The organism is Calyptranema fuscum S582 (assembly GCF_055793305.1).
The window spans coordinates 57672-115342 of the sequence record NZ_JBSLYH010000005.1; the positions used below are offsets into that span (position 1 = coordinate 57672).

Annotated in this window: 41 protein-coding genes and 1 tRNA gene; 22 read left to right on the top strand and 20 right to left on the bottom strand. The window is 48.2% G+C overall.

Annotated features, from left to right (window positions below; all coding sequences use genetic code 11):
- Positions 1-87 precede the first annotated feature (87 nt).
- A complete protein-coding gene (locus ACR6Z4_RS05275) occupies positions 88-2040 on the top strand; it encodes a tetratricopeptide repeat protein (RefSeq protein ID WP_479716186.1) in 1953 nt (650 codons plus the stop codon).
- Between the two features lie 71 nt (positions 2041-2111).
- Here ACR6Z4_RS05275 and ACR6Z4_RS05280 read toward each other — a convergent pair whose 3' ends face one another.
- Positions 2112-3695, bottom strand: coding sequence for a GUN4 domain-containing protein (locus ACR6Z4_RS05280; RefSeq protein ID WP_479716187.1), 1584 nt, complete (start codon positions 3693-3695; stop codon positions 2112-2114).
- 257 nt (positions 3696-3952) lie between these two features.
- Positions 3953-4930 carry an HD domain-containing phosphohydrolase gene (locus ACR6Z4_RS05285; protein WP_479716188.1) on the bottom strand — a complete coding sequence of 326 codons (978 nt, stop codon included), beginning with the start codon at positions 4928-4930 and terminating at the stop codon, positions 3953-3955.
- A 539-nt stretch (positions 4931-5469) separates the two neighbouring features.
- Between ACR6Z4_RS05285 and ACR6Z4_RS05290 the strand changes: the two genes are divergently transcribed.
- From ACR6Z4_RS05290 to ACR6Z4_RS05300, 3 genes are all read left to right on the top strand, one after another.
- Positions 5470-6294 (top strand): sulfurtransferase, encoded by an 825-nt coding sequence (locus ACR6Z4_RS05290; RefSeq protein ID WP_479716189.1) that lies wholly within the window; start codon positions 5470-5472, stop codon positions 6292-6294.
- Positions 6295-6441: 147 nt separating this feature from the next.
- Entirely contained in the window at positions 6442-6549 is a 108-nt protein-coding gene (gene psaI / locus ACR6Z4_RS05295) for a photosystem I reaction center subunit VIII (protein WP_479716190.1), read from the top strand.
- Between the two features lie 62 nt (positions 6550-6611).
- Entirely contained in the window at positions 6612-7097 is a 486-nt protein-coding gene (locus tag ACR6Z4_RS05300; RefSeq protein WP_479716191.1) for a photosystem I reaction center subunit XI, read from the top strand.
- A gap of 374 nt (positions 7098-7471) precedes the next feature.
- Here the strand turns inward: ACR6Z4_RS05300 and ACR6Z4_RS05305 are convergent, their stop codons facing one another.
- Positions 7472-8149: a class I SAM-dependent methyltransferase gene (locus tag ACR6Z4_RS05305; protein WP_479716192.1), complete on the bottom strand. Its 678-nt coding sequence runs from the start codon at positions 8147-8149 to the stop codon at positions 7472-7474.
- A 128-nt stretch (positions 8150-8277) separates the two neighbouring features.
- Here ACR6Z4_RS05305 and ACR6Z4_RS05310 point away from each other — a divergent pair, with 128 nt between their 5' ends.
- The 6 genes from ACR6Z4_RS05310 to ACR6Z4_RS05335 all read left to right on the top strand — a co-directional run bounded on the left by ACR6Z4_RS05310 (position 8278) and on the right by ACR6Z4_RS05335 (position 14855).
- The gene (locus tag ACR6Z4_RS05310) at positions 8278-8697 is read left to right on the top strand and encodes a hypothetical protein (RefSeq protein WP_479716193.1); all 420 of its coding nucleotides are present in this window, start codon (positions 8278-8280) and stop codon (positions 8695-8697) included.
- 283 nt (positions 8698-8980) lie between these two features.
- Positions 8981-10300 carry a hypothetical protein gene (locus ACR6Z4_RS05315; RefSeq protein WP_479716194.1) on the top strand — a complete coding sequence of 440 codons (1320 nt, stop codon included), beginning with the start codon at positions 8981-8983 and terminating at the stop codon, positions 10298-10300.
- Positions 10301-10489: 189 nt separating this feature from the next.
- Positions 10490-11815: an ABC transporter substrate-binding protein gene (locus tag ACR6Z4_RS05320; protein ID WP_479716195.1), complete on the top strand. Its 1326-nt coding sequence runs from the start codon at positions 10490-10492 to the stop codon at positions 11813-11815.
- 24 nt (positions 11816-11839) lie between these two features.
- On the top strand, positions 11840-12736 hold the full coding sequence (locus ACR6Z4_RS05325; RefSeq protein ID WP_479716196.1) for a carbohydrate ABC transporter permease: 897 nt from the start codon (positions 11840-11842) through the stop codon (positions 12734-12736).
- Between the two features lie 6 nt (positions 12737-12742).
- Complete coding sequence (locus ACR6Z4_RS05330; RefSeq protein WP_479716197.1) at positions 12743-13621, top strand: carbohydrate ABC transporter permease; 879 nt, start codon at positions 12743-12745, stop codon at positions 13619-13621.
- Positions 13622-13787: 166 nt separating this feature from the next.
- Positions 13788-14855, top strand: coding sequence for an ABC transporter ATP-binding protein (locus ACR6Z4_RS05335; protein WP_479716198.1), 1068 nt, complete (start codon positions 13788-13790; stop codon positions 14853-14855).
- Positions 14856-15244: 389 nt separating this feature from the next.
- Here the strand turns inward: ACR6Z4_RS05335 and ACR6Z4_RS05340 are convergent, their stop codons facing one another.
- Both ACR6Z4_RS05340 and pgsA read right to left on the bottom strand, forming a co-directional pair.
- Entirely contained in the window at positions 15245-17863 is a 2619-nt protein-coding gene (locus ACR6Z4_RS05340; RefSeq protein WP_479716199.1) for a bifunctional diguanylate cyclase/phosphodiesterase, read from the bottom strand.
- 1015 nt (positions 17864-18878) lie between these two features.
- Positions 18879-19391 (bottom strand): CDP-diacylglycerol--glycerol-3-phosphate 3-phosphatidyltransferase, encoded by a 513-nt coding sequence (gene pgsA, locus ACR6Z4_RS05345; RefSeq protein ID WP_479716200.1) that lies wholly within the window; start codon positions 19389-19391, stop codon positions 18879-18881.
- A 291-nt stretch (positions 19392-19682) separates the two neighbouring features.
- On the opposite strand from pgsA, the gene ACR6Z4_RS05350 reads away from it, so the two are divergent.
- Together ACR6Z4_RS05350 and ACR6Z4_RS05355 are read left to right on the top strand one after the other, a co-directional pair.
- Positions 19683-21068, top strand: coding sequence for an NAD-dependent succinate-semialdehyde dehydrogenase (locus ACR6Z4_RS05350; protein ID WP_479716201.1), 1386 nt, complete (start codon positions 19683-19685; stop codon positions 21066-21068).
- Positions 21069-21101: 33 nt separating this feature from the next.
- Entirely contained in the window at positions 21102-22748 is a 1647-nt protein-coding gene (locus ACR6Z4_RS05355; protein ID WP_479716202.1) for an acetolactate synthase large subunit, read from the top strand.
- Between the two features lie 126 nt (positions 22749-22874).
- On the opposite strand, the gene ACR6Z4_RS05360 is transcribed toward ACR6Z4_RS05355, so the two are convergent.
- Complete coding sequence (locus tag ACR6Z4_RS05360) at positions 22875-23555, bottom strand: alpha/beta fold hydrolase (RefSeq protein WP_479716284.1); 681 nt, start codon at positions 23553-23555, stop codon at positions 22875-22877.
- 490 nt (positions 23556-24045) lie between these two features.
- On the opposite strand from ACR6Z4_RS05360, the gene ACR6Z4_RS05365 reads away from it, so the two are divergent.
- Together ACR6Z4_RS05365 and ACR6Z4_RS05370 are read left to right on the top strand one after the other, a co-directional pair.
- A complete protein-coding gene (locus tag ACR6Z4_RS05365; protein ID WP_479716203.1) occupies positions 24046-25794 on the top strand; it encodes an ABC transporter ATP-binding protein in 1749 nt (582 codons plus the stop codon).
- 325 nt (positions 25795-26119) lie between these two features.
- Complete coding sequence (locus ACR6Z4_RS05370; protein ID WP_479716204.1) at positions 26120-27064, top strand: DUF5996 family protein; 945 nt, start codon at positions 26120-26122, stop codon at positions 27062-27064.
- A 69-nt stretch (positions 27065-27133) separates the two neighbouring features.
- On the opposite strand, the gene topA is transcribed toward ACR6Z4_RS05370, so the two are convergent.
- Positions 27134-29878 carry a type I DNA topoisomerase gene (gene topA / locus ACR6Z4_RS05375; protein ID WP_479716205.1) on the bottom strand — a complete coding sequence of 915 codons (2745 nt, stop codon included), beginning with the start codon at positions 29876-29878 and terminating at the stop codon, positions 27134-27136.
- A gap of 832 nt (positions 29879-30710) precedes the next feature.
- Here topA and ACR6Z4_RS05380 point away from each other — a divergent pair.
- The 3 genes from ACR6Z4_RS05380 to ACR6Z4_RS05390 all read left to right on the top strand — a co-directional run bounded on the left by ACR6Z4_RS05380 (position 30711) and on the right by ACR6Z4_RS05390 (position 34315).
- Positions 30711-32288 carry an NAD(P)H-quinone oxidoreductase subunit N gene (locus ACR6Z4_RS05380; RefSeq protein ID WP_479716206.1) on the top strand — a complete coding sequence of 526 codons (1578 nt, stop codon included), beginning with the start codon at positions 30711-30713 and terminating at the stop codon, positions 32286-32288.
- 199 nt (positions 32289-32487) lie between these two features.
- Positions 32488-32802, top strand: coding sequence for a YkvA family protein (locus ACR6Z4_RS05385; protein WP_479716207.1), 315 nt, complete (start codon positions 32488-32490; stop codon positions 32800-32802).
- Positions 32803-33208: 406 nt separating this feature from the next.
- Complete coding sequence (locus tag ACR6Z4_RS05390; protein WP_479716208.1) at positions 33209-34315, top strand: ABC transporter permease; 1107 nt, start codon at positions 33209-33211, stop codon at positions 34313-34315.
- A gap of 103 nt (positions 34316-34418) precedes the next feature.
- On the opposite strand, the gene ACR6Z4_RS05395 is transcribed toward ACR6Z4_RS05390, so the two are convergent.
- From ACR6Z4_RS05395 to ACR6Z4_RS05410, 4 genes are all read right to left on the bottom strand, one after another.
- Positions 34419-35399 (bottom strand): glycosyltransferase, encoded by a 981-nt coding sequence (locus tag ACR6Z4_RS05395; RefSeq protein WP_479716209.1) that lies wholly within the window; start codon positions 35397-35399, stop codon positions 34419-34421.
- A 4-nt stretch (positions 35400-35403) separates the two neighbouring features.
- Positions 35404-35856, bottom strand: coding sequence for an EVE domain-containing protein (locus ACR6Z4_RS05400; protein ID WP_479716210.1), 453 nt, complete (start codon positions 35854-35856; stop codon positions 35404-35406).
- An 88-nt stretch (positions 35857-35944) separates the two neighbouring features.
- A complete protein-coding gene (locus ACR6Z4_RS05405; RefSeq protein ID WP_479716211.1) occupies positions 35945-37450 on the bottom strand; it encodes a hemolysin family protein in 1506 nt (501 codons plus the stop codon).
- Between the two features lie 75 nt (positions 37451-37525).
- Positions 37526-38248, bottom strand: a complete 723-nt coding sequence (locus tag ACR6Z4_RS05410; protein WP_479716212.1) for a hypothetical protein — start codon at positions 38246-38248, stop codon at positions 37526-37528.
- A 121-nt stretch (positions 38249-38369) separates the two neighbouring features.
- On the opposite strand from ACR6Z4_RS05410, the gene ACR6Z4_RS05415 reads away from it, so the two are divergent.
- From ACR6Z4_RS05415 to rodA, 4 genes are all read left to right on the top strand, one after another.
- Positions 38370-38442 (top strand) — tRNA-Ile (locus tag ACR6Z4_RS05415).
- Positions 38443-38935: 493 nt separating this feature from the next.
- A complete protein-coding gene (pyrE, locus tag ACR6Z4_RS05420; protein ID WP_479716213.1) occupies positions 38936-39550 on the top strand; it encodes an orotate phosphoribosyltransferase in 615 nt (204 codons plus the stop codon).
- A 125-nt stretch (positions 39551-39675) separates the two neighbouring features.
- Positions 39676-40746 carry an Mrp/NBP35 family ATP-binding protein gene (locus ACR6Z4_RS05425; RefSeq protein ID WP_479716214.1) on the top strand — a complete coding sequence of 357 codons (1071 nt, stop codon included), beginning with the start codon at positions 39676-39678 and terminating at the stop codon, positions 40744-40746.
- A 168-nt stretch (positions 40747-40914) separates the two neighbouring features.
- Entirely contained in the window at positions 40915-42168 is a 1254-nt protein-coding gene (gene rodA, locus ACR6Z4_RS05430) for a rod shape-determining protein RodA (protein WP_479716285.1), read from the top strand.
- A 268-nt stretch (positions 42169-42436) separates the two neighbouring features.
- On the opposite strand, the gene kaiC is transcribed toward rodA, so the two are convergent.
- The 3 genes from kaiC to ACR6Z4_RS05445 all read right to left on the bottom strand — a co-directional run bounded on the left by kaiC (position 42437) and on the right by ACR6Z4_RS05445 (position 45599).
- On the bottom strand, positions 42437-43990 hold the full coding sequence (gene kaiC / locus ACR6Z4_RS05435; RefSeq protein WP_479716215.1) for a circadian clock protein KaiC: 1554 nt from the start codon (positions 43988-43990) through the stop codon (positions 42437-42439).
- Positions 43991-44319: 329 nt separating this feature from the next.
- Complete coding sequence (gene kaiB / locus ACR6Z4_RS05440) at positions 44320-44637, bottom strand: circadian clock protein KaiB (RefSeq protein WP_479716216.1); 318 nt, start codon at positions 44635-44637, stop codon at positions 44320-44322.
- Positions 44638-44699: 62 nt separating this feature from the next.
- Positions 44700-45599 (bottom strand): circadian clock protein KaiA, encoded by a 900-nt coding sequence (locus ACR6Z4_RS05445; protein ID WP_479716217.1) that lies wholly within the window; start codon positions 45597-45599, stop codon positions 44700-44702.
- A 580-nt stretch (positions 45600-46179) separates the two neighbouring features.
- Between ACR6Z4_RS05445 and ACR6Z4_RS05450 the strand changes: the two genes are divergently transcribed.
- The gene (locus ACR6Z4_RS05450; protein ID WP_479716218.1) at positions 46180-49491 is read left to right on the top strand and encodes an ATP-binding protein; all 3312 of its coding nucleotides are present in this window, start codon (positions 46180-46182) and stop codon (positions 49489-49491) included.
- On the opposite strand, the gene ACR6Z4_RS05455 is transcribed toward ACR6Z4_RS05450, so the two are convergent.
- The 6 genes from ACR6Z4_RS05455 to ruvB all read right to left on the bottom strand — a co-directional run bounded on the left by ACR6Z4_RS05455 (position 49478) and on the right by ruvB (position 57644).
- The gene (locus tag ACR6Z4_RS05455) at positions 49478-49969 is read right to left on the bottom strand and encodes a YajQ family cyclic di-GMP-binding protein (protein WP_479716219.1); all 492 of its coding nucleotides are present in this window, start codon (positions 49967-49969) and stop codon (positions 49478-49480) included. The genes ACR6Z4_RS05450 and ACR6Z4_RS05455 overlap by 14 nt on opposite strands.
- A 174-nt stretch (positions 49970-50143) precedes the next feature.
- Entirely contained in the window at positions 50144-50572 is a 429-nt protein-coding gene (locus ACR6Z4_RS05460; RefSeq protein ID WP_479716220.1) for an MAPEG family protein, read from the bottom strand.
- A 166-nt stretch (positions 50573-50738) separates the two neighbouring features.
- On the bottom strand, positions 50739-51242 hold the full coding sequence (locus ACR6Z4_RS05465) for a DNA recombination-mediator protein A (protein WP_479716221.1): 504 nt from the start codon (positions 51240-51242) through the stop codon (positions 50739-50741).
- Between the two features lie 230 nt (positions 51243-51472).
- Entirely contained in the window at positions 51473-52018 is a 546-nt protein-coding gene (locus ACR6Z4_RS05470; RefSeq protein WP_479716222.1) for a universal stress protein, read from the bottom strand.
- A 509-nt stretch (positions 52019-52527) separates the two neighbouring features.
- Positions 52528-55101: a phosphoenolpyruvate synthase gene (gene ppsA, locus ACR6Z4_RS05475; RefSeq protein ID WP_479716223.1), complete on the bottom strand. Its 2574-nt coding sequence runs from the start codon at positions 55099-55101 to the stop codon at positions 52528-52530.
- Between the two features lie 1442 nt (positions 55102-56543).
- Positions 56544-57644: a Holliday junction branch migration DNA helicase RuvB gene (ruvB, locus tag ACR6Z4_RS05480; RefSeq protein WP_479716224.1), complete on the bottom strand. Its 1101-nt coding sequence runs from the start codon at positions 57642-57644 to the stop codon at positions 56544-56546.
- Positions 57645-57671 lie beyond the last annotated feature (27 nt).

The following is a 57671-nucleotide window of genomic DNA, read 5'->3' on the forward strand; positions in this document are numbered from 1 at the left end:
GTCGCTCTTTCTAAACGCATCAGGTATCGATAAAGTCCGCGATCCTTAATATTTCGAACCGTCCCAAGCTACTGAGGAGTCGTTAGTATGGCAAGCAAAAAAAGAAAAGTACCTCCCAAACCCGCAGGCTTTGGTGCCAGGAATTGGGCGGTTGAGCTTGCCCAAGCCGGTGCCCTGATCGGGCGCAAAAAATGGGCTGAAGCCATGGAAATACTAGAAGATCTCAACCGTAGCCATCCCAAAAATCCAGATATTTTGACGCTACTGGGGCAGGTTTACTACGAACTCCAACACCTATCCAAGTATCAACAAATTTGCGAACAATTATTAGAACTCGATCCCAACGATGCCGAGATTACGCTGAATTTAGCGAGTGTCTATCTCAGTAACTTACATCCGTTTTTGGCGTTGCAGACCTTTCGACACTTTCTTGAGCAATGGCCCGACCATGCCTACGCCCGAGAAACGCGCAAGCTGGTGGCAAATTTAGAAGAAAAGCTGGTGCCTTTGCAGGCTGAAATGCAGTTCACCGGAGACGACGGGTTGGAACTTGCCATTTTGCATGAACGCGGACAAGCGTATTTAGAGAGTGGAGCGTATGAGCAGGCGCGTCTCATGGAACAAGAATTGCTCCGCCGTCGCCCCGACTTTATTGCTGGCTGGAATAATTTGAGCCTGGTGTTTTTCATGGAGGGCAACACGTCTGAAGCGATCGCCACGGCTCAAAAAGCGCTTGAAATCGATCCTGAGAATGTCCACGCGCTGTCCAACTTAACCCGATTTTTCTATCTCAATGGTCAGGTTGAAGCGGCAAAAGACTATGCGGAACGGTTAAAAAAGAGTCCTGTTACAGGATCTGAGCTGTGGGTTAAAAAAGTCGAAGCCTTGAGTTTTTTGGCAGATTATCAGGGCATTCTCGATTTATTTGACCAAGCAACGGCATCGGGTGAGGCGGCATCAGTTATTAATCCATTGTTTAATCATCTGGTTGCCGTTGCCATGATGCGTTTGGGCAAAACCAAAGACGCTCGAAAACAATGGCAAGAGGCATTAAAAAAATCGCCCCAATTTAGCCTTGCCAAAAATAATCTAGACGACCTGAAGCGCCCGGTCGGAGAACGCCACGCTCCCTGGAGTTTTGATATGGGAAGCTGGCTGACTCGAACAATGCTGGACGATCTGATCGTCATGACCAAAACTGCTTCTCGAGAATCTGGCAAGTTTCAGCAAGCCACCCAACGCTATCTGCAAGAGCATCCTGAGTTATTGCATCTCGTTCCCATGTTGCTAGATCGGGGTGATCCTCAAGGTCGAGAGTTTGCCGTTCGGGTAGCTGAGTTTACGGAAACTCCAGAAATGTTAGAAGCGCTCCGAGACTTTGCCTTGAGCGATCGCGGTCCCGATAGTTTGCGCAATCAAGCTGCCATGAAAGCGTCTGAAGCTGGGCTATTGTCTCGCGAAAAGTCGCGAATGTGGATTCAGGGTGAGTGGCGTGAAATCATGCTGATCAGCTATGAATTTCATAATGATTTACTCTATACTCATTCGGCTAAGGTGAAAAAGTTGCTGGCTCAAGCCATTCCCTTAATGAAAGAGGAAGACTTACAGGCGCTGGAGCAAGCTGAACAGTTGTTTAAGCAAGCGATCGCCTTAGAACCTGATGCCCCCGATCTGCTCAACAATCTGGCAGCAATTTACGAATTGCAAGATCGGATGGACGACGCCAATGCTTTACTGCAAGAGATCATCGATCGCTTTCCAGAGTATGTGTTTGCCCGAGTGGCGATCGCCAGCCAACTGATTGATCAAGGCAAACTTGAAGCCGCAGAAGCGATATTAAAGCCCTTAATTTCTCGAAAACGGTTCCATATTGGGGAATTTGCAGCGTTCGCTAATATGAATATCGAACTCCTCGTTGCCCAAAAAAATCAAGATGGTGCGCGGGGTTGGCTGAATATGTGGGAAAAAATTGATCCCGAAAATCCTGCCGTGAAAGACTGGAAACGCCGCCTACGCCCTGCTAAGTTTCTATCCAAATAGGCGCTACGTCCGCAGAATCAGGATGGTCATGAGTGAAACAGCGGCGCGGAGCGCCGCTGTTTCACTCATGACTATAGCTTTTGTGTAATTTCCAACTGAGGGACATAGGGTCTGCACACTTCAATCCGGGCAAAAAGGGCTGCCATGATGCTGCCAGCACTTTCTCCAGTGGTTCTTGACCCCATGTACCAGGAAGGCAAATGCCCTTTGGGCGCATCTAAAGCAAATGTCAGCGCGTTATAACTCAACCAGCGTTGCTTGGTACACCAGCCGACCCGACTGCCAAAGCGATGCCAGGGACTATTCACTCGCCACCGCGCCCGCGTTTTTAAAAACATTTCCCAGGCTTCATAGCTACCATCGGTTTTACCACCGACGCTTTGCCAAATCTCTTTTTGCACACTAAAACCAAACAAGCTATTGCTCTGATCCATCCACAGGGAATCGATCGTGTGTAAGTCTCGACAGGGAAAGGTGCGAATATCTTCGGTTCGCAGGCGTAGTTCGCGATCGCACGCTTTCAGCATCAGTCGGCGGGTTTCTTCATCGGCTTCTCGCCAAGATTGAGCTGCCAGCAATTCTTTCAGGCGAGCATAATCTAAACCTCGTTCGGAAACGGTTTCCGAGGAACCGCCGGAAATGTGGGTGAGAATCTGAACACGAGTATTGGGATTGGCGATCGTTGGCTCTGCCGTTGCCTGCCCCAGATCGATCAGCAAGGGCGAGGATGCCGGAGATTCCAGATGTTCTAAATCCTTTAACACCTCCATTGCCGATTGGTACCGTTGGCGAAAGTCGTAACGCACCATCTTATCTAAAATCACCGCAAGTTTAGGATTGACCCCCGTCTGGTCGTGCCAAATGACTTCATAGGTCAGCGGATCTTCGGGTAAATCTCGTGGATGCAGCCCGGTCAGTGCCTGGATAACGATCATGCCGACCGCATAGAGGTCGCTGCAAAAGCGTGGTTTGCCTGCCATTTGCTCACTCGGCATATACCCCGGAGACCCGATGGCAATGGTACGAGTGGTGTGCCCTTGCACCTGAAGCACTTGAGTGCTGATTTGTTTGACCGCACCAAAGTCAATGACAACGACTTTGCCATCTCGTTTTCGGCGAATTAGATTGGAGGGTTTGAGATCGCGGTGGATGACATTATGCTGATGGATGAAAACGAGGACTTGAAGAATGTCGCGCAACAAAGCGATCGCCTGAGGTTCATCTAACGGTCTACCTAAAATCAGCTCTCGACTGAGATTTTCCCCTTCAATAAATTCTTGAACCAGATAGAATTCTGGAGTTTCCTCAAAATGGGCAAGCAGCCGAGGAATCTGGCTATACTCGTTGAGTTTGTAAAGAACCTGCGCTTCGGTTTCAAATAAGCGTTGGGCAGTATCTAAACTAAGGGTATCGGTCAGACGCGGCTTGAGATGTTTGACCACGCACACAGGATTTCCGGGAAGATGAATGTCTTCCGCCAGATACGTTTGACCAAACCCGCCACCTCCCAAGTACGTAACGATTCGGTAACGCCCACCTATAATCACCCCGCTATTGGGTTGATGCATCATCGGCTTTTGTAACTGATCCTCAGCAATGCCATCTTTAACAACGCGTTTATGGGCACCGACACAACATAAAAGTGGCGATCGCAATCCCACTTTATTCTATAGCAGTCCTAAATAAGTTATAAGATCAGCGGCTTGTGAGAGGCGCACCCCGAAAGGGTACGCCTCTCACACTCTATTTGCGATTACTATATATAGCGCTGTGCAGGTTGATTCAGTACGGTGTTGTGGAGCGCTCCGCGCTCCACAACACCGTTTCTGTATTTAACGAACTTATATACTGCTATAAAGTTCACATCTGAGTTCGAACCGTGGATTTCAGCCCTGCGGAAAAGACTCAGACGTTATTTTTGAGATTCCCAAAGCAACACAAATTTTGTGAAGAGTTTGACTAAGTCTGGATTGCGCCAGCCGCGCATCGTTTCTTGATCCAGAATTTTTAAGGACTCTTCAGGGCTAAATGGCAATTTATAGGGTCGTTCGTGGGTTAAGGCGTCGTAAATATCGACAATTTGAAAGACCTGCGCCAGATAGGGAATATTATCACCGACTAAGCCATCGGGGTAGCCCGAACCATCCCAGCGTTCGTGGTGATGCCGAATAATGGGCACCACCCCTCTCATGGTGCGCAAGGGCTGGCAAATTTGTTCGCCAATCAGCACATGTTGGCGCATAATCAACCATTCGTCTTGGGTTAAGGGTTCTGTCTTAAGCAACACGCTATCGGGAATGCCCACTTTGCCAATATCGTGCAGGTATCCTCCCCAGACCAAATCTCGAATTTCGTTGCGCGACAGATTTAGAAATTCTCCAAACGCCCTGCACACCACGATTAGACGTTCACAATGGTCGCCAGTGTTGGGGTCTCGGCTTTCAATGGTGCGAGCCAGAGTAAAAAGGACTTGCCCAGCGTGATCTAAGTCTTCGTTTAACCGCTTTTGCCGGATGAGGGATTTGACTCGGGCAGACAACTCCAGTTGGTCAAAGGGTTTAGATAGAAAATCATCTCCACCTGCCTCAATGCCTCGTAAGCGGGCACGCCGATCGTTTAGGGCAGTAACGAACACAACTGGAGTAAGACGAGTTTGCTCATCTTGCTTGAGCCGCCGACAAACCTCATAGCCATCCATCTCTGGCATCATCACATCCAGCAAGATCAGATCGGGTTTTGCATCGGCAACACAATCCAGTGCCGCTAAACCACTGTCAGCTTCCAGAACGTCGTACCCTTCTACAGACAGTAATGCAACGGCTGTCATTCGACTGGAGGGATGATCATCAACCACCAAAATTTTGGCACGTTCTGAGTCAGGAGAACTCACTGGAAGAGTGTTCACTTCAACAGTTGTTGGGGCACCGAGTTCAGAATCAGTGGAGGTATAAAACATTATGAGTGATTCATCCCGTTGACTTTCTGAGATCTGGTGTGTATTAAGTATGGGCAATTAAACAAAGAGGGAGATCAGGTTTTTCACGGAGATTTATGACCCTTCTCTGGCTAGAGAGTCAGTCATATCCCGTGATTTTCGTCACTCTTCACTGGGAGTTAGGGTGTTTGTTAAAATCCTTTCAATCCCTATCCTAAATCTTTTAGCCTACTTGTCTGAAAAAGGCTGTGATTTGCCTCATAGGTAAGCCTTTTTTATGACATCTTTTGCTCGAACGGCAAGAGTCATTACTTTATTTATAGCAATTCTCAATAGTATGAAGTACGCGGCATTGGGTGGGAGCCTCGCCCTGCGGGGCTCTCACCCAATGCCTGCAATCTTTATCCCCGAGTCCGAATATCCTGTGTAGAGGCACTGCCTCCACACCCCAGAGTGCACAATTTGTAGGTATGACACCACTTTAAGAAAAAATAATGAATCCTTTAATTTCTGCAACTTGGTTGTATGAGCATTTGGACGATCCAAACGTGGCGATCGCTGACTGTCGGTTTGCTCTGGCAGATGCCAGTCTGGGACGGCAGCAGTATGAGGCAGGGCATATTCCGGGTGCCCATTTTTTTGATCTAAATCACGATCTGTCTAGCCCCGTACAGCAACATGGAGGGCGGCATCCTCTGCCTGATCTAGATGCATTGGCGAAAAAGATTTCGGCGTTGGGGATTGATTCGGAGCAGTCCTCTACAGAAAAGTTAATTGTTGCCTATGATGATTCTCGGTTTGGCTTTGCTGCCCGATTTTGGTGGCTGCTGCGATATCTGGGGTATAACCGGGTTGCGCTGCTGGATGGTGGTTTTAAGGGTTGGCAGCAAGCCAATTATCCCGTCGTGCAGGATAGACCTGTTGCCCAAACTGGAAATTTTGTGCCTCAACTTAACGCGGACTGGGTGGTGGATATTGACACCGTTAAAGCGCGTAAAGATTTGCCGGGAGTGGTGTTGGTTGATTCACGGGAAGGAGAGCGCTATCGAGGTGAACGAGAGCCGATTGATCCCGTTGCCGGTCATATTCCCAGTGCCGTGAACTATCCCTGGCAGGATGTGACGGATGCTGACGGCTATGGGCGATCGCCAGAGGCACAAAAACAGCGCTGGGGAGAGGTTGCGCAGGCCAATGAGGTAATTGTGTATTGTGGCTCTGGAGTCACCGCTTGCGTCAATCTGCTGGCATTGGAAATGGCAGGGATTCAGACCGGAAAATTGTATGCGGGCAGTTGGAGTGATTGGTGTTCGTATTTGTAAAGAGATATTGCTTAACTGATTTTCAAGGGCTGCGATCGCCTGTAAATCGGTCAGTTTTGTTAAATATTCTTAGTATTTAAGCAATTCTTCTCAATTCGCAGTAGATTCTGTTCTGACGGTTTGTAATTTTGCATAGGAAATTTGGTTATGGCAGCTTCCTATTTGCCCTCAATTTTTGTTCCCATGATAGGTTCGATCTTCCCTGCCGTGGCGATGACACTCTTTTTTATCTACGTTGAACGTGAAGAAGCTTAACGGCACTTCAACAGCTCTCAATCGTTAGACGTTTCAGCAGAATTTTTGGAGATAAACCGAACATGACTCTGGATGTAGTGACACCGGCTGGTGATCCACAGATTGGTAATTTGGCAACCCCCATCAATTCCTCAGGGTTTACCAAGGCACTAATTAATGGTTTGCCTGCTTACCGGGCTGGGCTATCCGCTCAGCGTCGAGGTTTGGAAGTGGGGATGGCTCATGGCTATTTCCTCTTTGGTCCTTTTGCTTTAACCAGCCAATTCCGCAATACTCCGTTTGCCGATTTGGTTGGATTAATTGAAGCCGTGCTTTTAGTTGCAGCTTTGACGCTCTGTCTCTCGCTTTATAGCAGTGTTGGGGTGAAGAAGCCGATTGCAACGGTTACCGCACCAAATCCTCCAGAAGCTCTTGGTACTCAAGAGGGTTGGAGTGAGTTTGCTGGTAGCTTCCTGGTCGGTGGGATTGGCGGCGCAGCCTTTGCCTATCTGATTTATGAAGTATTCAAGTCTGGTGTACTTGAAACTTTCGGTAATATCCTGGGCTAAACCGATTTGAGCTAAACTTGTTTTTGCTCAGAGGTTTGCCTCTATAAAAATTTCAACTTTCAAGCTTCAATGCCGGGACAGTCAAACTCCCGGCTTTTTGTTGGGCATTGGATTGCTGAGCGCGATTGATGTGGGTGTGATGAATGCGGGTGTGATGAATGCGATCGCACTATCCCTACAATCAGCACCGCCGATTTTTTGTGGCGCGGGCATCGCCCGCGCCACAAAAAATTATGATTAGCAGCGGCAGGGCTGGTCAGGATAGGGGCGCGGGGGCTGTGCCCCCGGACAGGGGTTCCACCCCTGCACCCCGTCCTAATGCACCATTCAATTGCTATATCACTATCGCTATCCACCTTTTCAGGGGTGTGCTATTACACCTGAGGTACGTCACGTTTAATGGCGAGGCTGAGACCGTCGGCAATGGGCACCATACTCAGCGTAATGCGTTCGTCTTGATGCAATTTCTGGTTGAGTGCGCGGATTGCATTGGTTCTGCTGTTTTGAATCTGGGGGTCAGCCACATCGCCAGACCAGAGAACATTGTCAATGGCGATTAAACCGCCAGGACGCAACAGTTGCAGCGATCGCTCGTAGTAGGCATCGTAGTTTGATTTATCGGCGTCAATGAAGGCAAAATCAAATGTGCCTGCCTGATCACTGGCTAATAACCGATCGAGCGTTTCCAGTGCTGGCGCAATCTGTAAATCAATTTTGTGGTCAACTCCTGCCATAGCCCAATAACGACGGGCGATCGCTGTATATTCTTCGCTCACATCACACGCAACCACCTTGCCATCATCAGGTAGGGCTAGAGCGACGCATAAAGCGCTGTATCCGGTAAAGACACCTACCTCCAGAGTTTTTTTTGCCCCCATCAGTTGGATCAACAGTGCCATCAATTGACCTTGCTCAGGTGCGATTTGCATTTGCTTCATCGGGTGTTTGGCAGTCTCTTGACGCAATTTCAATAAAATTTCTGGTTCTCGCAAAGAATGGGATAGCAAGTAGTTGTGGAGAGGGTCACTAAGACCTAGTGTTTTATTAGACATGGTGTTTTGCTGCAAGAAAGACAGATTGGATAGAGCGATGTTGCATACTTTCTTTAAGAGCCTATCCGAAAACTTGATTTTGTGTTCATCGGGTCGAGGGACTTCACGTTTTATCAAACAAGGTTGAGATGGTTGTAGCGTTACGAGTATTGCTCACTCTGATTTTGGCGATTGTGTTAACGGCTTGTGGTGCGGGTGGTGCTCCTAAGCAAACAATTGTGCAAAAGGCGATCGCCGTACAGTTTGGTCAAATTCAGCAAAATTTAGGGCAGCAGATCTATCGAACAGAGGCTGGATTGCCTACCTTTGTCATTGACCATGTTAAAGTCCAAGAGCAAAAACCACTATTGATTCAAGATTTAAAGGCTTACCAGGTGCGCGGCACCTATGACCTGACGCTGCAATTTCCTGACCATAAACTCACCCAACATCAAAATACTTTTGAAGTCTATCTGCAACAACAGCCTGACGACGAAACCTGGCGTTTGGCGCGTCCACAAGCAGAGCAGCAATGGGTCACGAGTTTGATTCCTGAAGACAATGGGTGATACCAATCTTTTATGAAGTTGCGCCAGACTAGAACCCCCTGTAGTCCCCCTTGGCAAGGGGGACGGCGACAGCCGGGGGTTGAATAAGATGCAGCTTCACATTAAATCGGTATGAGGGGGAATAACTTGTAGTGCTGGTTGAGAGAGCGACGGCAGAGCCGTCGCTCTCTCAACTTGTCTTGGTTTGTGGCGGGTATCGTTGTCACGGGAATGCTGAATTTGAACGAGTAGAGCCTCCTGACTCGCGTAGAATCTTATTATTCCCTGGGCAATTTGATTTTATATGTCCGGCAACGATCGCCTTCCCACCACCTTTCAGAGCCAAATCCCCCACACGTCCAGGGGTCGCTATGCCAATTTGGTTTTCCCCCTGGTTGTTTTCAAAAAAATGCTGGAACTGGGGTATGAACTGGTGACCGGGTTGATCTGGTCTGACTTTTTGCGTCGAGAAAGGGAAACCGATTTTCTTGCCAAGATTCTTTTAGTCAGTTTGTTTTGTGTGCTGTCTCTGGTGTCGTATTATGCGCGTGCTTACGATGCCCTGAATATCAGCATTTTTCTGACCCTGTGGTGTTTAGATTGTCAGTTTGCCTGGTATCAATACTTTCATGGGCAACAGCAAATCAGTCTCCGCCTCAAGATTTCGGACCAAGACGCCACCTGGCAAACGCGATCGCATTCATTGCAACTGCTTCAGCAGTTGATCTTTCCCATTGGGCAGATCGAAAAAATTACCTTAGAACGCACGCAAATTAAGGGAGGAGCCTTTCAAACGGCGATCGCTCTAGTTTGGCGGATTCACATTGTCTTGTGCGATCAAACGGCACTATTGCTGTATGAAGAACGAGCGATCGCCACTGCGTTTAAGAAAGCCAGAGTATTAGCCAATCGCTTTCAAGTTCCTTTACAACTGGTTGCCAGTGAAGGAAATAATACGTATTCTGCGGCACCTCTAAAAATAGAGGATCTGAAACGACCGGAACGATTTCCTAAAACAATTCGAGTGCAACAAATTGGACAAAAATGGCATATTTTTTCCAAATGGCACGCGTCTAGTTCCTGGTTATTGCTGGGTGAATTATTACGCAGATCAGGATTTCTCTTATTTGTTCTGATTACTCTCAATTTAATGATCCGAGTGGGAGATTTGCTCCATGTTGCCGGTTTATTATCGATCGGAATCTATCAACCACTAGAATCTTTCAGTGCCAACTTTACCTCTGTAAATTTCTCTAGTTTTTTTGCCTGGTTGCTGTCTGATTTCGATTGGTTTGGTGTGATTGAATGTCTGATTATCCTTGCAGCCATGGTGACGAGAGGTGCTTATTTAAGTAAAGAAGATCATCTTTACGTAGATCCAAATCAACTAACTTTTTTTCTGGATCATCAGAAAATATCACAGATTCCCACGGCAAGTATTGAAGCCACTTTTTTTATTAATCAACCCTATCCTCTAATTCTCATCGTAGGAAATAACGGTGCAATCGAAGTGGATGGATTGCAACACGAACGTGAGTTTAGAGCCATGTTATGGAAGTTAGATGAGGCGATCGCTTCATTTCAAACTGCAACTCAACCCGATCAAGAGACAGGGTACAATTGAGCAAGAAACTTACAAGACATTCCTCTAATTTCCTCGACAACCTTGACCAATGTTGGTTATGTGTCGAACTCGTAATTCCTCATACCCTGCTTTCTCATGAGCGGTTTTAAACCCGTTGTGAGATAGGTGATTTGTGAGAACCATTTGAGATTGCTACAGAAAGCAGCTTGTCGTTAATGGTTATCGAAGATGAACGATCAATTCTTATTCCTAAAATGGAAGCGTTTCTTCGAATATTTGAAGCTGCGTCGCTGGTTTTTAGTGGGATTGGCGATCGCATGTTTGTCAGGAATTCTGCTGATTAGTCCCGCTGTTTTTTCACAACAGCCGACTCGGTTGACCGTTCTTTTCCTAGCATTAGAAATCCCGCAATGGCAACCCATTGTGGATGATTTTGAAGCCCAAAATCCAGATATTAAACTGGAGATGATTGAGGGACCGAATGCCACTAATTTGATTGAAGATCTCTACACGTCTTCGTTTTTATTGGGCGATTCTCCCTACGATCTGGTTTATATGGATGTTGTCTGGTTGCCTAAATTTGCCGCAGCCGGATGGTTGATGGATTTGAGCGATCGCATCAGCGATGCTGAACTATCAGAATTTCTGGATGCAGATGTGGCGGGTAGTCGCTATCAAGACGGCTTGTATCGTCTTCCATTGCGTTCTGATGCCGGTATGCTCTATTACCGCACCGATATTCTAGAGCAACTCGATGCCCCCCCGCCCGAAACATTCCAAGAGTTAGTCGAACTTTCCAAAACGGCACAGGAAAAGAACCTTGCCAACTGGGGCTATCTCTGGCAGGGCAAGCAATACGAAGGACTGCCCGCCATGTTTGTAGAAGTGCTGGAGGGTTACGGTGGCTTTTGGGTCAATCCCGAAACTCTGGAGGTTGGGTTGGACAGTTCATCGGCGATCGAAGCGGTCAAATTTCTCAAAAGCACCGTTACCCAAGGCATTTCTCCCGCAGGTGTCACCACGTATCAAGAAGATGAAGCCCGTCGCCTGTTCCAAAGTGGTGGTGCCGTCTTTATGCGCAATTGGCCTTACGCGTATCGTCTTGGCAATGAACCCGATTCTGATGTGCGCGGCAAATTTGGCATTAAACCCATGGTTCATGCACCCGGACGTGCCAGTGGGGCTTGCCTGGGTGGGTGGGGCTTAGGCATCGCCACCGGGAGCAAACATCCTGATGCTGCATGGCGACTGATTCAATACATCTCCAGTGAAGCAGCTCAACGGAAATTTATCTTAGAAAGTGGCTATGTTCCCAGCCGCAAAACGCTTTTTACTGATCCAGCGATCGTCGAAAAATTTAACTTTTACCCCGACCTTTACAAAGTGCTGCAAACGGCTGTATTGCGTCCCCCGATCGCCCAATATGCCCAGGCATCCGATATCCTCCAGCGCTACCTGAGTGCAGCACTCACCGGGCGCAGTTCTCCTGAAGATGCCATGAACGCCGCTGCCGATGAAACCCGACGGTTGTTAGGACGAACGGCTGTGCGATGATGTATCCCCCTCCTGCCCCTGCCTATGAATACTTTGCGACAACGAGAACGACGAACCGGATGGGTGTTAATTGCACCCGCGTTATTGGTGTTGGCATTGGTCTATGCCTATCCGATTGGGCAAGCATTCTGGCTCAGCTTGTTTACGCGGAATTTAGGAACGCATCTGCAACCTGTCTTTTCTGGTGGTGCTAATTACGAACGGATGCTGTTTGATGGACGGTTTTGGCAAAGCCTCGGCAATACCGCTGTCTTTACGATCGCATCGCTAATTTTTGAAGTGCTGTTGGGTATGGGCATTGCCTTAGTGTTAGATCAAAACTTTCGGGGGCGGGGTGCCGTACGAACGATCGCCATTTTGCCCTGGGCATTGCCGACCGCCTTGATTGGGCTGACCTGGGCATGGGTCTTTAACGATCAATATGGCGTGTTGAATGACATTTTATTGCGCCTGCATATCGTTCAGTCAGGCGTTAATTGGTTAGGGGATCCGACGCTGGCAATGATGGCAACGATCGCCGCTGATGTCTGGAAAACAACGTCTTTTATCAGCATTTTATTACTGGCAGGGTTGCAGTCTATTTCCCAAGATCTGTACGAAGCTCATGCCATGGATGGTGCGTCGGCGTGGCAAAGTTTTCGTCAGATTACTGTGCCCTTACTGATGCCACAAATTGTTATTGCGACGCTGTTTCGCTTTGCCCAGGCATTTGGCATTTTTGATCTTGTGCAGGTGATGACTGCTGGTGGACCCGCTGGGGCAACAGAAATGGTGTCCATTTATATCTATGCCACGATTATGCGCTATCTCGATTTTGGCTATGGTGCGGCTTTAGTGGTGGTTACTTTTGTGTTGCTAATTCTGGCAGTGGCGATCGCCACCGTGCTACTTTCTAAAGTTCGTCGTGCAACGGGGGAATAACGATCAATGGCAATGCTCAATCGCTCTAGCCAAGCCCCGTTGGACAGACCTGAAGGAATTTCCTGGGGAAATGTGTTGTTGGCGATCGCGATCGCCGCGCTGATCATCTTTAGTCTGGCACCCTTACTCTGGCAACTCTTGACTTCCTTCAAAGTCAACGCCGATATCTCCGCCATCCCCAATGTCTACATTCCCCGACGGCTAACCCTGGATCACTATAGCGAACTGTTTCATCGACGCCCCTTTTGGCAATACATTTTTAACAGTGCGTTTGTTGCCGTAACGTCAACCGGGTTATGTTTGCTGATTGGCGCTCCTGCTGCCTATGCGCTGGCTCGGCTAAAACTTCCCGGTGAGAACCTCATTCTGGCAGGGGTGCTGATCGTTACCCTTTTTCCTTACATCCTGCTATTTCTGGGATTGCTAGAAATGATTCGGGCGGTGGGATTGGGCAATAATTATCTGGCATTAATCATCCCCTATACTGCCATCAATATCCCGCTGACCATTCTGGTAATGCGTAGCTTTTTTCAACAACTGCCGCGTGACCTGGAAGATTCTGCCCAGGTTGATGGCTATAACACCTGGCAAATGCTGACCCAAATCCTCTTGCCGCTGACTGTTCCGGCACTGGTGACAACGGGTATTCTTGCCTTTATTTTCTCATGGAACGAATTTATCTTTGCCCTGACCTTTATTAGCCGCGACTCAATGAAAACCATCCCCGTTGCGGCTGCTCAACTGAGTGGGGCTTCCGTTTTTGATATTCCCTACGGACCTCTTGCGGCAGCAACGGTGGTCGGTACGCTACCTTTAATCATCCTCGTCCTCTTCTTCCAGCGCAAAATTGTTCAGGGCTTGACCTCTGGTGCGGTCAAAGGCTGACCGGAAAAACCGTGCTCCAGTCCATTTCCAATCCTATTTTCAATCCATGATGTTCTCGATCGAGGAATCGTTTTTTACAACGCCAACGCCGTCAGCGTTGCAATAAATGACGCCCCGATTTGAAGCTCAACGTCTCCTCTCTATCCCCCACTCCTAACTCCTGATCATGGCGAACCTCAAACTCCAAAACCTGAACAAGACCTACAATTCCAAGATTATTCCGGTCAAAGATTTAAGCTTGAGTGTAGAGGATGGCGAATTTTTGACGTTATTGGGACCGTCGGGCTGCGGAAAATCCACAACGCTGCGGTTAATTGCGGGGTTAGAGCAGCCAACACGGGGCGAGATTTATATTGGCGATCGCACCGTTACCCAGGTCGCACCGGGCGATCGCAATATTGCCATGGTGTTTCAAAGCTATGCCCTCTATCCCCACATGACGGTGTTTGAAAATATCGCATCGGGGTTGAAAATGCGACGAGTTGCCCCAGACGAAATTCGGCGACGCGTAGCAGATGCGGCGCACGTGTTGGGATTGGAAAGTTTAATGGATCGAAAACCGGGCAAACTTTCGGGAGGACAACGGCAACGGGTTGCCCTGGGGCGGGCTTTGGTGCGCCAACCCCATGTCTTTTTATTAGATGAACCGTTGAGCAATCTAGATGCCTTGCTGAGAGAGCAAGTCCGGGCAGATCTAAAGCAACTCTTTGCCGCACAAAATGCCCCCGTCGTCTATGTCACCCACGATCAGACCGAGGCGATGACCCTTTCGAGTAAAGTGGCTGTGCTATATAACGGCGATTTGCAACAACTGGCTCCACCCCAAGAGATCTACACCCGTCCTGCCAATCAGTTTGTTGCCGGGTTCATTGGTAGCCCACAGATGAATTTGCTGCCGCTAAACTGCCAGGGGAATGCCGTTGTTTTAGGCAACACGACGATTCCTCTACCCGGTAACGGTACCCCACCCGCAGAACTCATTTTAGGTATTCGTCCTGAGCATGTGAGATTGGCAGAACCTGGCGATCGCCCTCTGCTCCACGGCAAAGTTTATCTGGTTGAAAATTTAGGAATGCACAATCTCGTCAGCGTCTATCTCCAGGGCGCTGAAAATATCACCCTCCGGATTCTCTTGCCTACCGATCGCACCTGGAACGAAGATGCCATCGCCCTGACGTTGCCTGCCAACCACCTCCACTGGTTTGACATTCAGACTGGCGATCGCTTGTTTTGATTACGTTGATTCCTATATATAGCAGTATGCAAGTTCGTTCAGTACAGAAACGGTGTTGTGGGGCGCTCCGCGCCCCACAACACCTTACTGAATCAACCTGCACAGCGCTATATAGCAGTCGAGCGGTTGATTATAGCTATGTTCAATTGCTTAAGCCACAGATTGTTTGTTGCGTGCCGCGCTCTGCGCGGCACGCAACAAACAATCTAACCATATCCAAGCGCGAAGCGCTGTAAGACAAGGGTTGTTTGAGAACCCGCGCGGAGCGCGGGTTCTCAAACCGTTTTGATATGAGGCTGCGTTTGATTGACCCCCGGCTGTCGCCGTCCCCCTTGCCAAGGAGGACTACGGGGGGGCATAGGTTTGGCGCGTCTTCATCATCCACTCGCCTATGGGTTTGGGCTCCAGGGCGAAAACGGAATCCGTTGAAATAGGTTGGGAACTTCGTCTGCTGGTACAGGACGACTAAACAAATAACCCTGGGCACTATGGCATTGAATCAACCGCAAAAATTCTAACTGGTCTTGAGTTTCTACCCCTTCTGCTAAGACATTTAACCCTAACCCCTGCCCTAGAGATACCACGGCCTGGGCGATCGCTGCATCACTGCGATTATGGACGGCTTCTCGCACAAACGATTGATCGAGTTTCAGCGTATGTAAGGGAAAATGTTTAATGGCATTGAGTGAAGAATAACCCGTGCCAAAGTCATCAATCGTAATCTGAACGCCAATTCTGCGTAATTCTTTCAACGTGCTGATCGTGTAGTCTAAATCTTGCATTGCCGCACTTTCAGTAATTTCTAACTCCAGATCATCGGGTTGAATGCCAGTTGACTGCAAGATTTGAATAATGCTGTTGGCTAAATTGGCTTGTTGAAATTGACGAGCCGACAGATTCACGGCAATCCGGATCGCTGGCAGTCCGGCTTCAAGCCAGAGTCGTTGCTGTTTGCACGCTGCCCACAGAACCCAATCGCCAATCGGACAAATCAACCCTGTTTCTTCTGCTAAAGGAATAAACTGACTGGGGGCAATCAACCCTGACTGATGATGCTGCCACCGTAGTAAAACTTCTAATCCAATAATTTCGCCAGTATAGATATCGACCTGGGGTTGGTAATACAACAGCAACTCTTCTTTTGCCAGTGCTTTACGCAAATCGCTTTCCAGAGCCAACCGCTCTAATGCCTGATTATTAATTTCTTCTATAAAAAGCTGATAGTTATTTTTGCCCCGACGCTTGGCTTGATACATTGCCGCATCCGCATGTTTCAATAACGTTTCAACATCCTCGCCATCATAGGGTGCCAGGGCAATTCCTAAACTGGCAGTGACATACAATTCCTGGTCATTTAAATAAAACGGATTACCCAATACATCTAAAATCCGTTGCGAAATTGCGGTGACATCTTCTGCACAGTTGAGGTGAGGCAACAATAACGTAAATTCATCGCCGCCCCAGCGGGCAATTACATCACAGGGGCGAAGACAGGTTTCTAACCGTTGCGCCACTTCTTGCAAGAGCTGATCGCCAATGGCATGCCCCAACGTATCATTGATTGTTTTAAACCGATCTAGATCCAAAAACGCAACACCCAACATTTCATCGGTTTGCTTGGCTTGAATCAGCGCTAACGAGAGTTGTTCATCAAATAGCAGGCGATTAGGCAGTTGGGTGAGGGTGTCATGGGATGCCTGATATCGAATCAATGCTTCTACCCGTTTTTGGGTGACCGACATGTAGATGTGTAGACCAATCGATTGTGCCAATTTGGCTTCATCGGCTCTCCAGGTTGGCGTCTGATCGGTTTTGATTTCACGCCACGCGGCAAACGAGGCACGAGGCATATCACTGCGGTGATCATCATCTTGTTGTCCTGCCCATAGAATCTCGGTGTCGTAGCCATTGCGGAAGATGCTCAAACACCCAATTAATTGGTGATGAAATTTTAACGGCACGATCGCAATCGAACGAATAGCTGTTGGCTTAAACGTTCTCACTAACGCGTCTAGTTGCGGTATTTGGCAGAGTTCAGACAGCGTATAAAGATGCGGCACATTATCCGCAGATAAGTCTGTGTGATAGGTGTTAAACAGCGATCGCCCATTCTTTTCCCAGGCTTTGGCGGTATCTGATAATTTTCTCTGGGCATCAATTTTGGTATTCCAACCCAACAAGTGTTGCCAACCCGGTGTTTCTTCTACAAACGGATGATGGGGTTGTTCGCCTGTGACATAAAATTGAGCCGGTTCTCCCGTCGGTTCAGACGTAATATAAAGCCGTCCACCCGAACCATAGAGCGCTTCGACGGCAGCTTCTACAATGGCTTGCCGAATTTCAGAAGTCTTTAATGGGCAATGCAATAAACTTGATATTTTGTTGATAATGGCTTCATGGTGGGCTTGCAGACGAGCCTGGCTGAGCAAATTGGATTGGGCGATCGCAATCGAAATTTGATCGACCAGCAACTGCACAATCTGCAATTCCCGTCTGGAAAAATGGCGACTACTGGCATGGTGAACGGCTAACAAACCCCACAACGAATTTTGGTGCAAAATTGGCAACACCAACGAGGCAGCAACCCCCATTTTGGCAAGATATTTCAAATGGCAAGGGTCGGCAGGCGTATAACGGACATCGCTGACAGAGGCACTATCATTTAGATCTAACCCATCTAACCAGTCAATGGTTTTACGTTGAGCCGGAACATCCACAATGACTCGTTGTCTGGCTTTGACAAACATTTCCCGCGAATGAGGTGGAATGTCTCCGGCTGGAAATCGCAAATGGAGCAAGGGTGGCAATCGCTGATCGTGAATCGACTCAGCCACCACCTCGCCACTTCCATCTGTCTCAAACTGATAGATTTTGACTCGATCCGCGTCTAGAAATGTCCGAATTTCTTCCACCGCCGTATTGAGGATTGCGGGTAATTCTAGAGATTGCCGAATGCGATTCGTAATTCGATGGAGTAACTGTTCTTGATGTGAGACTATTTGCGACATTGGCTCTATATGATTTACCTTTTGCATCATGAGTCAATCAACCATCGCAGTTGACGGATGCAATGTATGGATCAGGAATTGTCTTAAAAGCTATAGCCCTTTTATGGATAGAGTGCCCTATTTAAAGGTCTGAAAGTCAGCCCTGGTGGATGTAGCAAAAATCACTGAATGGGGGCAGAACACGGATCTATGCAACTCTAGGGTGGGCATAGCTGATACACCTGAGGCAGAATGAGGCAAAACAGGTAAACTATGGAAACGCAGCACGCCACGTTCCATCATGTCATCCCCACGGGTTTGAAGGCATAACACCCTGTCAGATCACAAATTCAATAAAAATCAACAGTCTGTAGCTGACCGGAACACCATGCAGAGCTGTCACCTTAAACGGATGGCGTGATGCAATCTCAGAGAGTTACTGAGTTTGGGGACGAGTTTGAACGCGAAACCGCAGGTTTCGCGTTCAAACTCGTCCCGCTATTAAGCCTTGCTCACTTTCAGATCCGATAACGATAGGGCTTATTCAAGCCTGCTCTATTCAAACCATGTTGGTTGATGGGGTGGCTAAGCTCGCCCTATGAACCAACATGCGTCAGCCTTACACTAAGAAATGGTTGGTAGACCCTGCATGCCATTGAAATGCTGACAAAACTAATTTGAGGGTCATTTTTTGCTGGAAGCGTGCCTCTAGCCAAAAATCTTCCCCGATTCAACAATATCTCGCGGCTTGTTTCACCCTGTTCTCTAACCTAGCGTATCGTGAAGAGAGCGTCATGTAATTTAATTGCTTTAGACGCTGGTACACCAACTTAAAAGTTTTAGAGGGGGTGGAGGGGGTAAAACCCCCTCTTGGGGGTGCAGCCCCCAAACCTCCATGTTGCAAAATTTGGTGTTTGCAACACTAGCAGACCAATTAAAAGTTTTACAACGGGGTGCAGGGGTGGAACCCCTGCGTGGGGGCGCAGCCCCCCACCCCATGTTGCAAAATTTGGTGTTCGCAACAACTAGCCATAGTTCAGGTTGATGTTGTACGGTCTGGCAATAGATAGAGAATGCCCGAAGCCCAGGTCAACCCGACAGATAACCAGAAAGTAATAATGGCATAGATCGTAGAGGCAGTGATGGGTGCAATGAGCAATGCGATCGCCACAATTTGACTGACGGTTTTGAGTTTGCCCCACAGATTTGCCCCAGAAATTTTAGGTTGATTGACCCGCCATCCGGCGATCGCCAATTCTCTTGCCAAAATTAAAAAGACTCCCCAGGCAGGCACCTGCCCCAATTCCACCAGCGATAGCAACGGAGCCAACACCAGCAACTTATCTACCAATGGATCGAGAAATTTGCCCAGATCGGTCACTTGATTCAACCGCCGCGCCAGATAGCCATCCAGCCAATCTGTTCCCGCCGCTACTAAAAAGATCACCAGGGCAATCCAGCGGTTTAACTCGGTTGGCTGAACCAGGAGGTAGAGCAGAAAAGGCACCCCTACAAGGCGCGAAACCGTAATCCAGGTAGGCAAATTCATGGTGGCTGTTATCCGGAGATGATTTTTGTAGGGCAGGAATGCATCGCATTCCTGCCCTACAAAAATCATCTCTTAAATTCGCAATGCTGGGAAACGGGTTCGGCGATGCTGATTTAGGCGATGAAATTGGGTATGAGTGCTGCGCTCCGCGCGGCACTCACACCCAATTTCATCGCTGGATTAGGCAATGCTACGTGTTCATTTCATTACGGTTTATCAAAAATTTCAAACTTCTTAAGGTTCAGACTTTTTTTCTGACCACACTGGAAATAGGGAATTAGGAGATTTGTCATGGGTATCGCTACGATCAACCCGGCGACAGGGGAAACCGTGAAGGTTTTTGTAGCTCTAACAGATGAGGCGATCGCGCAGAAACTCGATCGGGCACAACACGCCTATGAACAGCATCGGCAGACATCCTTTGAGCAACGAGCTGACTGGATGAATGCAGCAGCACAGGTCTTACTTGACCATAAAGAGACTTACGGTCAACTGATGACACTGGAAATGGGCAAACCCATTAAGGCGGCGATCGCAGAGGTAGAGAAATCTGCCTGGGTCTGCCGTTATTATGCAGAACACGCTGCCCAGTTTTTAGCCGATGCGGTGATTGAAACGGATGCAAGTTCTAGCTTTATTTGCTATCAACCGATCGGCCCTGTGTTGGCAGTGATGCCGTGGAACTTTCCGTTTTGGCAAGTGTTCCGGTTTGCGGCTCCGGCACTGATGGCAGGCAATGTGGGGCTACTAAAACACGCGTCTAACGTGCCGCAATGTGCCTTAGCCATTGAGGAGATTTTTCTAAAAGCCGGATTTCCAGAAGGGGTTTTTCAAACGCTTTTAGTCGGAGCGGATCAAGTTGCCTCGATCATTTCAGACAATCGCGTTAAAGCGGGCACACTAACAGGAAGTGAACCTGCCGGAGCCAGTCTCGCCAGCTATGCTGGCAAACACATCAAAAAAACAGTGCTGGAGTTGGGCGGGAGTGATCCGTTTATCGTCCTCGCCAGTGCCGATCTGGATGCGGCAGTGGCAACTGCGGTCACGGCTCGCATGATTAACAACGGACAATCATGCATTGCGGCAAAGCGGTTTATTGTGCACGAGGCGATCGCCGATGAATTTGCCCAAAAATTGGTTGAGAAATACCAGGCGTTAACCATAGGCGATCCAGCCCTGCCCGATACCGATATTGGACCTCTTGCTACACCAACGATTTTGCAAGATCTTGTGCAGCAGGTAGACATGTGCCGTCAAGTGGGTGCCAGGGTATTGGTGGGGGGCGACCCCAGTGCCCTGGCGCTGGATGATCGATTGAAACCGGGTAACTTCTATCCACCCACCATCGTGGCAGACATTCCCTTGGATACGGCGATCGCCAAAGAAGAATTCTTTGGTCCCGTTGCTCTCCTGTTTCGGGTTGCTGATATCGATGCTGCCATTGCGCTGGCAAATGATACTCCCTTTGGGTTGGGCGCTAGTGCCTGGACTCAAGTACCCACTGAACGCGATCGCCTGGTGAATGAAGTTGAAGCAGGATGCGTCTTCATTAACAGCATGGTCAAATCTGACCCACGCCTTCCCTTTGGAGGCATCAAGCGATCGGGATATGGTCGAGAGTTGGGGATTCAGGGCATTCACGAGTTTGTCAACATCAAGACGATTTGGATCAAGTAACGCACACGGCTGAACCTTTGTAAGGAAACTCATATGAGCGACATGAACACGGCTGAACTCTTAGTCCGATGCTTAGAAAATGAAGGCGTTGAATATGTTTTCGGTCTTCCCGGAGAGGAAAATCTGCATGTCTTGCAGGCTCTGACCCACTCCTCGATTCAGTTCATCACCACCCGTCATGAACAAGGGGCAGCGTTTATGGCAGATGTGTATGGACGTCTGACCGGAAAAGCGGGAGTTTGTCTATCTACATTGGGACCGGGTGCGACCAACCTGATGACAGGGGTTGCAGATGCCAATCTAGATCGTGCGCCACTGGTTGCCATTACGGGGCAAGTTGGCACCGACCGAATGCATATTGAATCCCATCAATATCTTGATTTGGTGGCAATGTTTGCACCCGTCACCAAGTGGAACACGCAAATTGTTCGCCCCAGCAATACCGCAGAAATTGTTCGCCGCGCGTTCAAAATTGCTCAGACCGAAAAACCTGGTGCGGTTCACATTGACCTACCCGAAAATATTGCCGCGATGCCTGTGGTTGGCAAACCGCTCAACCCTGACGCCCGAGAAAAAGTCTATGCCTCGTTTCAAAGCATTGAACGGGCTGCGGAAGCGATCAACAATGCCGTGAATCCGATCATTTTGGTGGGGAATGGAGCGATTCGTGCCCATGCTAGTGATGCCTTACTAGAATTTGCAACGCGGCTCAATATCCCTGTCGCTAATACGTTTATGGGAAAAGGCGTGATTCCTTATACCCATCCTCTAGCGCTGTGGTGTGTTGGTTTGCAACAGCGGGATTACATCAGTTGTGGGTTTGACCATACAGATTTAGTAATTGCTGTTGGCTACGACTTGATTGAATATTCGCCCAAACGCTGGAATCCTCAAGGGGAGATTCCTCTGATTCATATCAACGCTACTCCAGCAGAAGTCGATAGTAGCTACATTCCTCTGGCAGAAGTGGTAGGCGATATCACCGATTCTCTGCAAGAAATCTTGAAGCGGGCAGATCGGACGGGCAAACCAGACCCCTATGCCATTCATCTCAAAGCAGAAATTCAGGCTGATTATCAGGAACATGCCCATGATGATGGCTTCCCGATCAAGCCCCAAAAGCTGATTTATGATTTGCGGCAGGTGATGGGTCCCGAAGATATTGTTATTTCTGATGTAGGTGCCCACAAGATGTGGATGGCACGCCATTATCATTGCGATCGCCCCAATACGTGCATCATTTCCAATGGTTTTGCAGCCATGGGGATTGCTATTCCAGGAGCGATCGCCGCTAAGCTCGTTGCTCCCAACCGCAAGGTCGTTGCCGTTACCGGAGACGGGGGCTTCATGATGAACAATCAAGAACTAGAGACGGCACTGCGAATTAAAACTCCCTTTGTCACCATTATTTTTAATGACGGTGGGTACGGCTTGATTGAGTGGAAACAACTCAACTATTACGGTGAATCTCACTTTGTCCGTTTTACCAACCCTGACTTTGTTAAACTGGCTGAGAGTATGGGTTTGAAGGGCTATCGAGTGCAATCTAGTGCAGACTTTATTCCCATGCTCAAGAGTGCTTTAGCCGATGATGTACCTGCCATTATCGATTGCCCAGTCGATTATCGGGAAAATCTCCGCTTTAGCCGGAAAGCAGGCGATCTGAGCTGTGCCATTTGAGCTAAGGTGACATACTTGCACCCCCTGAATCAGAATCAGTTAGCGACAAGTATGTGTTGAAACACTTTGCGGAGCAAAGTGTTTCAACACACTACCATTCTGCTTGTGAATGCGTAGTGAGGTATATCATGCCCTATTAGCTGCCGCTTCCCGAATGACGGTCAATACTTCCGTCGGATGTGAAATCATAGGAAAGTGGCTGGAAGGTACATCAATGGTTTTGGCACCCATACGCTGAGACAAATCACGCTGTAAAGCAGGTGGAACCGCTTTATCGTGGGTCGCCACAATATACCAGCTTGGTTTATGTTTCCAGGCCGGCAGACCTGCCGTTACTTGCGTTAAAGATGCGGAGGGTGGTGTTTGGGTGGCATAAAGTAATGCTTGTCTTGCTTCTGAAAGGTCGCTCGCCAACACGTCTTCGACACCCTCTCGAGAAATCCAAATAAAACCATTTTGTTCTTGAAAATGTGGTGAAGGCGTTCCGTAGCGACTCATCAAATCAATCATCGATTCGCCAGCATCGGGAGCAAGAGCCGCAATATACACTAAGCCGGATACGTGTTCGTGATGACCAACTTCGCTAATGACAAAGCCGCCCCACGAATGACCCACTAAAATACACGGCTCTTTGATTCGATCTAACGCGCATTTTGTCGCGGCAATATCATCGGCTAGAGAGGTGAGTGGGTTTTGAACTGAAATGACCTCATACCCGTCTGCTAACAAGGTCGGAATAATGTCGCTGTAACAAGAGCCATCTGCCCAAAAACCATGGACTAATACGATGTTTTTAATGGTGCTCATAAATTTTCTTGCTAATTTTGTGGTGGTATTCAGGTAATGATTTTTCGTGGCGCGGGCGACGCCCGCGCCACAAAAAATCACTGCATTTTTAGGACTACCGCTAATTTGGGGGATAGTTTCGACTGTGAAATCGCAGGTTTCATGGTCAAATTTATTTTGATATGGTTCTACGCAATCTAGTTAGGACATCGGGGGAGTGGGGGCGTGCCCCCACGCAGGGGTTCCACCCCTGCACCCCGTCCTAACCTTAATGCGTACTGCTACATTTAAGGATCACAAATTAACTAAAATCCGGACGTTTATGTTTAGAAGCGCGGCGGAGCCGCGCTTCCAAACATAAATCTTTGGTCTATTAAATCCACGATTCTAAGAGATACCTTTAAGCAAAGAGAACCAAAGAGTTACCCCTTTTCTACAATTTTTTAGGGAGCTGCCACACAAAAGCAGGAACTAGGGTGTAGGGTGTAGAAAGTTTTGATTGCCGCTCCTTATGGCTCGTTCTCAATTTAACAAACTGACGACCTACCTGCGTCCGCATTGGCGACAGGCGACTTTGGGTGTTGCTTCGCTACTGGGAGTAAACGCGTTAGGGGTCTATATTCCGTTGCTGATTCGCGATGGAATTGACGAACTCCAAACAACGTTTAGCTTTCAGCAGGTGCTTTCCTATGCCCTGGTGATCGTAGCAATGGCTTCGGTCATGCTGTTGATGCGGATGGCATCGCGAATTTTTCTGTTTGGGGTTGGGCGGCAGGTGGAGTTTGACCTGAAACAAAGGATTTTTAATCATTTGTTGCGCATGGAGCCTGCCTACTTTGCTGCCAATACGGTTGGCGATTTGATCAGCCGAGCGACCAGCGACGTAGACAATATTCGTCGGCTACTGGGGTTTGCGGTGCTGAGTTTGGCGAATACCATATTTGCCTATGCGCTGACCCTGCCTGTGATGTTATCCATCAGCACCCGGTTGACGCTGGTGGCGATCGCCGTTTACCCCATCATGTTTTTCATGGTGCACCTGTTTAGCAATCGGCTGCGGTCTGAGCAGTTATCGGTGCAAGAAGAAACCTCCAGTCTGAGCGACCTGATCCAGGAAGACATGAGTGGGATGGCACTGATTAAAATTTATGCTCAAGAAGAAAATGAGCGGTCTGCTTTCCAACACCTCAATCAGCAGTTATTAACTGCCAACCTGAAACTGGCAAGAACTCGAACGATGCTGTTTCCCTTATTGGGTGGGTTAGCCAGCATTAGTTTACTGGTGGTGTTGAGTCTGGGTTCGGGGGCGATCGCCGATGGTGAATTGAGTATTGGCGACTTTATTGCGCTCTTGCTGTACGTAGAACGGTTGGTCTTCCCAACAGCATTGCTCGGATTTACGATTACTGCCTATCAACGGGGTGAAGTCAGTATCGATCGGATCGAGTATATTCTTTCCGTTGATCCAGAAATCAAAGACCCGCCCAACGCCATCCCTCTGCCGCTGGCAACCGTTAAAGGTGAGCTAAGAGTGGATCATCTCAACTTTGCCTACCCGGAGGCGAAGCAGCCCGCCCTTACCAATCTCAGTTTTACCGTCAATCCAGGAGAAACGGTTGCCATTGTAGGACCGATCGGCTCAGGTAAATCAACCCTGGCCAATGCCCTGCCACGACTGCTGGATATTGCTCCGGGACAGGTATTTGTTGATGGTTATGACATTACCCAATTACGCTTACACGATCTGAGAGCGGCGATCGCCTATGTGCCACAGGATAGTTTCTTGTTTAGCACCACGATTAAAAACAACATTCGCTACGGCGATCCCCTGAGCGAACAACCAGACATCGAAACTTCTGCTAAGCAAGCCCAGATTCATCCCGAAATTCTCAATTTTCCCCAACAATATAAAACTGTTGTGGGTGAACGAGGAATTACGCTGTCGGGTGGTCAACGTCAGCGAACGGCGCTGGCACGAGCATTGCTGGTCGATGCACCCATTCTGATTTTGGATGATTCTCTCTCCAGTGTGGATAATCAAACCGCTACCGAAATTTTGAAAAATCTTTCGGAAGGAACAAAACGTAAAACAGTAATTTTCATCTCGCACCAACTTTCAGCCGCTGCCATGGCAGATCGGATTTTGGTGATGGATCGGGGACAAATCGTGCAATCGGGTAAGCATGAAGAATTGCTGTCTCAACCTGGGCTCTACCAAAGCTTGTGGACGCAGCATGAGCTAGAAGAAGTCTTGAATTAATCCGCCATTGGGCGCATTGATGGATTCATACCCATCACCTTTATGCTTTTGAGCACACAGCGCTATCTCAGGATCGTGGATTGAATAAAACCGAAGATTTATTTTTGGAAGCGCGGCTCCGCCGCGCCTCCAAAGATAAGCTTTCGAGTTTGATTTAAGTTGTGATCCTAATCTGTTTCGATAGAATTCAGGTCTTCTGCCTATTCCTATAGCAATTTTCAAGGGCATGAAGTACAAGTTGTTGAGAGAGAGCCGCGCGCCGCGCGGCTCTCTCTCAACAACCGTAATCTATCCAGGCGCAAAGCGCTATGTAGAGGTTCGTAGTATGGCTATCTCCGCTCCTAGTTTATCGCCTGACGTTTGGCTGCCGCTGCCGATTGCCACCTGGCAAGACACCAATGAAACCTTGCAGTTGTGGACTCAGATTGTTGGCAAGATTCGATTAGCTCTGGCTCCCAAAATCAACCATTGGTGGCATTCAACGCTCTACGTCACGCCGCGTGGGCTGACAACATCAACCATTCCTTATGGCAGCCGCAGTTTTCAAATCACCTTCGATTTTCTCAATCATCACCTGCTAATAGAAACCAGCGATGGCACCACGAACACCGTTGAACTTATGCCCCGTTCTGTGGCTGATTTTTATCAAGCCGTAATCGGCGCATTAACCGATCTGGGAATCGAGGTGCAGATCTGGACAATGCCGCAGGAAGTGACAGATCCCATTCCGTTTGAGCAAGACGAACGTCATGCTGCCTATGATGTAGATTGCGTGCAACGGTTCTGGCAAATTCTAGTTCAATGCGATCGCCTGATGACCCTCTTCCGTGCCCGCTATGCCGGAAAATGCAGTCCTGTCCATTTCTTTTGGGGTAGCTTTGATCTGGCAGTGACTCGGTTTTCAGGACGTCGTGCGCCCGATCATCCCGGCGGTGTTCCCAACATGGCAGATTGGGTAACGCGAGAAGCCTACTCTCATGAAGTCAGCAGTTGCGGGTTTTGGTTTGGCAAGGGAGCCATAGACGCGCTGTTCTATGCCTATGCCTATCCCGCTCCAGAGGGTTTCAAAGATTATGAAATTCAACCTCAAGCAGGCTTTTTTAGCCCGGAGATGCAAGAGTTTGTGTTGCCCTATGAGGCGGTGTGTCGTGCCAGTGATCCCGATGCCATGGTGTTAACCTTTTTGCAGAGTACTTACGAAGCTGCCGCAAATTTAGGGCATTGGGATCGCGCGGCTTTGGAATACAACCCCGTCACCCAGTGCGGTTGAGTCAAGACGGGTGAGCAGGTGAACAGCGGCGCTCTGCGCCGCTGTTCACCTGCTCACGATAGGTTTACACTAAGACGATTTGGTAGAACGGCTGGTCGATTTACTCGACTTACTGGTTTTACTCGATTTCGTCGTCGATTTGGTTGACTTTGCTTTTGTGGTGCTTGTCTTCTTGGCGGTGGCTTTGGTGTCGTCTGACTGGCTAGCCTCAGATTTGCTGGCAGCCGCTTTTGATTTTGCTGCCGTTTTGCCTTTGCCTTTAGTTTTGGAACTTGCTTTAGCTGCGATCGCTTGCAATGCCATGTCCATCGTCAACGAATCAACGGTAGCTCCTTCGGGCAACGACGCATTCACCTTGCCATATTTGACATAGGGTCCATAGGGACCGTTGTAGATATTCACGGGCTCGCCATCTTCGGGATGGGCACCCAACTCTCTCAGGGGAGCAACGGCTGTTTTGCCGCGTCCACGTCCGGCTTTGGGTTCCGCCAACAGTTCCAGGGCACGTTCTAGAGTAATCGTGAGAACATCATCATCCCCTTTGATCGAGCGATAATCTTTACCTACTTTGCCCTGATCGTGAACCACATAGGGTCCAAACCGTCCTAAACTTGCCTGAATCTTGCTGCCCGTGTCAGGATGAACCCCTAACGTTCGTGGCAGCGATAACAGGGCAACCGCTTTCTCCAGAGTCACATCTTGAGGATTGACACCTTTCGGCAGAGAGGCGCGTTTGGGTTTGGGGTTGCCTTCCGATTCTTCGCCCAATTGCACATAAGGACCGTAGGGACCAATCAGCGAAAAGATCGGTTCTCCGGTATCGGGATGCAGCCCAATTTTTTCGGGACCATCGGTCTTCTGGCGCAAGAGAATTTCTACCTGCCCCGGATCGAGATCGGCGGGGGTCAAGTCTTGCGGCAAAGAAGCTTTAACGGGTCCATCGCTATTTTCGGATTCAATATAGGCTCCGTAGCGACCAATCCGCACTCTGACATTGATCCCTTCCAGATCAACGGCACGCGCTTCATTGGGATCGATCTGGTCTTCCCGTTGCTTCACCTGATTTTCTAGCCCGGTTTCGCCCAGATAAAATTCTTTCAGGTAGGGCAACCATTTTGCTTCCCCGGTCGAAATTTCATCCAGGGTGCGTTCCATACGGGCAGTGAAGCTCGTATCCACCAGGTCTGGAAAGTTCTTTTCCAACAGGGTCGTTACGGCAAAGGCAGTAAAGGTGGGTACCAGGCTATTGTTGACCATTTGAGCATAGCCCCGGTCGATAATAGTGCCGATGATGCTGGCATAGGTGCTGGGACGACCGATCCCCTCACTTTCTAAAGTTTTGACCAGTGATGCTTCGCTATAGCGGGCAGGGGGTTGAGTTTCGTGGGCGATCGCCTCCAATTCCTCACAGTTGGGGTGATCCCCAGACCGCAAGGTGGGCAAAATCACTTCCTGATCTTCAATCGCTGCATTGGGATCATCCGATCCCTCGACGTAGGCTCGAAAGAATCCGGGAAAATCGATGCGCTTACCAGTCGCCCGAAACCCTGCATCTTCAGCCTGAATTTGCACGGTGATATGGGTTTGGCGTGCTTCTGCCATCTGCGTCGCCACGGTGCGCTTCCAGATCAAGTCATAGAGTTTCAGATCCCGGCCGCTCAGTCCGGTTTCTTGCGGGGTACGGAAGGTGCTGCCAGCCGGACGAATGGCTTCATGTGCTTCCTGGGCACCTTTACTTTTGGTGGAATATTGTCGGGGTTGAGGGCTGAGATACTCACTGCCATAGCGAGTCTCGACACACGCACGAGCTGCGGCGATCGCCTGTTGCGACAGGTTCACCGAATCCGTTCGCATGTAAGTGATATAGCCCTGTTCATACAGACTTTGAGCTGTCCGCATGGTGTCCCGAGCGGTCAACTTCAGCTTGCGGTTTGCCTCTTGCTGCAAGGTCGATGTTGTAAATGGCGGAGAAGGCTTGCGGGTAGACGCTCGTTCTTCCAGATTGGTGACCGTCCAGGTGCTTTGCTGAAGCCGATCTTGCAGCGATCGCGCTTCGGCTTCACCCAAGAGTAAGACGTTACGCCCCTGGATAATTTGCCCCGTCGATTCATCAAAATCGCTGCCTGTGGCAACGCGGGTGCCATTGAGCGAAACCAGTTTGGCTTCAAATGGAGTGCTGTCCTGGGTCAGTGTTGCCTTCAGATCCCAATAGCTGCCCTGACGGAAGGCACGCCGTTGCCGTTCTCGCTGCACCAGCAACCGCACTGCTACCGACTGAACGCGTCCGGCAGACAATCCCCAGGCAATTTTTTTCCAGAGCAAGGGCGATAGCGTATAGCCTACCAACCGATCGAGAATGCGGCGGGTCTCTTGTGCCCGCACCAGTTGCTCATCGACATCTCGGCAGTTGTGTAAGGCATCCCGAATTGCCTCTTCGGTAATTTCGTGAAATACCATGCGTTTGGTTGGCACTTTGGGTTGTAAAACCTGCAACAAATGCCAACTAATACTTTCACCCTCTCGGTCTTCGTCAGTTGCCAAGACTAACTCATCTACATTTTTGAGCGCGTCTTTTAGCCCCTTTACAATCTTTTTTTTGTCTTGAGGGACGATGTAAAGCGGCTCAAAATCTGCACCGACATTGACCCCGATCTTTGCCCACTCTTCACCCTTGACCGCTGCGGGAATATCGCTGGCGGACTGAGGCAAATCGCGAACGTGCCCCATAGAGGCTTCGACCTGGTAGCCAGGTGGCAAATAGTTGCGAATCGTTTTGGCTTTCGTAGGAGATTCAACGATGACGAGAGTAGACATTCTTAATGATCAATCGCATCTGGAGGGAAACAAGAAATTGTTCAAATTTCAAATTGAACAGACTTTAGCAGAGTTGTACCCATTCTCTAACTGATTATGGATACCCTCATTGCCAAAGTACCGAATACTATAGCAATCCTAATTGAGATTCGACGGTTGAGTCGGAATATCGCTAGTCGAGCAAACACTAAATTTTGCCACATGAGGGGTGGGGCGCAGCTCCCAGGAAGGGTTTCACTCCTTCTATTTCCCACAAAACGGTTAACTGGGCGGACTGGTAGAGCACAATTGACTGGTTTGCCACCAGGTGCAGGGGTAGAACCCCTATATGGAGGTGCAGTTCCTACACCCCAGGCTGCAAAGTTTGGCGTCTGCACCATGAGTCATCCTGTGAGTTCATCTTAGGTCTTTCGTCTCAACATGCTAGTCGCGGTTTCCTTTTTACTAACAGCTACGATTCTATGAGGTCAACCCTGTAAGGATCGTGGATTTAATAAAACCAAAGATTTATTTTTATCAACGCGGCGTCGCTGCGCTGACAAAAATGAATTTCTGGGTTCATGTGATCCTGAGGCAGGCAAGATCCCTAGTTCTTTACTTATAGCTAGCACAATAAAAACTTAGGGGAGATTGCGTTGTCTGCGGCTAGATTAGACATATTTGCAAGGTATGATGCACTTAGTATTGAGATTTCCTGTGCTCAGGGCACGAAAAATCAATCGATTCAAAGCCATTGTGACGTTAACTCAGATTAGTTGAGTTCATGCTCACTCGCGTTTGAATGTTTTTCATAAGTTAAGACTTTTGTTACTTTTCTTAACCTGCCGATCCTATGGACTTTGCCAATCTTGCAGCCCAGTTAAACGCTGGAACCATACTCCCTGAAGGGATTGTGATAGTGACTCTGCTCTTAGTGCTAGTGGGTGATCTGATTGTCGGGCGATCGTCTTCACAATGGACTCCCTATTTGGCGATCGCTGGACTCCTGGCGGCGGTCGGTGATTTGTGCTTGCAGTGGGATGTTGCAGATCCCGTTTCCTTTTTTGGAGCGTTCAACAGCGACGATCTGAGCATCGTATTTCGCGGCATTATCGCTCTTTCGGCAGTTTTCACGATTCTCATGTCGATTCGCTATGTCGAACAATCGGGAACATCCCTGGCAGAATTCATCACCATCCTGCTAACGGCAACCCTGGGGGGGATGTTTTTGTCGGGTGCGAATGAATTAGTTATGATTTTTGTCTCGTTAGAGACATTGAGTATCTCGTCATACCTGCTGACCGGCTACATGAAGCGAGATCCCCGCTCAAACGAAGCGGCGCTAAAGTATCTGTTGATCGGCGCGGCAAGTTCGGCAATCTTCTTGTATGGCACGTCTCTGCTCTATGGGCTGTCGGGCGGTGAAACTCGTCTCAGCACCATTACCGCTCAGATTGCCAGTAGCCATACCGATGAGTCGATTGGCGTGATTATCGCTCTGGTTTTTGTCATTGCCGGGATCGCTTTCAAAATTGCCGCTGTGCCCTTTCACCAATGGACACCGGATGTCTATGAAGGCTCCCCGACGCCCGTTGTTGCCTTTCTATCCGTGGGTTCAAAAGCAGCAGGGTTTGCCCTGGCAGTCCGCCTATTGCTCAGTGCTTTCCCGACTGTGACCGAGCAATGGCACTTTGTCCTGACGGCTCTAGCGATCTTGAGTATGATTTTGGGCAACGTCGTGGCTCTGGCACAAACCAGTATGAAGCGACTGCTAGCCTACTCTTCGATCGGTCAAGCGGGTTTTGTCATGATCGGGCTGATTATTGGCTCCGATGCAGGATACGCCAGTATGATTTTCTATCTGCTGGTCTATCTGTTCATGAACCTGGGCGGGTTTGCCTGCGTTATCTTGTTTAGCTTGCGCACAGGCACGGATGAAATTAGCGAATACAGCGGCTTGTATCAAAAAGATCCTTTATTAACCCTTGCGTTAAGCGTTTGTTTGCTCTCTCTCGGGGGCATTCCACCGTTGGCAGGGTTCTTTGGAAAACTTTATCTATTTTGGGCAGGTTGGCAGGCAGGCGCATATTGGCTCGTGCTGATTGGCTTGCTCACCAGTGTGATTTCCATCTATTACTACATTCGTGTGGTCAAGATGATGGTGGTCAAAGAGGCTCACGAGGTTTCGGATGCGGTCAAAAATTATCCCGAAATTCGTTGGAATCTGTTGGGAATGCGTTCACTCCAGGTTGGCATCGTTCTGGCACTGGTTGTCACCTCCATCGGTGGAATTCTGTCGAACCCGTTGTTTACCCTTGCCAATGATTCTGTAATACGAACTCCGCTGTTGCATTCTGCGGCAGTGCAAGCGGATCAAACTGTTATGGTTCAGCCAACGGCAGTGGTTCCATCAGATGCTTTGAACCTCTAAATTCCACTATTGATTTAGATGATCAGGGGTCGTGCAGTAACGCTGTGCGACCCCTGATCACTTGCGGCATTACTGAATCCAGTAGGCAACAGGTGGGAGTTTCTACACCTCTACGATTGCGAATATCCACACCTAAGAGACATTCAAGCTAGCCCTTAGATTTGTCATGATTAGAAATGTAATTTGCTAGGACACGCCCATGAACTCTCCGGTGCAAGCGCTCTATAACTGGTACCGTAGCTTGATTGCCAATCCTAAATACCGCTGGTGGATTATTCTCGGTACCCTGGTTTACTTGATTAGCCCGATTGATATTGCACCCGATTTTATTCCCTTTATCGGTCAGATCGATGATGCAGTCTTGTTGTCACTGCTGGTCGCCGAGGTTGCCCAGGTGTTAGGCGATCGCATTAAAGCCGGTAAAGATCGTCAGACAACCCAAGCCACTGGGGCAAGCAATACTACGACAGCGAGTGCTGAGACCGTGGATGTTAATGCCGTTTCGGTTGAGTAAGCGGACAAAAGCTGCCGATTTTTGCGCTACACCCATCACAATGGCAGCTGACCAAATTTATAGATTAACGAGATTTGACGGGAAAGCCTTGCCTTCCCGTCAAATACCGCGTGAGTGCCGCGCGGAGCGCGGCACTCGTACCGATTAAACAGACTGCACGGCACATCAAGCTTCTGTAAGGGCGCATGGTGATGCGCCCCTGTGGTATCTGGTGCGATCGCTAATTAAATTGGTATCACACCAAATTTCACAGCTGGATTAAACAATGCCTTTCAATCCTCTGCTTAGGATTGTGGATTTAATAAAGCCAAAGATTTATTGTTGAAAGCGCGGCGGAGCCACGCTTCCAACAATAAACGTCCGGGTTTTAATTAATTTGTGATCCTTAAGGTGATAGAAGAGGATAATGAAGCGGATTTTGTCTCAAAGTGTTAAAGAACTCTCTCAATTTAGTCGCGATCGTCTGACGGTTGCGCTGGCATTCTTACTACCCTTCTTAACTCTGATTATTTTTGGATTTGCGATTCGATTAGAAGCCAAGAATATTCCAATCATCGTCCAAGATTTTGATAATAGTGCCCTGAGCCGTAGCTATATTGAGCGGTTATTTGCAACCAACCAGTTTGATCCAGTGAGCTGGTCAGGAGATGATCCCGTCAAAGATGCGATCGATCCAGCCTTAGCTAAAGCTGCGGTAATTATTCCACCCGATTTTTCTCGCTTGATCAAATCCGGAGAATCGAGTCCGGTTCAAGTTGTGATTGATGGGTCAGATGTCAACAATGCGCGTGTCATTCAAAATAGTATTCAGGCAACCACCCGATTTTTTTTAAGAAATTCTGAGCTACAGTCCACGCCCCAATTAGTCACCACTCGCACCCGCATTTGGTTTAATCCCGGACGCAAAGAATCGCTCTATATAGTTCCCGGTACCTGTGCGGTGATTTTGTGGATTTATCCTTCACTACTAGCCGCGATCGCCATGGTTCGGGAAAAGGAGCAGGGAACCCTGGTGCAAGTTTACGCCTCTAGCATGAGCGCAGTCGAGCTAATTTTAGGCAAAGCATTGGCATATCTGCTGATTGGGTTGAGCGAAGCGATCGCCATTTTTATAATTAGTGCGATCGTCTTCGGCTTACGTTTAGCAGGTGATCCGACTCCTCTGGTAATAGGTACACCGATCTATGTCGGAGCTGCCGTCATGTTTGGTTTAATGTTGGGTACCAAAGCCAGTAACCAGAGTGCAGCCGTTCAAGGGGTAGCAACTGTCGGCTTTTTAACAGCATTGCTGTTATCGGGATTTATCTATCCTCTGAGCAATATTCCGTTTCCGCTCTCCCTGGTGTCCAATATCGTACCCGCACGCTATTACATTGTCATCGTTCGGGATGCCTTCGTTCGAGGAACGGGTTGGACAGGGATTTGGATACATATGCTGATGCTGATCGTGTTAGGACTGCTGTTGTTTAACGCTACCCGCCGCAATCTTAACCAGATGCAACTGCCTGATTAATTCTTATAGCGCTTCGCACCTGGATAGATTACAGGTGTTGTGTGAGAGCCACGCTCCGCGTGGCTCTCACGCAACACCTCGTACTTCACGCCATTGAAAATTTCTATAACATTTGCATCAGGGCTTGCCATTGAGGCGATCGCCCCAAAGCCTCTGCATCTAGTTCATGTCCCCAATTTTTTGAAAACTCAGTGAAACTATCTGCCCAATGCACAACTGTTTCAATGGGGGAATAGGGTGTGTAAGTCAGCGATCGCGTAAGAGACTCTGCCATTTCATTGACATGCCCTGTGTGGTACAAATACCAGGCAATCCAAACCAGGGTATGATAGCGGGTCGATGGCTCTAACCAGCGAATAGGTTCGGGTAAGTGAGGTTGCGCAAAAAAGTGATCGAGGACGGCAGCCAGCGATCGCGCCTGAGGTAAGCCTTTATGCATAGCACTGTCGGGATGCTGGCGATAGCCCACCGTTACCTGACGTAGCCAGTCTGCCTCACATCCCATTAATGCCAATCGCAAGACCAACTCCGTATCTTCTGCTGGCGGAAAGCGCAGATCGAAGCCTCCCGATCGCTCTAGCCAAGCGCGCCGAAACATCATGGCACTGGGCAAGATCGGTTTCCAGCGTAACCAGTTTTCTAGATTCAGGATGGGGATCTGGTGCCAGGGTTCTACGTCCATCAACTCCTGTCCCTGTTCATCCACTCTACACCAACCGCTATGAACCAGTCCCAACTGGGGCTGAGCTTCAAAAACTGCTACCTGAGCGGCTAACTTATCAGGCAAGAAAAAATCATCCGCATCGAGAAACGCAATCCATTTCCCCCTGGCTGCACCCATGCCGCAATTACGCGCCGCTGATACCCCCTGATTAGATTGATAAATGTAGCGAATGCGATCGCCTCTGTTCTGCTCGACTTGATAGTGCTCTACCAGGTGCTGCGTCCGGTCAGTAGAGCCATCATCCACAATGATCAGTTCCCAGTAGGGATACGTTTGGCTCAATACACTGGCGATCGCCTGGGGTAAAAAGCGATCGCAGTTATAGGTAGGGATAATGACACTGACCTTGACAGAATTCACAGATTTAACGTGCCATATGCAAGATTTTGGTTGCTACGTTTTCAGGAACAGGCATGACCGAAAGTCGATTGCCCTGACGCACTACTAATAATTCTTCGGGTGCAAATGTTTGTCGCAAAGCATCAAGGGTAATGATAGCGGGAAATTGTTCAAAAAAATCCACCATCACAGTTTGCCAACGCGGATTATCGGTAGGCGATTTAGCATCGTAATACTTGCTTTTGGGATCAAATTGGCTAGGGTCATCCAGCCCCGATTTAACCACCCGCATCAGCCCAACAATTCCCGGAGGCACAGTATTGGAATGGTAGAAAAATACGAGATCTTCAGGTTGCATCGATCGCAAAAAATTTCGCGCTTGATAATTGCGCACCCCATCCCAAATTGTTTCTTTATCCCGCGCCAGGTCAGCAATCCCATAAACATCTGGCTCCGATTTCATTAACCAATAACTCATAGAACCGTAGAACGTTTTTAACTTTAAGGTTGAAATATATTAGCTATTAGCTGTTAGCTGTTAGCTGTTAGCTGTTAGCTATTAGCTATTAGCTGTTTTCATCTTTGCTCATGCCATCCTCTAGTTCTTCTGCTGCTTTCGCTTCTTCTGTTTCCAAGTCCAAGCGGCTAGATTCGATGGAATTAGAAATCAGTTCATCAAAATCATCATTGACGGACAGTGGGTCTAACCGATGAATTTTGATTTGGTGTAAGCGGGGTCCTTCGGCAGAAACGACGGTGAGTTCGTAATGGTTGTATTGAAGTTGCTCGCCAGGAGTAGGGATTTTCTGCATTTGGTAAATTAAAAAACCACCCAGGGTTTGGTAGTCTTCGGACAGGGGTAAATCTACGCTGAGTAGCTCGTTCACCTCTTCTAGATCGCTTTGTGCCTGCACCAGGAAAGTGCGTTCGTCTAAAATTTGAACGGTGGCTTCTTCTTCATCTTCGGGTTCGTGCGACTCGCCAATAATTTCGGCAACCAGGTCTTCTAGGGTGACTAATCCGGCAGTGCCCCCAAATTCATCGATCACCACTGCCATTGCCTGTCCTGTGCGTTGCATTTGTTGCAGGAGGCGATTGAGGGGTAGATTTTCAGGAATAAATTGAGCCGGTCGAACCCATGCTTGAATTGAACTGGCGGGCGTCAGAATGCCCTCAAACATCGGCTCTGCCAGCTCTTTGAAGTAGATGATGCCCTGAATGTCATCCAACGATTCTCCAATCACCGGGTAGCGGGAATGCCCAGATATGGATACTTCCTGAAGAAACTCTTGGAATGTGGCATCTTTGGAAATGGCGACGACACTGGTACGGGGCACCATCACTTCGCGGGTAGAGACATCGGCAAATTCTAAAACATTGCTGAGAATTTCTCGTTCTTCGGCTTGCAGACCTGGAGATTCGGTAGAGGTGCTGATAATCAGCTGAAGTTCTTCGGTGGTCAATCGGTTGTACCAACCCTGCCCGGTATATTGAATGCCCACCAGACGTAAGAGCAGTCGGGTAGATTGGTTTAGCGTCCAGATAAAGGGCTTGAAGAAACGGGCGATCGCCAAACTAGGGGCACCTAAAAATCGGGCTAGCTGTTCTGGGTACAACATCGCAACCGATTTAGGACACAACTCACCCAATACAATCTGAAGATACGCAATTAAGATGAACGCACCCGGAATGGCAATAGAATGCGATAAGGCATAGGTTGTCTGAGGGGGTAGGGGAAGGCCATCGACCCAGGTGGATAAAACCAGTGCCATAGTGCCTTCACCAATCCAACCCAGTGCCAGACTCGAAAGGGTAATGCCCAGCTGCGTGGTAGAAAGCAGGCGATCGATGCTCTGGTGTAAATCTTGAACGGTCTGAGCTTGAATATCTCCGGCAGATGCCAGTTGGTTAATGCGCGATCGCCTGACTGAAACGATGGAAAACTCGGTCGTTACAAAAAAAGCGTTAATCGCGATCAACAAAAATACTGATAGCAGTCGCAACACAATATCTGACCCAGTCAATAATTGAGTGGAGTCAACTGCCAATAAATTAAGGGCAAGGGGGTTCATCCGTGGAAAAAAGTAAGACAGACCACAGTAAAAAGTTGATGAATGCCAGCAAGAGCCAATGATACTGCTAGGCGACTACCTTCCTACGGGAATATCTGACATTTTTATTTCAATCTGCTGATCAGGATAATCTGTCAATGTCAAAGATAGGCTTTCGGAACCATCCAGCAACGCGATCGGAATACTGACCGTACCATAATACGTTTCACCATTGCTGGATAATTCCCCCGGCAATCCTTCAATGCTGCCGTTAAATGTGCGCCCTAAATTATCGGTAATATTCATAAAACTATAAAGAAATCGGTAGGAGTTTGATCCCTGATTTTGCAGACTGACATCCAGCACCAGCGTGTCTTCTTCGGGATGAACAGCCAGAATTTGAAAGACAACTCCATCATCTTGGTTGCTAATCGGCAGGTCTGCGACGGCAGAATCGGGAGAGTTGTAGGTAACAAAGGAACGATCATCGGCAGGGCTACTCGCCTGGGCATCGGGCTGTTCGTTGACCGCTAGGGCTTTGGTCTGTGTTGCGTCTGCCGCAGGTGCATCTGGTCGCTCTGTTCCGTTAATGCGACTTTTGACATCCTCCAGAATCCGATCTTCTTTGAGAAAGGTAACGGTTTCATGGCGCGGCTGGCTGGAGTCAGACCCAACCAACGCATTCCCAGGACGGGTGTCTGGTTGAGTAATTCCTTTCAGGGCTTCCCTTCCCAATGAATAGCCAACAGAACCACTCAAAAAGCCCGCACCAATCATCAGAGACAACAAAATCAGAGTCAGTATAAACGTTGGATTCATAAAAATTTTAGAGATCAGGCGTGAAGGGCGGAGGAAAGGGGTAAGCAGAAAAGCGGATGGCAACGGGAAACCCTCTTTCCCATTTTCTATCTGCTCAGGATACAATAAAAACTTAGTTTAGCCAGGGTTGGCCGAGCGGATGAGGCAGCGAACTCATAATTCGCGATAGGCAGGTTCGACCCCTGCACCCTGGATTGTTAATTACAACTATAAGAAAAATCGTCCGCTTACTGTGGTCTAAGGATCACAAATTAAGTAAAACCCGGACGCTTATTTTTGGAAGCGCGGCGGAGCGGCGCTTCCAAAAATAAATCTTCGGTTTTATGAAATCCACGATCCTTAGATCAACAAAGGGCGATCGCTTTATCTGTCAAATCCTTTTAATGCCGAATTTGTATAGCCTTGACTTTACTATATATACTTCGATACTGTCTAAAATCTGGCGTTTTTTAAAGAATGCCTGAGAAGTGCACGAGACATGTAGCCCTGTTCAGGGGCATAACGCCCCGGTTATGGAGTTAAGCCTTTGCACCGAACCATACATCACAACGTTCAATGGCGTAAAGTGCGTTGAAAGAGTATCGCGCGGCGTGCTCTCAACCCCTGTTATCCCAACGCACAGCGTTATATGGTTGTGGGATAGATTCACAGCAGCATCCCTGAGAGAAACTTAAGGAAATTCTTCGCATGGTTCAACCCCCATTACCCCAGACTCCCTTTCAGCTTGATACGGCTGACTTGCCTTCGGTTCGTCAATATTTACTAGATCTATTCTGTGAAGTGGCATACAAAGAGGGTGATTTTGTTTTGTCTTCGGGGCAACGCAGTCGTTATTACATCAACGGCAAACTTGTGACCCTGCATCCTCAAGGGGCGTTGGCAGTGGGTCGGCTCTTGCTGTCGATGGTTCCCCCAGATGCGGTTGCGGTTGCAGGGCTGACTCTGGGAGCCGATCCCTTAGTGACTGCAACCAGTGTTGTAGGGGCATATGAAGGGCGATCGCTGGTAGCATTGATTGTCCGTAAAGAAGCCAAAGGCCATGGCACCCAAGCCTATATCGAAGGCCCTACCTTACCCGCAGGTAGCTCGGTGGTTGTTTTAGAAGATGTGGTCACCACCGGACAATCTGCCCTCAAGGCGGTCGAACGGTTGCAAAATGCTGGATATCAAGTCAACCACATTATTGCGTTGGTCGATCGCCAGCAGGGTGGAGCCGAACTCTATCAGCAGCAAGGGCTAGACTTTCAATCGATATTTTCGATTCCAGATATCCAAACTCGTTGGGCAGAACGACAGTCTTGATCCCACGAACTCAGCGTTGCAAACAGTTAAGATTAGACAAGCAACGTAACATAATCCGTTACGAAGATAGACTGTAATTCATTTGTTTCGTGATCCCGACTGTTGGAGCTAGGGTGGAAAACACAATGTCCAAAGTTCTTGATGCCAGTTCGATCTTGGAAGTTCTGCGCCCTGTGCAAGACCCAGAACTGCGGAAGAGTCTGGTAGAACTGAACATGATTCGCAATGTCAAAATCGAAGGGGGTAACGTCAGTTTTACGCTGGTGCTGACAACCCCGGCTTGCCCACTACGCGAATTTATCGTTGAAGACTGTAAGCAAGCCATCAAAACCCTTCCCGGAGTGGAAGATATTGCGGTCGAAGTCACCGCCGAAACGCCTCAACAAAAAGCATTGCCCGATCGGCAGGGGATTGATGGCGTCAAAAATATTTTGGCGATTTCCAGTGGCAAAGGTGGCGTGGGTAAGAGTACGGTTGCTGTGAATGTCGCTGTTGCTCTGGCTCAAGCGGGTGCCAAAGTCGGGCTGATCGATGCCGATATTTACGGTCCCAATACGCCCACTATGCTGGGGTTAGCCGATGCCAAAGTTATGGTGCAGCAAGGCGCAACAGGCGAAGTGTTGGAACCGGCATTCAATTACGGGGTCAAGTTGGTGTCAATGGGGTTCTTAATTGATCCCGATCAGCCAGTGGTTTGGCGGGGACCCATGCTCAATGGCATCATTCGCCAATTTCTCTATCAGGTGCAGTGGGGCGATTTAGACTATCTCATCGTAGATATGCCACCTGGGACTGGAGACGCTCAATTAACCCTGGCGCAGGCGGTGCCGATGGCAGGTGCCGTCATTGTCACGACTCCTCAAACGGTGGCGTTGCTCGATTCTCGCCGGGGCTTAAAAATGTTCCAGCAAATGGGGGTGCCCGTGTTGGGGATCGTCGAAAATATGAGCTATTTCATTCCACCCGACATGCCCGATAAGTCCTACGACATTTTTGGTTCTAAAGGGGGCGAAAAAACATCTGAAGAGTTGGGCATTCCCTTACTGGGTTGTATCCCTCTAGAAATTCCTCTGCGTCAAGGTGGCGATCGCGGTATTCCGATTGTGATCGATGCTCCTGAGTCTGCCTCTGCCCAAGCCTTAACGGCGATCGCCCAAAAAATTGCAGCAAGAGTTTCCGTTATTGCCCTGTCATAGGGCAAATAGGGTAGAAGAAGGTTGCTAAGGATCATGAATTAAATAAAGCCTATTTTATGTTTGCGAGTGCGGCGTCGCCGCGCTCGCAAACATAAACCCATTCAGAACCTGAAACTTTTATCTCGTCAGCTCTACATTTCCTTTCAGCCAAAACGCCAAACGCCTATGATGCTCCAACGCTCTTTTACCCGGCTCAACTGGAAAACGTTTATAGAGCCTTGGCAAGAAATGGATTGGTTCCTCTTGCTTTTGGCAATTCTCATGACCGCCTTGGGTGGTTTAGCCATTCGCAGTACCGAATTAAATCAGGGACTAACCGAATGGTGGCAGCACTGGGTGATGGGTGGAGTCGGCGTCGTTATTGCGCTGGCGATCGCCCGTTCGCGGTATGAGACCTTGCTCCAGTGGCGCTGGATTGTCTATGCCGTCACCAATATTTCTCTTTTAGTCGTCATCTTTCTGGGCACTAGTGCGAACGGCGCTCAGAGTTGGGTCACGATTGGTGACTTTAACGTTCAACCGTCTGAATTTGCCAAAGTCGGGGTGATTATTACCCTGGCGGCTGCCATGCAAGAGCGCACCATCCATACAGTGTTCGACATGGTCAAGATTTTGGCACTCACGGCTTTGCCCTGGTGTCTAATCATGTTGCAACCTGACTTAGGAACATCTTTGGTGTTTGGCGCGATTACGCTAGGTATGCTCTATTGGGCAAACGCTAATCCTGGCTGGCTGATCTTACTGATTTCTCCAGTCGTATCTGCGATCGTCTTCAACGTGTTTCTGCCAGGTTGGTTTTTCTGGGCAGGGTTGATTGTATTTATCGCGTGGCGAACCTTACCCTGGTCATTTTATGGCGCGTTTGGGGCAGCAGTAGTCAATCTTGTCTCCGGAGGCTTAGGTGGCATCCTCTGGGGTTTACTTAAGGATTATCAAAAAGATCGATTGATCTTATTTTTAGATCCGGATCGCGATCCGTTGGGCGGCGGCTATCACTTAATTCAATCTAGAATTGCGATCGGCAATGGAGGGCTTTGGGGCAGAGGTATCAATCAGGGCACCCAAACTCAGCTCAACTTTATTCCAGAACAACACACTGACTTTATCTTTTCGGCAATTGGCGAAGAACTCGGGTTTGTCGGTTGCATCGTTATTTTGTTCGTGTTCTGGCTCATTTGCCTGCGTCTGGTGATCATTGCGCAAAATGCCAAAGATAATTTTGGTTCACTTCTGGCGATCGGGGTTCTGTCGATGATCGTCTTTCAGGTGTTGGTCAATATCAGTATGACGATTGGGTTAGCACCCATTACAGGTATTCCCTTGCCCTGGTTGAGTTATGGGCGATCGTCGTTGCTGACTAACTTTATTGCAATTGGGTTAGTCGAGTCGGTGAATAACTATCGGCATCGCTTGAGGTTTTAAGACACAGCGCTTGGCGCTTTGATAAAGCCAGACTGCTATGGGAGAGCCGCACAGAACGTGGTTCTCCCATAGCAGTCTATTTAACCGTCTCGACGGTTGCTATATAGCGCTGTTCGGGTTGGTGCAGTACGGTGTTGTGGGGCGCGGAGCGCCCCACAACACCGTTTCTGTACTTAACAAACTTGCACACCGCTATAAAACCTGATGTGGGTGCGGCGCGAATCGCCGCACCCACATCAGGTTTTATAGATTAGCCGTAATCCCTAATTTAGACCTCTTCATCTCCAATTTTTTGCACCCCTCGCATGATACGAGACAGCTCACTCTTTTCGTCAATCGAAATCCGACTGGGAGAGCCACTAATAATGCCCTCAAAGTTACGGAAAGAGTCTTTAATATCGGGCCCCTGACCACTGATGACATATTCTCGGATGCCTTTGTCGTGCCACGAACCGCGCATCTTAAAGACGTTAATTGCCCGTGCCATTTCGCCTCGAATTTCGACGTATTGAAGCAACAGAATCGTATCCGTGATAGTGGAAATATGGGACTCCGTAATGGAGTGAGATCCCATAAATTGATCGGTCGTGTTGCTAAAAAAGCCTGTTATTTCTTCTTGTTTGGCAAACCCTGTGACACCGATGACAAACTGTCGGAAAGCGTTATTGCTGACGCCTCTAGCCAGGGCAGAAAGAGAGTCAATGGCAATCCGTGACGGTTTGAAATCTGCAATTTCAGACTTAATAATTTGTAAATGGTCTTCCAATCCGGCAGATTCTGGATACGCACAGATAATTTTAAGTAATCCTTTGCGTTCCAGGTCTTCAAAATCAATTCCCCAGGAATGAGCATTTCGGGAAAGTTGGGCGCGAGATTCTTCATAGGCAAATAGCAGCGCTCGCTCGCCAATAATGCAGCCATCTTGCAAGAACTTGCTGACGAGTAAGGTCTTACCAGTTCCCGTTGCTCCAGTCACTAAAATGATGGAATCTTTGAAGAAGCCACCCCCACACATTTCATCTAAGGTCTTAACGCCAGACGAAACCCGAACATTAGACGATCGCTGCGTGAGTTGCATTGCACCCAACGGAAAGATATTGATCCCCTGATTGGTAATGGTGAAGGGGTACTCTCCTTTCATATGGGTGGTGCCGCGAAGTTTGAGAATTTCCACCGTACGGCGTCGCCGTTCTCCTTCCAACACGTTTCGGAAGATGACGACATTATCAGAGACAAATTCTTCAACCCCAAATCGGGCAACTTGCCCGTACTCTTCAATGCGCTCAGTTGTCATGATGGTCGTTGCACCCACTTGTTTGAGTCGGGCAACGAGACGAAAAATTTCTCGCCTGACTACGGACGCTGCATCATATTGCTGAAAAACAGCCGTTACCGAGTCGATGGAAACTCGTCTTGCGCGATATTTGCGGATGGCATATTGAATTCGTTCGATCAGAGCCGAAAGATCAAAGTTGCCGATCACCTCTTGCCCTTCGGGGTCGGGCGAGGCATCCAGGATGAAAAGCTTACCTTCATCTACAAATTTCTGTAAATCCCACCCAAAACTCTGGGCATTTTTAATAATGTCAGCAGGCGATTCCTCAAACGTAACAAAAACCCCTGCTTCGTCAAAATAAGTGATGCCATTATAAAGAAATTGAACCGCAGCCAGGGTTTTACCTGTTCCAGATGTACCACTTACGAGGGTTGTGCGACCCACGGGCAGCCCCCCATGACTGATGTCGTCAAACCCTTCAATTAGGGTGCGGATTTTTTGAACACCTTCTAAGCTCTTCTGTCCTGACGGGTTCTGTGAAGTCATACTGTTTTTACAGCCTTATGTAATCGAAATTTCTTAATCCTTGTCTTCCGAAGGTTTATGCTTTGTGACGTTTGGGAGAGATGAATAGGGTATTGAAGAACACGATGGCAACAGATAGGGAATAGGTTCAATGGGGTTGCTCATTGTCTTTAAACAGAAACTCTATCGTTTTAATGGAATTCATTGCTAAACCTTCTATTGACAAAATTACAAATACACCCCGTGCCTAACCAGGTATTACTGAATCTTGCTGTACATTTGTATAGGAAGCCAAAGAGTTCTCATGCAAATGCGTAGCCATGACCAGAAGCGCCTTTAATTGAAAGTATCTAAGGGTTAAATTGCTCTTCTTCGCGTAGTTCATCATACAAAAGATCTAAGCCAATCAAAACCTTTTCTCGATCAGAAAGATCACCAATGATTTTCCTTACAGGGGGAGGCAGAATTTTTGCCAGGGTTGGGGTTGCCAAAATTTTATCTTCCTCTGCCAATTGAGGATTTTTTAATACGTCAATCACTTTAAGGGCGTAAACTCCCTGAAATTCCTTTTCCAGAATATTATTAAGCGTTTTCAACGCCCGTACTGAGTTGGGAGTGTTCCCAGCCACATAAAGTTTTAAGATATAGGTCTTCTTTAAGGAACTCATGGATTCGCCAAATAATTGCTGAATTGGAAGAAAGGACTAGTCTGTTTTTAAAGGGCAAACTGTCATGACTCCCTGGGAATGGATCGACGATACATTTCACACAAATGGGCGATCGCATCAATTAGGGTAAGCCGATAATCTAAAAGAATTTCATCACTGCGACCTTCTAGCTTTAGCTGTTTAGAAAACTCGTCCATTAACTCCATATGAATTTCTACAATTTGTGAGACTGAAATGTCTGCGAAGAAAGCCGTATTGACGAAATCGTCAATTTTTTGGTTAAGGTGGGGATCATTAATAAAATAGTTCAAAATTATCTTACGATAGTCGCGTTTGAGCTGGTCTATCAGCTCTTGACGCTGAGGCTGAGTCATGTAACGAAAAAAAAGAGCCGAGTTACGTTTGTAATAAACTCCTAAATAGCCCAGTCGTTCTTTCAATTTTTCAGAGAGCCTCTGTTGCTGCAAGCGGAGTGAGTTTGGGTCTACCGCCCCAGCATTGGAATTAACCGCTGAAGTCAGAGCTGCTGAGCTATCTTTAGAAATTTTGAGAAATTGATCGATTGCTTTCTCAATGCCTTGCTTAATATCAATACATTGAGTTGTGTAAAGCCGGAGTAACGCACCGTGATAGAGGATGATTGAACTATCTAATTCTGATTTGAGCAGCACCGATGGTGGCGGCACTGAATAGTCTGGATTGTCTTCTGCTGATGTTTCTAAAACAACAACGGGTAAGAAAATAGCCTGGTTCCGCAAGCGGCTAAGAACATTTGCCAGGTCTGGGATATTTTGAAAAATGAGACAATCTGTTTTTTCCTTTTCTTGCTCTATAAAGTTGAAGAAATTATCTTGTGTTTTAAAGTGAGAAAACGTATAACGATCGCCCTGCAAACAATCCCCTATGGACTGCGCAAGGTGATCGGAGGACAATAGCGCACAAACAAAAAGATGAGGACGCAACGTTTTAAAGCAGTAGACTACGACAAAGAAGTTAGATTCCTATAAGAAATATAACGGGTCTTTAGGAATATTTAAGCTTCATTGTAGTTCTTATTGTCCTCTTTTCCCCACCTTACAACCATAATAAGAACAAAGTACAGTTCTTACAGGAAGCCTATTTGGGTACCCTGCTTTTACAAGATATCCAGCACGTTCAGTATTCCCATCCCGATATCGGCACTTCTATCGTGTGAAGGGAACGTCTCTCCCACAGATCTTTCTATACTAGGGATCATGGATTTAAGCAGACCGAAGCTTTACTTTGTCAAGTGTGGTGGTGTTGGGCTGACAACATCAATGTCTGAGTTTTATTGAAGTTGTCGTCCTCAGGATCACAGACCACCTGAGCCGTCATTCTTTTTGAGAGAGCGACGGCTCTGCCGTCGCTCTCTCAAAAAGAGTCAAGGTTGATAAAATCGACGATTCTCAGAACACTGCGCCAGAAGCACTTCGTCTGAACGGTTTTAGATATTCCAGCCGCGTTTCCATCCGTTGGGTCAAACTTGAACTACTGCATTTCTATGGGTTAAAGCTGGATTAGATGCATATTATTTCCCTACGGGAATTTATTAAGGACGTTCCAGTCTGCGCGGTTACCACTAGCGTTATGACCGCACTGGAAACCTTTTTCGTTTGCAAATGCGACCAGCTTGTGGTGATAAATTCGGTAGGTAACCCTGTTGGCATCCTTAATTTAAGTAGCTTGCTGCCCTATGTTTTTTCGGAGCAAACCAGCCATAATTCTTTAGCCAATTTAATGGCAAGCGATCGCCACCCCCAAGTGCATCCCCATCCCAGCTTGCTACAGGCATCTGTTGGCAGACTAACGTTACAACCCATCACCCCTTTACCTGCTTACTGGAGTCTTACAGAGCTTCAACCTTATCTCACAACCATTACCGAACAAGCGTGGGCGTTAGTGGATCCGATTGGTAAGTACGTCGGCTTACTCGATACGATAGCGCTCCTGCAATTTTTAGCGACCCACTCTGTTCCTACGCCTCCCTATCTGACCGCAAAAGCATTGCCCGTCAATTCGCGGCAAAATTCTTTACAGGTTCAAGCGCTGAACTTAATTTTGCGATTTGTTAATCAACTGGTAGAAAATTTGCCCTTCCCCGCCATGCTTCAGACCAGTAGCGGGCAGGTGATTATGCAAAACGCCACCTGGCAGCAAAAAATTGGGGAATTGCGGGATCCGAGCATTCTCAGACAAAAGGCAGCAGAGCTATTAGAGAAAGGGGTTGGATCCGGGGGGAACGAGAGCCCGATCCATCCTCTTACCCGCGAGGCAGTGATTTCGCAAACCAGTTCAGAGTCCACTGTTAACAGCTTGCTCTGGCTGAATCGTCAACAAAACTTTATGAATCGGGGGGCAACAGAATTTGAAGATTCTGCCATCTCCTGTACGTTGGGTGTGGATGCAGGGACGTGTGTGTGTGTGTGCCCCACCAAAAATGGACAAGAGCGGATTTGGCATATGGTTCCGATTTCGCTGGGGTTAGGGTTGAACTCGCTAGCAACCAATTGGGCAGCAGCATGCGAGGCAGAACAATCGTCAAACACCGCTTCGGGAGCGAGATTTCGGCTGGCAACTTTAGAAATTTGTCCGCAAAACTGGCAGGCAAACAATCCTGACCAAATGGAATTGCTGGAGCGAGAGGAATTGTGGTTGATCCTGGCTCAAGATCAGACGGATCAACAGCAAGTGGCAAAGGAATTAGCCGCAAAAAATGCCGATCTGATCCAGCTGAATCGTCTAAAAGATGAATTTTTAGCCTGTATCAGCCATGAGCTAAAAACTCCGCTGACGGCGGTGTTAGGGTTGTCGAGTTTGTTAAAAGACCAGCAGTTGGGGCCATTGAACGATCGTCAGGCAAGATATGCAGAGCTGATTCACCAGAGTGGTCGCCATTTGGCGCTGATCGTCAACAATATTCTAGATTTGACCCGGATTGAAACCAAGCAACTCGATTTGTTGCCAGAATTGGTGAAATTGGAGCGGGTTTGTCATCAGGCATACGAGCAAGCCAAGCAACTGTTGATGACCGAAGAAAATCTCGACTTCAAGCCCGAAGAAGCAAAAGAAATTTTTAATAAAGAATTTAGTTTAGAGATTCAGCCCGGTGTCGATGGCATTGTCGCCGATGAATTGCGCCTGCGCCAAATGTTGTCGAATCTACTGTCGAATTCTATTAAGTTTACTGAAGTGGGGGGCAAAGTCGGGCTAAAGGTAGAAGCCTGGGAAGGCTGGATTGCTTTTACGGTATGGGATACAGGAATTGGTATTCCGGCAGATAAACAACATTTGATCTTCCAGAAGTTCCAGCAACTTGAAAATCCACTAACCCGTCGGTTTGAAGGCACAGGCTTGGGTCTGGTATTAACTCAACGACTGGCACAATTGCATGGGGGCGATATTACCTTTACCTCGGTGGAAGGTGAAGGCAGTCGCTTTACCCTGTTGCTGCCGCCCAGCCCGCCCGATGTGGGTCTGATGGATCAGGTTGATGATATCTCTCGGGTGTTTTCCCCCTCTAGCGATCGCCTTGCCATGGTGATCGAGTCTGTGCCTCGCAGTCTGGATGACTTGAGTAACCAACTAACCGAAGCTGGCTATCGGGTGGCGATCGCCCGGTCGGGCACCGAAGCGTTGGAAAAAATTCGTCGCTTACGACCTACGATCGTTTTTCTTAACCCCTTACTGCCCTCGTTGTCGGGCTGGGATGTGTTGCTCTTACTCAAGTCTGAAGAAAAAACGCGTCACATTCCGGTTGTGATTACGGCAACCCACGCCGAACAAGACCAGGCTTATACCTGCGGCGCAGAGGGATTTTTGAGTCTGCCGATTACAGCCAAATCGCTAGAACATGTGCTGGATCGGTTAGTCAGTCAGCCAGATCAGACCAAGGTTAAGAGCCTTCTCAATCGTCTGACTGTTTTACATCTCTACATCAACGAAGGAGATAATTTGCAATCCAGTCTGTCGGAATCAGGGTTTCATAACTTGAAACTGGATTTGAACAGTCTGTTGCATCCTCATAATTGCCGGGTAGTCGAGGTTGATGACCTGGATCAAGCCGATTTATTGGCTCGCGTCTGGAAGCCAGATGTGATGTTGCTCGATTTGGCCGTGACCAATGCGCCTTTGTTTATGAAGCAATTTGAGCATTATCCTTTCTTAATGTCGTTGCCACTGGTGACGTTGACGCCGCAAGTTACCCAGGCTGCTAATCAGGTTAAAAAACTCTGCGTCTTTCCTTACTTAGAGCCAATTGTGACGCACAAAAAGCTTGAAAAGACGGCTAAGACAGGGGATATTTCACCGCCAGCCCTGTTACAGGTGCTGCATCTGGCGGCAGGAATCTCTTGTACGCCCCATGTGTTGATGATCGATTCAGCTGTCATTCAACCCGATTGGCACGTTCCGATTTCTTCCCATGCTCCGGTGATGACGTTGACCACAACCGATATTCAGCAATCTGAACAATGGCTCAGTGCGTTTGGTCAGTATATTCAAACTGCCGGATTTCATAGCTCAGCCGCCCGGTCGTGGGCAGATGTCATGTTTATGATGCGGAGCCAAAATGTTGACGTTATCTTAATTTGCTTACGTCAAGCGGTTCCCCAAGCTTCATTGGTCGAGGCATTGCAAGCTATGTTGAGCGTTGGTTCTAAGCCGCCTGTGTTGTTGTGGGATTGTCAAAACACCCAACCGACGGATGAAATGGATCAGTCTACGAAAACGCTATTACAGGCGATCGCCAGCAAAGTTTTACCAACCTCTCTGACGATGCAAGACCTGTTAAATGAGATTCGGCAGGTGTTAAATAACCGCACTACCGATAGTTAACAAACTGAAGTGGCACTGGATAGTCTTCCTGTTTCAATCGTTGGATGACGGTCTGCAAGTCGTCTTTGACTTTGGCAGAAACCCGCACCGCATCCCCCTGAGTTGATGCCTGCACTTTCTTAAATTCGTCGCGAATCAGTTTAGAAATCTCTTTGGCGGTTTCAGAACTGATGCCTTTTTTTAACTTAATTTCTTGACGTACCCGGTTGCCACTGGCAGATTCAACCTTGCCATATTCAAAAATCTTGAGCGACAGGTTTCGTTTTGCTGCTTTGGTATGCAACACGGTATGAATCGACTCAAGGGTAAATTGGCTATTGGTATTCACCACGATCGCCTCTTCGCCCAGTTCCAGGGTGGTGTTGGTATCTTTCAAGTCATAACGACTTTTAATTTCTCGGACGGTTTGATCTACCGCATTAACCAACTCTTGTCGGTCGAAGTCGCTAACGATATCGAACGAATAGGTAGAAGCCATAGTTCACTAAGACACTAAAAAGGTAATAGATTGCCCGGTAGTGCAAACGTCAAAGTTTGCCACGTGGGGATTTGGGGGCTGTGCCCCCAGGCGGGGGTTTACCCCTCGCCCCCGGCACAACGTTTCATGTGCTGCACCCGTACTGCTGTTGACGAAGCTCATTTCTCATAGGCATTAGCTTTGAGAGCTAACTTGGATTAAACTTAGCGCAAACAAAGTTATGCTTCCGGCTGAACCAATGCCAAACATCAGCGATCGCCCAACCGGGATATTTAAAATATAAAACACTGAGAAAAAGAACCGAGCAATAACATGGGCGATCGCCGCTACAGCTGCCCAGGGAGTATCGACGTGGGTCACGTATGCCATTAAAGCCGCTGCCGCGAACATCGAAAACCCTTCAAACGAGTTTTGGTGCGCCCATGTAGCTCTTTGAGCATAGGCGGGCAACTTGTCAAACAACGCTCTGGGCGCAGCCGTATCATAGCCAACTTGCATCCGACCGTACGCAACAACCATGAACGGAAAATAGATCAGTGCTGCTGCCGCCGCGATCGCAAAAAGCAAGGTACTCGATACAGACAGCTGTGGCAAAGACTCCATAAGATTTAAACGTGACGCTTGGACAGGAAATAAAAAATGACCATCAATCCCAATCTGGGTCACAAGCCTGAACGGTTGCACCAGTAGACGTTGAGGGCTACATCCTGAAAAAGCGAATTGAAGCGCCTCAATGGTCTTGAGCGTTGGGGTTGGAGTCTACTAATTTCTAGTCAAAATAAAATAGCGTTACTAGCTTGCGCTGTTCTTCCGCATCCCCACAAGTTTTCAAGAGGGTATGACTATCATGGAAGGCAAAGCAAACAAGCTGTTGACAGCGAGAGACGATCTCCTGGTTGCAGAGGGCGCTTGCCTCTGCCAGCGAGAGATGATCATTAGCAGGGTTTTCGACCAGATGCATGACCTGCTCTAACTGTTCGCGAGACTCACGAGGTTGACGCCCCAAGCTTTGGGGTAAAATCACCGTCAACAGATTGGGGTCGGCTCGCATTGCCCCCCTAATAGCAGCAGAGTTAGCGCCCGTCGCCCCGGAAGTGATAAGGCGATTGCCTGACAGCACTAAGGCGTAGCTCATCAGCTCGATTAAATGCTGGTGAGTTATGGGTACGTGACGAGAGCCAAGCACAGCAATACGTTTCGATCCAGTTTGCTGAATCGCTGCTAGCTCTTGCAGGAATTCATCCACTTTTGGCAGATCTACTGATTGACTCAAAGACGGTATCAGCCTGAACAACCCAGTTATTCTAGCAGGTGTTTAGGAACGAAAGGAGAGTTTTCTTAAACCTGATGCCGATTTAAACAGAATCTCTCGCAATTCTCAATGGCGTCGAGTACCAGGGATTGCGTGAGAGCCGCGCTCCGTGCGGCTCTCATACCAATTAGATTGAAGGTCAGGAGGGGCTTGGCATTGCCAAGCCTGTACAGGGATCTGTCGGGTAACTGTCAACTCAAGGTGGCAGCGGCAGTCGCTTGTTGGGTGGCGTCAGAGGTTGCCGGTTGTCCCTGAGTCGGTTGTCCCTGAATCGTCATAACCGAGCAAGCGGCATGATGGGTGACGTAATTGCTCACACTTCCCAGGACGATTTCGCTCAGCCCTGTGCGTCCCCGCCGACCCATGATGATTAAGTCTGCATCCCAGTTACGAGCCACAGCACAGATGACTTTACCGGGATTGCCAATATTTTGACTAAACTCGCTGACAACCCCTGCCTGGAGAGCTTGGCTGGAGAGCGATCGCAGCATATTTAAGCCCTCTTGCTCAAACGCTTCTAGCTGGCGGACGTAATTATCCATGGCTTGTTGATGCAGCATGGGGTAAATGCCATCAGCGCCCGGAAAAACGGGAGAAGGATAGGCTTCGTCGAACGGCGTTAGAACATGCAGCAACAGTAAGCTGGCGTTGATCGCTTTCGCTAATTCTAGAGCTTCATCAAAAATCCGTTTACTGTGTTCAGACGTATCCAGTGCAACCAAGATTTTGTGAAACATGAGAACCTCCAGGCAGAAGTGCGGAGTTTTAAGGGTCGAGTCGTATACCAATGCTGTTTATGTCTCATTGGTATAACGTCTTGAGGTTTGAATTTTTAGTTAAAGCCACAGGTTTCTTGTTATGCGCCGTGCGGAGTGCGGCACACAACAGGAAACTAAACATATTCAGGTGCGAAGCGCTGTACGAGGATAGGGATTAGGGATCGGGTATGAGGGTCAGGTATTAAGGTTCGGGGGTTGGGTATCAGAGGTCGAGATTTGAGTTGGCTTTCAACCCAAACTTTTATCCTTTATCCTTTAGCTCTTAGCCTTTAGTCTTTAGCCTTTCCCTATATCCCTATTTCTATTGTGCGATCGAATAGGGTTAGAAAACTGACTCTGTAACAATCCTGAACTCAGGACAAAGGACGTAAAAGCAGCGCTTTTACGTCCCAAGAATTCTAGCTAACAGCTAACAGCTCATAGCTAACAGCTAACAGCCAATAGCTAACAGCTAACAGCCATTGAGCTTACAGCTTGGCTTCGACATCGGCGATCGCCAGCATCGTTTTTAATACCGTATCTGGATTCAGGCTAATCGAGTCAATGCCCAGTTCTACCAGGAATTCGGCAAATTCTGGATAGTCGCTGGGAGCCTGACCGCAGATACCAATTTTGCGCCCCGTCGCTTTTGCCCGTTCGATTACCCGCCGCACCATATGCTTGACGGCATCGTTGCGTTCATCAAAAATGTGAGCAATCAGAGCAGAATCGCGATCTAACCCCAGGGTCAGCTGGGTCAGGTCGTTGGAGCCAATTGAGAAGCCATCGAACACAGCAGCAAACTCATCCGCGAGAATGACGTTGCTGGGTACTTCGCACATGACATAGACCTGTAAGCCATTGTCGCCTCGCTTCAATCCATACTTTTCCATTTCGGCTAGAACCTTGCGTCCTTCATCCGGAGTCCGGCAAAACGGAATCATGGGAATCACGTTGGTTAAGCCCATGTCATCTCGTACCCGCTTCAGAGCCACACATTCCAAGCCATAAGCATCGACATATTTGGGATCGTAATAGCGGGAGGCACCACGCCAGCCCAACATGGGGTTTTCTTCCTTGGGTTCAAATTCTTTGCCACCGAGTAAGTTGGCATATTCGTTGCTCTTGAAGTCAGACATGCGAACCACGACCGGATTGGGATAGAACGCTGCTGCCAGCATTGCTATTCCTCGGGTCAGCTTATCGACAAAGAAGTCGGGTTTGTGCTCATACAGGTTTGTAATCTGAGCAATTTTGCGTTTTGCCGCTTTGTCTTTGAGGTGATCGAAATGGAGCAATGCCAGGGGATGGATGTTGATCTGGTTGGCAATGATGAATTCTAATCGTGCCAGACCGACGCCATCACACGGAATAGATGCCAGACTAAAGGCTTCTTGAGGATTGCCCACATTCATCAAAATTTTGGTGCGGGTGCGAGGTAAGTTATCGAGGGGAATTTCTTCGATGTCGAAGGGCAGTAGACCCGCATAAATGCGTCCTTCTTCGCCTTCGGCGCACGACACTGTGATCTCTTGTCCTTCTTTCAGCCGATCGATCGCATCACCACAACCTACGATCGCCGGAATGCCTAGCTCGCGGGCAATGATGGCAGCGTGGCACGTGCGTCCGCCCTGGCGCGTCACGATCGCACCTGCTTTTTTCATAATCGGTTCCCAGTCGGGGTCGGTTCGATCGGTCACCAATACCTCACCCGCTTCAAACTCGTCTAGCCGAGCAACATCACTGATGATTCTGGCGTTGCCCTGCCCAATCATTTCACCCACGGCCCGTCCGGTTAAGAGGAGCTGGGGAAGTGAAGAGCTAGAGGCATGAGGAGAGGGTGACTGTTGTTGATCGTCTGCTCCATGACTCTTTGGTAGTTGCAACCGATAGGTGCGCAACACATTTCTAGAACGCTGCGATTGCACCGTTTCCGGGCGAGCCTGAACCACAAATAATGTGCCGGTTAACCCATCTTTTGCCCACTCTACATCCATAGGGGTGTAGGTGCCATGCACTGCCGAGTAATGATCTTCGATCAGGCAAGCCCAGTGAGCCAATTGCAAAATTTCGTCATCGGTGAGGGCATAGCGTTGGCGATCGCCCACTTTCACCGGCACATTTTTGGTCAGCTTGCCACCGCCAATGTCATAGACCATCTTGACTTCTTTGCTACCCAAGCGCTTTTCGAGAATGGGTTTGAAGCCTTGTTTCAACGTGGGTTTGAAGACGATATATTCATCGGGATTAACGGCTCCTTGCACTACATTTTCACCCAAACCATAGGCAGCCGTAATCAGCGCTGCATTCTGAAACCCTGTTTCGGTATCCACGGAAAACAAGACTCCAGAAGATGCCAGGTCAGACCGCACCATTTTTTGGACGCCGACAGAGAGTGCCACGTCGAAATGGTCGAATCCTTTGATCGTGCGGTAGGAAATAGCGCGATCGGTAAACAGTGAAGCGAAGCATTTATGGCACGCTTCTAGCACGGATTTGATGCCGTAGACATTGAGATAGGTTTCTTGCTGACCGGCAAAGCTAGCATCAGGCAAGTCTTCTGCCGTGGCACTAGACCGAACAGCGACATCGACGCCGCTGTTGTAATGGCGATCGCCATTGGTTTTTTTGCCAGGACTGCGATCGCTCTCAGTCATTTGAGCGGGATAGCGATCGCAAAGTTGGGTGTACGCCTTGATAATGGCAGCATCTAACTCTGGCGGAAACGGAGTGTGCAAAATCATGGTGCGGGCTTGCTTGCCTCGTTCTCGTAAGTTGTGAACGTTTTCCACATCCAAATCAGAGAACAACTCTCGCAATCGATCCATCAGTCCGGCGCGTTCCATAAAGTAGCGAAACGCATAGGCTGTCGTGGCAAAACCTGTGGGCACGTTTACCCCTTTGGCAGTCAGTTGGCGAATCATCTCACCCAGCGAGGCATTTTTGCCACCCACAAGGGCGATATCTGCAATGCCAACCTCTTCAAACCAAAGGACAAAGGCGGTTTCTTTGGGGCTGAGTTCCAGTGTTGAACTGCCCATCGGTTTATTGGCTAAGACCATGGAGCGACTCCTGATTAAAAATATGGATCATTCACACGTTCAAATCTGGTAGTGATAGTCAGGTCAATGATTTTTGTCAGGATTGACTGCGCTCATCCTGACAAAAACTATGACGAGGTAGGACTACCCAAATCTTTAAACCACAAAGCTTTTACAGAGTTTTTAGATGAATAAATCGGGTCAATTTAGAATCGATTTTGCTTTAGTAACACTCCTTTAAAAGTCAGAATTTCAATAGCACTTCACCCTTTACGCTGCGATGATAGGCAATGTATTAAAGGATGTCTGAAACGTGATATTTTAAGTGCTCTAGCATGGGTATCAATCTGTTTCAGATCCCCCTAAATCCCCCTTAAAAAGGGGGACTTTGGAACTAGTTCCCCCTTTTTTAAGGGGGGGTAGGGGGGATCATCAGACGTCTAAAATTGCAATCGATCACTTTTCAAACATCCTCTGAGTAAGGGCGAAGTATATGCACCAACAACGATGAATCAGAATTTAGAAGAGTTGATGCAAATGCTTCGTTCTGTTAGCCAAATTCATACGTAGGAATAGGAATTAAATAACGTCGATGATTTGTTTACGGGCAAACAACCGTTCGCCCCTACAAATAATTCAATATCCGATCTGATTTAATCCACGATCCTCAACGACAATTGGGTTAATCCAGATGGATCTAGATCCGTAACTATTTAGATCCGCAACTATTCGTTTTAGAGCAATACAAACTATCACCAATATCCAGTTGAGTGGATAGTAGTGATCGGGTGATGAGTCAATGATTTGACTCTCAATTCATTAACAAGATGAGTGAAGTAGATTGTTGGAATTAAACTTAAAATCTTGAAACTCTGGGCTACCTGCGCAGTCGATAACACAAGGGTTTGGATTTAATTTTTAATTCGATTAAACTCTTTAAAAACGCATAGAGATATGATCGCAAAAAGCGATCGCAGGATTGAAATAAAGGGCGATCGCACAATTTGCCAGTCTTGCCGATTTCAGAGAAAACACTCAGTCGCAAGACGAATATACATCTTGCTTCTCAGATCAAATTGAATGAACCGAACTCAATCAATCGGACTGGAAATGAAACTCTATGGGTGGATAAAAACTTGTACTGATATCATAGCTTGACTCAAAAGTTTGATTGTGAAGAATCACTTTATAAAACTGGGTTAACGTTAAACTTTTGCAGAGAATCTTCGATCTGTAGCTATTTTTAATGCATCGAATGGGGTTGATTTTTAGAGAGGTAATGTTCGACACAAAACACACAAGAAACTGCGATAGACAGCCGTCAAATTGTCAAGAAGCCGTCTTTCCGTAGAGTGTATTGCAGAGTGTTAGATTCAATACAAAAAAGTCTTCTGCTTTCCATTATAGAAGGCATAAAAATGAGCTGGGGATCATCGTTACATCAAATTCGTTGGAAGATTTATTTAATGCAATAAGGGAAGCTGATTATCGGGGGGTTGATATCCCAAATGTTTCCAGGCTGCTGCGTTGGCAATGCGTCCGCGAGGGCTACGTTGTAAATAGCCGATCTGCATCAGATACGGTTCGTACACTTCTTCAATGGTTTGCGAATCTTCGCCCGTTGCGGCTGCCAGGGTATCTAACCCTACAGGACCGCCGCCATAGGTTTCGATCATGACGCTAAGCAGTCGTCGGTCTGTCCAATCCAATCCGCAGGGGTCAACGTTAAACAGTTCTAAGGCTTCAGCGGCGATCGCTTCTGTAATCGGGGAACCGGGTGCTTTGACTTCTACATAATCTCGGACTCGCCGTAACAAACGGTTGGCAATCCGGGGGGTACCCCTGGCACGCCGCGCAATTTCCGTCGCACCCTCTGCCAAAATCGCTGTCTTCAGAATTTCAGCTGTCCGCAAAATAATTTCGCTGAGTTCATCCAACTCGTAAAATCGCAGGCGTTGGACTAATCCAAAGCGATCGCGCAGAGGTGATGTTAGTGCCCCGACCCGAGTGGTTGCCCCAACTAACGTAAATTTATGGATTGGAAGACTGCGAGTTCGGGCACCTTGCCCCTTGCCAATGGTGATATCTACCCGAAAATCTTCCATCGCTGGATAGAGAATTTCTTCTGTGACTCTGGGTAAACGGTGGATTTCATCGATAAACAGCACATCCCCCGGCTTCAAATTGACCAACAACCCAACAATATCGCGGGGTCGTTCTAATGCCGGAGCCGTCGTAATTTTGCAATCAACCCCCATTTCGGCTGCCAAAATCAGGGACATCGTGGTTTTCCCTAGACCGGGCGGTCCATAGAGCAACAAATGGTCAAGCGTTTCTTTGCGCGCCTGTGCTGCTTTAATGGCAATTTCCAATACGTCCTTTAAATCTTTCTGCCCAACATAGTCAGCAATTCGTTGCGGTCTGACCCCCTCTTCGGGTTTACCAACTTCATCGGTTTGAACTTGCGGTTGCAGCAGATTGGTATCAGTCGTCTCTCCCTTGGCAGGTTTGGGAGTCGCTGGCTGAGCATTTGGATCAGGTTGTTTGGAAGAAATGATTGCCATTAGAACCAGAGTCGTGACGTCACATAT

Bases quoted from the DNA above. Each gene is read 5' to 3' on its own strand.
- ACR6Z4_RS05275 (WP_479716186.1), top strand. From the start codon at position 88: ATGGCAAGCAAAAAAAGAAAAGTACCTCCCAAACCCGCAGGCTTTGGT.
- ACR6Z4_RS05290 (WP_479716189.1), top strand. From the start codon at position 5,470: ATGAATCCTTTAATTTCTGCAACTTGGTTGTATGAGCATTTGGACGAT.
- psaI (WP_479716190.1), top strand. From the start codon at position 6,442: ATGGCAGCTTCCTATTTGCCCTCAATTTTTGTTCCCATGATAGGTTCG.
- ACR6Z4_RS05300 (WP_479716191.1), top strand. From the start codon at position 6,612: ATGACTCTGGATGTAGTGACACCGGCTGGTGATCCACAGATTGGTAAT.
- ACR6Z4_RS05305 (WP_479716192.1), bottom strand. From the start codon at position 8,149: ATGTCTAATAAAACACTAGGTCTTAGTGACCCTCTCCACAACTACTTG.
- ACR6Z4_RS05310 (WP_479716193.1), top strand. From the start codon at position 8,278: ATGGTTGTAGCGTTACGAGTATTGCTCACTCTGATTTTGGCGATTGTG.
- ACR6Z4_RS05315 (WP_479716194.1), top strand. From the start codon at position 8,981: ATGTCCGGCAACGATCGCCTTCCCACCACCTTTCAGAGCCAAATCCCC.
- ACR6Z4_RS05320 (WP_479716195.1), top strand. From the start codon at position 10,490: ATGAACGATCAATTCTTATTCCTAAAATGGAAGCGTTTCTTCGAATAT.
- ACR6Z4_RS05325 (WP_479716196.1), top strand. From the start codon at position 11,840: ATGAATACTTTGCGACAACGAGAACGACGAACCGGATGGGTGTTAATT.
- ACR6Z4_RS05330 (WP_479716197.1), top strand. From the start codon at position 12,743: ATGGCAATGCTCAATCGCTCTAGCCAAGCCCCGTTGGACAGACCTGAA.
- ACR6Z4_RS05335 (WP_479716198.1), top strand. From the start codon at position 13,788: ATGGCGAACCTCAAACTCCAAAACCTGAACAAGACCTACAATTCCAAG.
- ACR6Z4_RS05340 (WP_479716199.1), bottom strand. From the start codon at position 17,863: ATGTCGCAAATAGTCTCACATCAAGAACAGTTACTCCATCGAATTACG.
- pgsA (WP_479716200.1), bottom strand. From the start codon at position 19,391: ATGAATTTGCCTACCTGGATTACGGTTTCGCGCCTTGTAGGGGTGCCT.
- ACR6Z4_RS05350 (WP_479716201.1), top strand. From the start codon at position 19,683: ATGGGTATCGCTACGATCAACCCGGCGACAGGGGAAACCGTGAAGGTT.
- ACR6Z4_RS05355 (WP_479716202.1), top strand. From the start codon at position 21,102: ATGAGCGACATGAACACGGCTGAACTCTTAGTCCGATGCTTAGAAAAT.
- ACR6Z4_RS05360 (WP_479716284.1), bottom strand. From the start codon at position 23,555: ATGAGCACCATTAAAAACATCGTATTAGTCCATGGTTTTTGGGCAGAT.
- ACR6Z4_RS05365 (WP_479716203.1), top strand. From the start codon at position 24,046: ATGGCTCGTTCTCAATTTAACAAACTGACGACCTACCTGCGTCCGCAT.
- ACR6Z4_RS05370 (WP_479716204.1), top strand. From the start codon at position 26,120: ATGGCTATCTCCGCTCCTAGTTTATCGCCTGACGTTTGGCTGCCGCTG.
- topA (WP_479716205.1), bottom strand. From the start codon at position 29,878: ATGTCTACTCTCGTCATCGTTGAATCTCCTACGAAAGCCAAAACGATT.
- ACR6Z4_RS05380 (WP_479716206.1), top strand. From the start codon at position 30,711: ATGGACTTTGCCAATCTTGCAGCCCAGTTAAACGCTGGAACCATACTC.
- ACR6Z4_RS05385 (WP_479716207.1), top strand. From the start codon at position 32,488: ATGAACTCTCCGGTGCAAGCGCTCTATAACTGGTACCGTAGCTTGATT.
- ACR6Z4_RS05390 (WP_479716208.1), top strand. From the start codon at position 33,209: ATGAAGCGGATTTTGTCTCAAAGTGTTAAAGAACTCTCTCAATTTAGT.
- ACR6Z4_RS05400 (WP_479716210.1), bottom strand. From the start codon at position 35,856: ATGAGTTATTGGTTAATGAAATCGGAGCCAGATGTTTATGGGATTGCT.
- ACR6Z4_RS05405 (WP_479716211.1), bottom strand. From the start codon at position 37,450: ATGAACCCCCTTGCCCTTAATTTATTGGCAGTTGACTCCACTCAATTA.
- ACR6Z4_RS05410 (WP_479716212.1), bottom strand. From the start codon at position 38,248: ATGAATCCAACGTTTATACTGACTCTGATTTTGTTGTCTCTGATGATT.
- pyrE (WP_479716213.1), top strand. From the start codon at position 38,936: ATGGTTCAACCCCCATTACCCCAGACTCCCTTTCAGCTTGATACGGCT.
- ACR6Z4_RS05425 (WP_479716214.1), top strand. From the start codon at position 39,676: ATGTCCAAAGTTCTTGATGCCAGTTCGATCTTGGAAGTTCTGCGCCCT.
- rodA (WP_479716285.1), top strand. From the start codon at position 40,915: ATGCTCCAACGCTCTTTTACCCGGCTCAACTGGAAAACGTTTATAGAG.
- kaiC (WP_479716215.1), bottom strand. From the start codon at position 43,990: ATGACTTCACAGAACCCGTCAGGACAGAAGAGCTTAGAAGGTGTTCAA.
- kaiB (WP_479716216.1), bottom strand. From the start codon at position 44,637: ATGAGTTCCTTAAAGAAGACCTATATCTTAAAACTTTATGTGGCTGGG.
- ACR6Z4_RS05450 (WP_479716218.1), top strand. From the start codon at position 46,180: ATGCATATTATTTCCCTACGGGAATTTATTAAGGACGTTCCAGTCTGC.
- ACR6Z4_RS05455 (WP_479716219.1), bottom strand. From the start codon at position 49,969: ATGGCTTCTACCTATTCGTTCGATATCGTTAGCGACTTCGACCGACAA.
- ACR6Z4_RS05460 (WP_479716220.1), bottom strand. From the start codon at position 50,572: ATGGAGTCTTTGCCACAGCTGTCTGTATCGAGTACCTTGCTTTTTGCG.
- ACR6Z4_RS05470 (WP_479716222.1), bottom strand. From the start codon at position 52,018: ATGTTTCACAAAATCTTGGTTGCACTGGATACGTCTGAACACAGTAAA.
- ppsA (WP_479716223.1), bottom strand. From the start codon at position 55,101: ATGGTCTTAGCCAATAAACCGATGGGCAGTTCAACACTGGAACTCAGC.
- ruvB (WP_479716224.1), bottom strand. From the start codon at position 57,644: ATGGCAATCATTTCTTCCAAACAACCTGATCCAAATGCTCAGCCAGCG.